Raw genomic sequence first — 55,277 nt, 5'->3', positions numbered from 1 at the left:
CGCTCGCCGTTCCGCCCGGCGCGCTGCAGGAGAACGCGGCCCGGCTCGACGCCATCATGCTGCGAAGCATCCGCGATGCCGAGGCGCTGGCGGAACTCCTCTCCGACTCTCGCTACAACGCTCTTGCCGCCGGCCCCGGCCTCGGCACCTCCGACCGCGAGGCGGCGCTCCTTGGAGTGCTTCTCGACGCCTCCCGCCCAGGCGAAGGCACGAAGGGCAGGGCGGTTGTCCTTGATGCCGACGCGCTCACGCTTCTTTCCAAGGACCCCGATCTCCGCACAAAGCTCCACGACCGCTGCGTCCTCACGCCCCACGACGGCGAGTTCGCCCGCCTGTTCCCGCAGATCGCCGAGCGTTGGCACGCCCCCGCGACGACCGGCCCCGCCTACTCCAAGGTCGACGCCGCCCGCGACGCCGCGAAGGAGGTGGGCTGCACCGTCCTCCTCAAGGGCCCCGACACAGTCATTGCCCACTTCTCGGGCCGCGCCGCCATCAACGCCGCCGTCTATGACCGCGCCGCTCCATGGCTCGCCACCGCTGGTTCGGGCGACGTGCTGGCGGGCTTCATCGCCGGACTCCTCGCCCGGGGGTTCGCACCCTTCGACGCCGCCTCCATGGCTGCCTGGCTCCACGTGGAGTGCGCCCGCAGCTTCGGCCCCGGCCTGATCGCCGAAGACCTGCCCGAGGAGCTGCCGAAGGTGTTCCGCGCTCTTGGCCTCTAGGCCCAGACCTCGATCCCTTCGACGGTGATGACTTCCGGCTCTCGAAAGATCAGGGTCCAGAGTGTCATGCCGCGCGGCGACTCCTCGGTCACGATGCTACCGTCCATCAGGCGAAAGACCTCCATGCCGTGCGGGCTCCGGGGAAGGAACAGCCGTGTCGCCGGTCCCAGCAGAAGGTGCTGCGCGGGATGCTGTGGTCCCAGCGCTTCGGCCAGGATGCAGACCGGTGCCAACCGGGCTCCTCGCGCCTCGATGTCGAGGAGGGTTCGGTGGCCGTTGCGGGTCACGATCGTGTCGCCCCGCTTCAGTTGGTTTACGGCGAGATCGCCTTTGCTCGTTCTGATTCGGCTGCCGGTCCCGAGGCCCGCCAGTCGCGTGAGCGACAGGGCGTCGGTCCGGAACTCCGTCTCGTGACGCATCGAACCCTCCTTGCGGAACATGGTGCATCTTAGAGTTGAGTATGGCGAACTTATGGCGCTCGGTTCCGCTTCATTTTCCCCTCGCGTGCGCGGGGACGCTCTGCTAGGACGCGCGCCAGCCAGGGGGGAGGGCGGTTGCTCGTCCTCCGCTTGACTTTGCGGGTGTGGCGGAACTGGCAGACGCACCGGATTTAGGTTCCGGCGCCGCAAGGCGTGGGGGTTCGAGTCCCTTCACCCGCACCAAGGACGTGAGGATGAGAGTATGCAAGTCACCGAGACGCTGAACGAGGGCCTGAAACGCGGCTACACCGTGACCGTCACCGCCGCCGAGCTCGATCAGAAGGTCCAGTCCAAGCTGGGCGAGATCCAACCCCAGGTCGCCATGAAGGGCTTCCGCCAGGGCAAGGTCCCGATGGCTCTCCTGCGCAAGCAGCATGGCCCCCGGCTGATGGGCGAGGCCATGCAGGAGGCCATCGACGGCGCAGTGACTTCGCACCTCGAATCGACCGGTGACCGTCCGGCGATGCAGCCCGCGGTGAAGATGACCAACGAGAACTGGAAGGAAGGCGACGACGTCGTCGTGGAGGTCTCCTACGAGAAGCTTCCCGAGGTGCCGACCGTCGATCTGGCCTCGCTTTCGCTCACCCGTCTGAACGTCAAGGCCGACGACAGTGCCGTCGATGAAGCGCTGTCGAACCTGTCGGATACCGCCAAGTCCTTCGAGGACAAGGAGGGTGCGTCCGAGAACGGCGACCAGGTCGTGATCGACTTCCTGGGCAAGGTTGATGGCGAGGCATTCGAGGGCGGTTCGGCCGAGGACTACCCGCTCGTACTGGGGTCGGGCTCGTTCATCCCCGGCTTCGAGGAGCAGCTCGTGGGTGTGTCCGCCGGCGACGTGAAGGATGTCAGCGTCACCTTCCCCGAGAACTACGGCGCGCAGCACCTTGCGGGCAAGGAAGCGGTGTTCGCCTGCACGGTCAAAGCCGTCAAGGCGCCCAAGGCGGCCGCCATTGATGACGAGCTCGCCAAGCGTTTCGGCGCGGATGACCTCGATGCGCTCAAGACCCAGGTGCGCGAACGTCTGGAGCAGGAATACCAGGGAGCCGCCCGCGCGGTCGCCAAGCGCGCCCTTCTCGACGAGCTCGACCGCTTGGTGGATTTCGACCTGCCGGAAGGTTTGGTCCAGGCTGAAGCAGGCCAGATCGCCCATCAGCTGTGGCACGAGGAGAACCCGCAGGTTCACGGCCACAACCACGATCATATCGAGCCGACCGAGGATCACCTCCGCCTAGCCCGTCGTCGGGTGAAGCTGGGCCTCCTCCTCGCGGAGCTTGGCCAGAAAGCCGAGGTCAAGGTGACGGACGCCGAGCTGACCCAGGCCGTGCTCCAGCAGGCCCGCCAGTACCGCGGCCAAGAGCGTCAGTTCTTCGAATACATCCAGAACAACGCCGCCGCTCGGCAGCAGATCCAGGCCCCGATCTTCGAGGACAAGGTCATCGACCACATCTTCGGGCAGGCCAAGGTCGAGGAGAAGGACGTCTCCAAGGACGAACTCCAAACCGCCGTAGAGGCGCTGGACCAAGAATAATCTCGGGCCTTCGGGTCCGACTGCTCGAAAGGCGCCCCTCGGGGCGCCTTTCCTGTTTTCCATGGGGCGCGTGGTTGTCGGCCACGATCCGGCATGGCAGCGTTCGCTTGGTGACGAACAAGGAGCCTTGCCCATGGACGATCTTCCCTCCGGTTATCGCCGCGCAACCCCGGACGACGCGGGCCCGTTGACCGATCTCGTGGACATCGCAGGCGAGGGACTGGCCTCCTATCTCTGGGCCAAGCAGGCGCAGGACGGAGAGGCGCCGCAGGATGTGGGGCGTAGACGCGCCATCCGTGATGAGGGATCCTTCTCGTTCCGCAATGCGGTCGTGGCAGATGATGGGCAGCGGATCATGGCAGCCCTGATCGGCTATCCCCTAGCCGATGCGCCCGAGCCGATCCCCGACGACTTCCCGCCAATGTTCGTGCCCATGCAGGAGTTGGAGAACCTTGCAGCAGGGACATGGTACGTGAACGCTCTCGCAGCTTATCCAGAGAGCCGGGGTCATGGCCATGGGACCGCGCTTCTCGGCGTTGCCGAGCGATTGGCTCGCTCAGCTGGCAAGCGCGGTGTCAGCATGATCGTTTCGGACGCCAACCCCGGCGCCTGGCGTCTTTATGAGCGATGCGGATTCAAGGCCGTGGAGTCCCGGCCCATGGTCAAGAAGGGCTGGGACAATCCCGGCTCGACCTGGACCCTGTTGATGCGCGTGTTCTAAGCTTCGGTGTATGACCGGGGCGCCCGGTTCCGGTCAGAGCGCGATCCGGAACCGGGCGAAGCCATCCGGAGCATCGCCTGCAGGCTCGATGGCAAGGCCTGGCACCTGATCGAGGTATTCGGCAGCCTTGGGGCCGGTGTCAAAGAGCACTGTAGTCCCCGGCATGGGAACGAACCCCCAGTTGCCGTCCGCAGCGGGGTTTATGGTACCTTGTTCCACGATGTATCGGACGATCACGTCGCGGTTGGTGTCCGGAGCCTCGAATATGATGGTGGACCCGTCCGCACCGGGGAAGCTGCCGCCTCCTTCGGCCCGGTAGTTATTCGTCGCGACAACGAAGTCCTGCGCGGGGTCGATGGGCTGGCCGTTATAGCTCAGATCGACGATTCGGTTCGCCCCCTCGTTCACCATCGCGCCGTCCGCATCGAACCGAGACGGCTGCGACAGGTCGATCCGATACGTAACGCCGTCGATGACGTCGAAGTTGTAGGATCGGAAGTCAGGGTTCAGAAGTGGCTGGTCCTGCGCCCCGGGGGTGATCTGGTTGAACATACCGGCTGACCGCTCGAGCCAGTCCTTAACCTGCGCCCCCGTGATCTTCACGGCTCGGACGGTGTTTGGATAAAGGTAGAGATCCGCCACATTGCGGATCGCGACATCGCCAACCGGCACGTCGGTGTAGTACTCGGGCCCGCCCCGCCCACCTGCTTTGAAGGGGGCCGCCGCGGACAGGATAGGGAGCCCTTCGTCCGGAGTGCCTTGCAGCATCTGGTCAATGTACCAGGCCTGGGCGATGGACACGATCTGGACGGAAGGATCGTCTGCCACCAGCGCGAAGTAACTATGAAGTGGGGCCTCGGTCTTACCTACCGGGCGACGTACATAGTCCAGGGTCGCCTGATGTTCGTCCTCAACGGCGAGCAGCACCTCGGTGTCGCTCTCGATGGTGGGGGTGACATCGCCCTCCTCGCTCCGGAGGTAGATCGGCCGCGCCTCGACGGTGAAGGAGGTCACGCGCCATCCGTCCCCTTCGCGTTGGAGCAGCAGGTCCACAAGGCCCATGTGACTGCCCCAGAATCCGGCCATGACGCCCGGCTTGCCATTGATGGTCCCGGCTACGTTGTCCACGCCGGGCCAGTCTTCGTAGTCGGGGCCGGGGAAGACGAGGTGGCTATGTCCGGTCAGGACCACATCTATGCCTTCGACCCCGGCGAGGGGAACGGCCGCGTTTTCCATGCCCGGCATGTGCTCGGCTTCGGCAATCCCGGAATGGCAGAGCGCGATGACGAGCTGCGCGCCTTCGGCACGGATGCGCGGCACCCAGGCCTGCGCGGACTCCACGATGTCGCGCGTGGTGACACGGCCTTCGAGATGCCGCCGGTCCCATTCCATGATCTGCGGAGGCACGAAGCCAATGACTCCGATCCTGATCGGATGCTCGGCCCCGGTCCCGTCCACGATGGTCCGGTCTAGGATGGCGTAAGGTGGCACCAGCGTGACATCTTTGTCCGGAGTCGCGCCCTCGGTGGTCACCACGTTCGCGCTCACGAACGGAAAGTTCGCGCCCTGCAAGGAGCCCTGCAGGAAGTCGAGGCCGTAGTTGAACTCGTGGTTTCCCAAAGTCGAGGCGTCGTAGCCCAGGACGTTCATCGCCTCGATGACAGGGTGCATCACTCCCTCGACGCCTCGCTCATAGGCAATGTAGTCGCCCATCGGATTGCCTTGGATCAGGTCGCCATTGTCCAGCAGCAGGGAGTTGGTGGCTTCAGCCCGGACCTCAGCGATCAACGAGGCCGTTCTCGCAAGACCTACGGTATCGACCTCCTCGTCGGCATAGTAGTCGTAAGGGACCACGTGGGCATGGAGATCGGTCGTTTCCATGATGCGCAGATGCGCCTGGCCCTCCTGCGCCCGGACCGAGAAGGGGTGGAGCATGATCAGGCTCCCGGTTCCGGCTATGAAGCCGCGGCGGCTGAGACGAAGGGTCATGCGGGTCTCCCTGCAAGTTGGAGCGGATCGTCCGATCTTTGTGTGCTGCAGGGTGACAAACAGGTGACGGTATGGCGACAATGCCGTCACGTCATTCGATGGGTGGTTCGGTGCCAGTCACCTCGGACGCTCGCCCGACCCAACGGTTACGTGCCCGTGTACTAGCCTTCCATTGGGGTCGATCTGGAGTCCATGTCCGGTGGCTTTGAGATGCGAGGCTTTAGGCAGATCGCCCCGGATGTCGGATCGGTGGAGCCGCCACACGGTCTTGATCGGTGACAGTTGAAACGGAGCAGGAGCACGTCCCTTTTTTGTTGTCGCTCGATCGCAGCCGTTTCACTTGGCTCAGCCGCAGTCGTCACCCCAGTGACTGTCGCATGTTCGCGCGTCGCAGTGTGGGTGGGCCGATGGCTGGCTAGGCGTCAATCCTTCCTAAGTCGTCCGGAATGGAAACGGCCGCCCAGGTTTCCCCGGGCGGCCGCAGATTTTTTCGACGGGCGTTCAGGACGTCATTCGTCTTGGGCAGCGCCGCCGATATCATCGAAGAGCTGTCCGATCTCGTACTCGGCCGCGGCTTCAGCCTCTGCGGCGAGTTCCTGGATCGACTTACCCGAGGCCTGCAACTCGGCTTCTTCGGGCGAGCGGGCGACGTTCACGTCGATATGCGCATCGACCTCGGGGTGCAGCCGCACGATCACCGTGTGAATGCCAAGTTCCTTGATCGGAGCGTTCAGGATCACCTGACGCTTGTCGATCGTGAACCCGCCCTCGGTCGCGGCATCGGAGATGTCCCGCGGGCCGACCGAACCGTAGAGCGCCCCACCGTCCGACGCCGAACGGATGACCACAAAGGTCTGGCCGTCGAGGCGCTGGGCGAAGGCCTGGGCTTCACCGCGAGTCTCGAGGTTGCGAGCCTCGAGCTGGGCCTTGGACTGCTCGAACTTCTTGATGTTGGCGTCGGACGCCCGCATCGCCTTGCCCTGCGGCAGCAGGAAGTTGCGGGCGTAGCCGTCCTTGACGCGGACGACCTCACCCATCTGGCCAAGCTTGGCCACGCGTTCCAGAAGGATCACTTGCATCGGGGTCGCCTCACTTCACGGCGTAGGGCAGCAGGGCCAGGAACCGGGCGCGCTTGATCGCCTGGGCGAGCTTGCGCTGGTTCTTGGCACCGACGGCGGTGATCCGCGACGGGACGATCTTGCCCCGCTCGGAGATGTAGCGCTGCAGCAGGCGCGTGTCCTTGTAGTCGATGGACGGCGCGTCCTTGCCCTCGAACGGGTCGGACTTGCGGCGGCGGAAGAAGGGTTTCGTAGCCATGTCTCAGATCCTCCAGATCAACGACGGTCGCGGGAGAACCCGCCACGATCGCCACGGTCCTCGCGGGGGCCGCGGTCCTCACGGGGGCCACGATCCTCGCGCGGCGGACGGTCGCCCCGGTCACCCCGGTCGCGGCTGTCACGCTCGTCGCGCTTCTGCATCTGCACGGACGGGCCGTCCTCGTGCGTGTCGACCTTGATGGTCAGGACGCGCATGACATCCTCGTGGAGACGCATCAGGCGCTCCATCTCGGTCACGGCCGCCGCCGGAGCGTCGGTGCGCAGAAAGGCGTAATGGCCTTTCCGGTTCTTGTTGATCTTGTAGGACATCGTCTTGACGCCCCAGTACTCGTTGCCGAGCACCTGGCCGCCGTTGTCGGCAAGCACGGTCCCGAAATGTTCGATCAGCGCCTCGGCCTGCGTGTTGGACAGGTCCTGGCGCGAGATGAAGACATGCTCGTAAAGCGGCATGCGTTCTCCTGGTCAGCTGCGCACTTCATAGGGAGGGGGTTCCGCCATCCGCGCCCCGTCCCACGAGAGGATGCGCCGGTTTAAAGGGCTCCGCGGAAGGATGGGGTCTTATACAGATGAGCCTCAGGGGCGCAAGCGCCTGTCGTCCCGGCGGCGGCTTTTTCCGGCATGCTCCTGCAGCGGCTGGGTTGGTGATGCGTGTGGGTCTCGTCCAGGCCTCGGTGCAGGCCCGTCTCGCCATTGCGTTCGCCTTGCCCGGCTGCACAGCTGTGCCTAAGACTGCCGCGATACCGGCAAAGGGCCGGACTGGCGGGAGTGGGAACGATGCGCGCCTTCGTGTTTCCGGGGCAGGGCGCCCAGACAGTCGGAATGGGCAAGGGGCTGGCCGAAGCTTATCCCGCCGCCAAGGCCGTGTTCTCCGAGGTGGACGAGGCTTTGGGCGAGAACCTCTCGCGGCTAATCTGGGAGGGTGATGCCGAGAACCTTCAACTCACCCGGAATGCGCAACCTGCGCTGATGGCTACGTCCATCGCTGCCCTTCGAGCCTTGGAGGCTGAGGGGGTGGGCCCCTCTGCCCCTGCCTATGTCGCCGGTCATTCCTTGGGAGAGTATTCTGCGCTGTGTGCCGCAGGCGCGCTGGCGCTCAGCGACGCCGCCCGGCTGCTCCGGCTCCGAGGCGAGGCTATGCAGGCCGCCGTGCCGGTGGGCGAGGGCGCGATGGCTGCGCTCCTCGGCCTCGACTTCGATGCGGCAACTGCCGTGGCGCTTGAGGCGCAAGCCGATGGCGGGATCTGCCAAGCGGCGAATGACAACGATCCCGCGCAGGTCGTGGTCTCGGGCACCCGCGCCGCGGTGGAGCGTGCGGTTGAGATCGCCAAGGCCCGCGGCGCGAAGCGGGCCCTTCTTCTGCCGGTGAGCGCCCCGTTCCATTCCGCGCTGATGACACCCGCTGCCGAAGCGATGGAGCAGGCCCTGGCTTCCACCGAGATCCGGGAGCCCAGGGTGCCCGTGGTGGCCAACGTAATCGCCAGCCCGGTCCAGGATCCTGAAACGATCCGAAGTCTCCTGGTCCGGCAGGTCACCGGTTCTGTTCGCTGGCGCGAGTCGGTCACGTGGCTGGCCGAAGCGGGCGTGACCGAGGCCTGGGAGATCGGAGCCGGCAAGGCCTTGTCCGGCATGATCCGCCGGACGGCGCCGGGAATCGCCGTGCGGAATGTCGGCACCCCCGAGGAGGTCCGCGCGGCGGCCGCATCATTGAACTCATGAAGAAGGACTCCGAGCCATGTTCGACCTGACCGGAAAGACTGCCCTCGTCACCGGAGCCTCGGGCGGCTTGGGTGGCGCGATCGCAAAGACGCTCTACAGCGCCGGGGCGACTGTCGGGCTGTCCGGTACTCGGACCGATCCTCTGGAGGCGCTGGCAAGCGAGTTGGGCGACCGCGCCCATGTCCTGCCCTGCGATCTGTCGAATGCCGATGCGCTGTCGGCTCTCCCTGCGCAGGCCGTCGCTGCCATGGGATCGGTGGACATCCTGGTCAACAACGCCGGCATCACGCGCGACAACCTGTTCATCCGCATGTCGGACGACGACTGGGACCGCGTCATCGCCGTGAACCTGACCTCGGTCGCCCGGCTGACCAAGGGCGTGATCCGGGGAATGATGAAGGCCCGCTGGGGCCGCGTCGTCAACATCTCCTCGGTCGTAGGCGCGACCGGGAACGCGGGCCAAGCCAATTACGCCGCCGCCAAGGCAGGCATGGTCGGCATGTCCAAGGCCCTTGCTGCGGAGTTCGCGGGCCGTGGAATTACAGTCAACTGCGTGGCGCCGGGATTCATCACCACGGCCATGACCGACTCGTTGAGCGGCGACCGAAAGTCGGCCATCCTGGCCCAGGTGCCCGCCGGGCGTATGGGCACCCCGGAGGAGATCGCCGCGGCCGTCCTGTATCTGGCCAGCCCGGAGGCGGGCTATGTCACGGGCGCGACGCTCCATGTGAATGGCGGCATGGCGATGATCTGATGGTCGGGAACCCATGTCGCGCCCCTGAACAGGGGGAAGTTTGGGGACGAGCCTGGATTGGCGGCTATGCAGGCAGCGGATGCTCGCGCAGGCGACATATGATGTCACTTGTCGGACAAGAGGTCCTGCCGCCTTTGGTGCCGTATATCGACCTTGGGGTGAAAGCGTTTGCCAGCGTTCAAATCTCTGATATGACCCCGGCGAACACAGGCCGGACATAGTCCGCGCTCGTGGCTCGGTGCTGGGGCGGGGGTGACCCCCGAACATGCTGGCCCGGTAGGATTGACAGACGGGCCGAGGCCCAGGACGAGAGGACTTTCTATGAGCGACGTCGCCGATCGCGTGCGCAAGATCGTGGTGGAGCATCTTGGTGTCGAAGAGGAGAAGGTGACCGAGAACGCCTCCTTCATCGATGACCTGGGTGCCGACTCGCTCGACACCGTCGAGCTGGTCATGGCCTTCGAGGAAGAGTTCGGGATCGAGATTCCCGATGACGCCGCCGAGACGATCCAGACCTTCGGTGATGCGGTCAAGTTCATCTCCGAAGCCCAGTAAGCGGCTCGGAACGATTGATGAAGGGCGGCCCTCCCTACGGAGCGCCGCCCTTTCTCGTTTGAAATGCGGCTAGTCCGGTTCGCCTGTCCCCGGATGGTTGCACCGGTCCCGGCCCAGGGCTAAACCGGCTCGGAACCACTGGGAGGATGGACGATGCGTCGTGTCGTCGTAACGGGCCTTGGCCTCGTGACACCGCTGGCCGATGGGGTCGAGGAAACCTGGAAGCGCCTGCTTGCGGGTCAATCCGGTGCAGGTACGATCACGCAGTTCGATGCCTCCCAACTTGCCACGGACTATGCCTGCGAGGTCAAGCGCGGGGACGGCTCCGACGGGACCTTCAATCCCGACAAGTACATGGAGCCCAAGGACCAGCGGAAGGTTGACGACTTCATCTTATTCGGCATCGCTGCCGCGCAGCAGGCCGTCGAAGACTCGGGCTGGGTTCCCCAGACCGAGAAAGACCGTGCACGCACGGGCGTCCTGATCGGCTCGGGAATCGGCGGGCTTAAATCCATCGAACAGACGACGCTGCTCATCAAGGAGAAAGGGCCGCGCCGGGTGTCGCCGTTCTTCATCCCCGGGGCTCTCATCAACCTCATCTCGGGGCAGGTTTCGATCAGATATGGCTTCAAGGGGCCGAACCATTCGGTGGTCACGGCCTGTTCGACTGGGGCGCACGCCCTGGGCGACGCTGCGCGCCTGATCAAGTACGGCAACGCCGACGTCATGGTGGCGGGCGGAGCCGAGGCCGCCGTCTGCGAAATCGGCATTGCCGGCTTCAATGCCTGCAAAGCACTGTCCACCAAGCACAAGGCAGAGCCGCAGAAGGCCTCGCGCCCCTATGACGCGGACCGCGACGGTTTCGTCATGGGCGAGGGTGCGGGAATCGTGGTGCTGGAAGAGTTGGAACACGCCAAGGCACGTGGGGCCAAAATATATGCCGAGGTGCTGGGCTACGGTCTTTCAGGCGATGCTTACCACATCACCGCTCCCAATGAGGACGGCGACGGGGCAGAGCGGGCGATGCGGATGGCGCTTTCGGACGCAGGCCTCGCCCCGGCGGACATCGACTACATCAACGCCCACGGCACCAGCACCATGGCCGACGTGATCGAACTCGGGGCAGTGGAGCGGCTGATGGGCAATGCGGCGTCGAAGGTCACCATGTCTTCAACGAAGTCCATGACCGGGCACCTTCTGGGTGCGGCCGGAGCCATCGAGTCGATCTTCGCGATCCTTGCGTTGCGTGATCAGGTCTGCCCGCCGACGATCAACCTGGACACTCCGGCGGTCGACACGATGGTGGACCTCGCGCCGAACCAGGCCCGACACCGCGAGGTCAAGGTGGTCGTGAACAACTCCTTCGGGTTCGGCGGCACCAACGCGTCGCTCGTGCTTGGGTTGGCTTCTTGACGCGGAGAACGGCGTGATGTGGCGCCACATCGCGGCCAACGCACTAACCTTCTTCACCGTGGCCCTGTTCCTTATCGCGGGCCTCGTGACATGGGGCGTCAGCGAGTACTCGGCCACGGGTCCGCTCAAGGAGCCGGTGTGCCTGCGCGTGCCCTCTGGCACGACCATGCGGGCGGTGAGCAACGACCTGGCAAGCCAAGGTGCGATCTTATCACCCGCCATCTTCCGGCTGGGGGCCGACTATGCAGCAAAGACCGACGACCTGAAGCAGGGGAGCTTCCTAATCCCTCAGGGCGCCTCGATGGAGGAGATCACCGACATCGTTACCCGAGGCGGTGCCAACACCTGCGGAACCGAGGTCGTCTATCGCATCGGCGTGAACCGCACCCTGGCCGAGGTCCGCGACCTTGATCCCGCGACCGGCGACTTCGTCAAGAAAGCTGAGTTCGAGCCCTTGGGCGACACGGTCGTTCCGACGGCCTACGAGGAGGTCCGGGCCCAGCCTGACACCACCTATCGCATCGTGGTGGCCGAAGGCGTGACGAGCTGGCAAATCGTCCAAGCTCTCAATGGGCTCGATGTCCTCGAGGGAGATGTCGCCGAGGTGCCGGCCGAAGGGATGCTTGCGCCGGACAGCTATCCGATCCAGCCGGGCAATTCGGTAGCAACGCTGGTCGAGCAGATGTTGATCTCGCAAGAGCGCATCCTTGCCGAAGCCTGGGACCAACGTGCCGCCGACCTCCCCTTCGAGTCGCCACAGGAAGCGCTGACGCTCGCCTCCATCGTGGAGAAAGAGACGGCCATTGCCGAAGAGCGCCCGCTCGTGGCCTCCGTGCTGGTCAATCGGGTGCGGGACGGCATGCGGTTGCAGTTCGACCCGACGATCATCTATGGCATCACGCGTGGGCAGGGGCTTCTTGATCGTCCCATCCGTGAGTCCGACATCGCGGGCACGACCGAGCGCGAGCTGCACGGCGACGTGCTGTACAATACCTATGTGGTGGATGGACTGCCGGCCGGTCCCATCGCCAACCCGGGCCGTGCCGCCATAGAAGCAGCGGTAAACCCGGCCAGCACGGACTATCTCTATTTCGTGGCGGATGGTTCCGGCGGCCATGCCTTTGCCAGCACGCTGGAAGAGCACAACCGCAACGTTGCGCGCTGGCGCGAGATCGAGGCCGAGCGCGCGGCTCAAGCCGATCCAGAAGCACAGGCGATCGCCGAGTAAAACGTCCTTAACCCTGTCGTGATAGCAAACAGATGGACGATTCGTTGTTCCGCGCCGATGCAACGTCCGTTGGGACAACGGCTTCTTGAGCCAGTCGGACTGATCGCCCGTTCCTGCTAAGTTCCAGGGATATCAGCGCGCGGCGGTCCAACGGGCTCTTCGCACCTTTCCTGCATCCTGAACTTGCCGACCGGACAAGCTGGTCGCGTCAAGAACAAGAGCAGGAAAGGCCAGATCATGACCAGATCGCGCGCATCGACCCTCCTTTCGCAAGACGATATCGAGCAGAACTTCCAGGATGCCCTGACGCTCCTGCGTTCCGTTCGTCGAACCCTGTCGGGGATCCTCGATCGGGTGCAGGACGACGAACCGGGAGCCCTCAAGGAGATCGGGCTCAAGCAGTCGGAGCTTGAGACGGCGCTCAAGCGCGCCTTTGAGGCCGAGGAGCGGTACAACGCCTGGCACGCCAAGAACTCCGGCATCGCAAATGCCTGCGAGATCGACTTCGACGCGCTCCGCCAGGAGGTCGCCTGCCGGCTGGCCCGTATCCAGGACTGCTGCGATGACGTTTGATCCGGCTCCGCTTCGCCAGGGTGCGGCACGTCTGGCCAGGCAGAACCCCGAGAAAGTCCGCTACGCCGTGGCCGGTTTCTCTGATCGTGAGATTGCGGGACTTCCGTTCCTTTTCGACTTTTGGGCGCTCCCGCATCAGCTTCCGCCCGGAGGGAGTTGGCGCACCTGGGTAATTCTGGGCGGGCGCGGAGCGGGCAAGACACGCGCCGGGTCCGAGTGGATCCGCACGCAGGTCGAGGGCCCGCGGCCCAAGGACCCTGGTCGGGCCAAGCGCGTGGCGCTGCTGGCCGAAACCATCGATCAGGCCCGCGAGGTCATGGTGTTCGGAGACTCCGGCATCATGGCCTGTTCTCCTCCCGACCGAAAACCGGAGTGGATCGCTAGCCGAAGGATGCTGCTCTGGCCCAACGGGGCCACGGCGCAGCTCTTCTCGGCGCACGAGCCCGAATCCCTGCGCGGTCCTCAGTTCGATTGCGCCTGGGCGGACGAGCTCGCCAAGTGGAAGCGCGGCGAGGAGGCTTGGGACATGCTTCAGTTCGGGATGCGGCTTGGGGACGACCCCCGCTGCTGCGTCACCACCACACCTCGCAACGCCCCGGTCCTGACCAATCTCATCGCGCAGTCGAGCACCGTGAAGACCCACGCGCCAACATCCGCGAACCGTGCGAACCTGGCCAAGGGCTTCATGGAGGAAGTTCAGCGGCGCTACGAAGGAACCCGCCTGGGCCGGCAGGAGCTCGAGGGCGTGCTGCTGCAGGATGCTGAAGGAGCCCTTTGGACTTCGGCAATGATCGAGGCGGCGCAGGCGGACGAGGTTCCGTTTCTCGATCGTATCGTCGTCGCAGTGGACCCGGCCGTGTCGTCCCACAAGGGATCGGACGCCTGCGGCATCGTCGTCGTCGGCGCAACGACCAAGGGTCCCCCTGCAGACTGGCGTGCCTGGGTCCTGGAGGACGCGACGATCCAAGCCGCTTCGCCGCTGGAATGGGCAAAGGCTGCCCTTGACGCGCGGAAGCGTCATGCCGCCGACCGGGTCCTGGCGGAAGTGAACCAAGGTGGAGCCTTGGTTGAGACAGTGCTGCGCCAGATCGATTCGCAGGTGCCGTTCAAGGCCCTACGCGCCAGCCAAGGCAAGGCGCTGCGCGCTGAGCCGATCGCGGCGCTTTACGAGCAGGACAAGGTCCGGCATTTGCGGGGCTTGGGCAAGCTCGAAGACCAGATGTGTCTGATGACCGCACAGGGCTTTCGGGGTCGAGGTTCTCCGGACCGCGTTGATGCGCTCGTATGGGCACTGCACGAGTTGCTGATCGAGGGCGCGGGCTCCTGGCAGGAGCCGCGGATGCGCCACCTGTGAGCGGGTGTTGCACCTGGTGTTAACCGTACCGCGCGGTGGTCTCGGAGCCCCTTAATCCCACCGGGGCATAGTCATCTACACGGACCGCGAGCCCGGCCCGAGGAGAAACGGATGTTCGACTTCCTGAAACGCAAGGACATGGGGACGCCCCCTGGAGCCGTTCCGGTCCCCGCCCCCGTACCGGCGGCGGTGCCCGAGGCCAAGGCTTCGGCTGCCGGCCAACTGATCGCCTGGCCTTCCACTGCCGGTCGCCCTGCCCAGGCCCCGCGTGACACGACCCTGCTCACGCAGCAGGGGTTCACGCGAAATCCCGTAGGCTTCCGCGCCGTCCGCCTGATCGCAGAGGCCGCCGCTGCGCTGCCCCTGATCCTTCAGGATAGCCAGAGGCGCTACAGCGAGCATCCAGTGCTCGACCTGATCGCCCGGCCGAATCCTGCGCAAGGTCGCGCCGAACTCCTCGAGTCGCTTTACGGCCAACTCCTCCTGACCGGCAACGGTTATGTGGAAGCTGTGAGCGAAGAGGGCCTGCCCCAGGAACTCCACGTCCTCCGCTCAGATCGCATGTCGGTCGTCCCGGGCGAGGACGGCTGGCCTGTTGCCTACGACTATACGGTCGGCGGTCGGCGCCATCGCTTCGCGGTAGGCGAGACCTCGCCCGTCTGCCACATCAAGAGCTTTCATCCTCAGGATGACCACTACGGGCTTTCGGCGCTCCAAGCGGCCGCCTCCGCCATCGAGGTCCACAACGGCGCCTCGCGCTGGTCCCTGGCGCTTCTGGAAAATGCAGCGCGCCCGTCCGGAGCCATCGTCTACAACGGCCCGAACGGCGGGACCATGACACAGGACCAGTTCGACCGCCTCACCGCCGAGATGGAGCAGCAGCATCAGGGGGCCCGCAACGCCGGCCGGCCGATGCTCCTCGAAGGCGGGCTCGACTGGAAGCCCATGGGCTTCTCGCCCTCTGATATGGAATTCCAGAAGACCAAGGACGCCGCTGCGCGCGAGATCGCCGTCGCTTTTGGGGTGCCGCCCATGATCCTCGGCATCCCCGGCGATGCGACCTACGCTAACTACCAGGAAGCGAACCGTGCCTTCTACCGACTGACGGTCCTGCCGCTCGCCACTCGCGTGACGCAGACGCTGAGCGACTGGCTGTCGGACTTCACCGGCGAACGGATCGCGCTCGCCCCCGATCTGGACCAGATCCCTGCCCTGGCGGCGGAGCGCGAAGCGCAGTGGCGGCGAGTCGCCGCAGCGTCCTTCCTGTCCCAGGCCGAGAAGCGCCAGCTTTTGGGTCTGCCGCCCTTGGAGGGTCCCGATGGCCCATGAGCCGCGATCGTTCCTGTGTGCTCCCGGCCTTCGGATCGAGAACCAGGAGCGCATGACACAGCTTCAGTTCACCCAGCTGAACCAAGCGCTCGTGAAGATCGAGGGCATGATGGAGCGATTGGAAAAACGCCTCTGGCTCACCGTCTATGGGGTGGTGGCCGTGATCCTGGCTCAGGCCGTTCAATCCATCCTGAGACACTTGCCATGACGAGGACGCCCAGCATGGAAACCAAGTTCACCCGGCCCCTGGCCGATGTCGCCGTGGCCGGGAACGGCTCCGTCATTAGCGGGTATGCTTCGCTGTTCGGTGCCGTAGACCAAGGCGGCGATATCGTCGAACCCGGGGCCTACTCCGCCTCTCTCCAGCGGCTTCGGGCCGAGGGCGGCAGCATCAAGCTGCTTTGGCAGCATGACCCGTCCGAGCCCATCGGAGTCTGGGACGAAGTGCGCGAGGACACGCGTGGCCTTTGGGTCAAGGGGCGCATCCTGCCAGACGTAGCCAGGGGCCGGGAAGCCGCCGCCCTGATCCGCGCCGGAGCCATCGACGGCCTATCGATCGGCTACAAGACACTGCGCGCCACCAAGGATGCGCAGGGTCGCCGCCGGCTGGCCGAGGTGGATCTGTGGGAGGTTTCCCTCGTGACATTTCCGATGCTGCGCGAAGCGCGGCTCGCGGGCAAGGGCGCTGACATCGCGCTCTTCCAAAAGATGACGGCGGCGGTGGCCCAGGCCCGCGTCCGCCTCGGGGGCTGATCCCCACAACCAGGAAAGGACCAATCCATGACTGACCCCGAGATCCTGTCTCGGGCCGGGGAAGATCTGTCCCCGTCCCCCGAGATCAAGACCGCCGTCGCCGGCTTCCTGAGCGAGTTCAGGAGCTTCTCCGACGACGTCGCCAACCGCCTTCAGCAGCAGGACGAACGCATGACCAAGCTTTCCGCCAAAATGACCCACGCCGCTCACCGTCCGATGTTGTCGGCCCAGGCGGATGTCGAGGCACCCCACCAGAAGGCCTTTGACGCTTATCTCCGCTCGGGCGACGACACGGGCTTTCGCGCCTTGGCGCTCGAAGGCAAGGCGCTGTCCACGGCCGTTGCCGCTGACGGTGGCGTGCTGGTGAGCCCGGCGGCCACGGACACGATCCGGGCCATCCTGACGTCCACGGCCTCGATCCGCTCGGTCGCGTCGGTGGTCGCGGTCGAGGGCGGAAGCCTAGATATCCTGATCGACCGGGGGGAGGTCGGTGCGGGCTGGGCAACCGAAACGGGCGGAGCGACCGAGTCCTCGACCGGCATCCTCGAGAAGATCTCCGTCCCTGTCTATGAATTGGCAGCCCAGCCCAAAGCATCCCAGCGCCTCCTGGACGATGCTGCCTTCGACGTGGAGGCCTGGCTCGCAGCACGGATCGCCGAAAAGTTCGCCCGGGCCGAGTCCTCGGCCTTCGTGACAGGCAACGGAGTGGACAAACCCAGGGGTTTCCTGAGCTATCCCATGGCTGCCAATGGAAGCTGGATCTGGGGCCAAGTCGGCTACATCGCCTCTGGCACATCGGGTGCGCTGAGCACGATCGACCCGCTTGTGGACCTCGTCTATTCGCTGGGGGCCGAGTACCGGGCGCGGGCCTGCTTTGTCATGAACTCCCGCACCACAGGGGTACTTCGCAAGCTCAAGGATGCTGACGGACGCTTCCTGTGGTCGGACGGCATGGTCTCTGGGGAGCCTGCCCGCCTGATGGGCTACAAGGTCCTGATCTGCGAAGACATGCCTGACATCACGGCTGGCTCATTCGCCATCGCATTCGGCGACTTCCAGGCAGGCTACACGATCGCCGAGCGCCCGGAACTCCGCGTCCTGCGCGACCCGTACAGCGCTAAGCCCCATGTGCTGTTCTACGCGACCAAGCGGGTAGGCGGCGGCATCACCGACTTTGCGGCCATCAAGCTCCTCAAGTTCGCGGCAAGCTGATGCGAGCCGGGGCTGCCTCTTCGGGGGCGGCCCCACGCTGACACCGACGAGCGAAAGGTTTCGCGATGATTCTTGTCGAACTGACGGAGGTGCCTGATACAGCGCTTCCCGTCGCCCGTCTTAAGGAGCACCTGCGCCTCGGGACCGGGTTCTCGGACGACGATGTGCAGAATGCACTCTTGGCGGGCTTCCTGCGGGCGGCCATCGCCGCCATAGAGGGGCGGACGGGCAAGGTCCTCCTGGAGCGGACCTATGCCATGACAGTCGACGCCTGGCGTCGGGCCGAGCGACAGCCCTTTCCAGTCGCCCCCGTGACCTCCGTCATCTCGGTTGCGCTCGCCGATGCAGAGGGAGTCGCCGCGACACTTCCGGCGGGCTCCTGGCGGCTCGAGACCGATGCCGTCCGACCTTGCCTGGTGATCCCTGGCTTTCTTCCCCCGATCCCGACTGGCGGCTCGGCCCGGATCGTCTTCAGGGCGGGTTTCGGTCCCGACTGGGCAAAGGTGCCTTCGGACCTCGCCCAGGCCGTGCTCATGCTCGCGGCTCATTACCATGAGTTTCGGCACGAAACGGCGCTGAGCGCGGGCTGCATGCCCTTTGGCGTGACTGCCCTTATCGACCGGTACCGGCCCATCCGCCTATCAGGGGGGTTCTGATGAGTAGCCCGAAGCTAGGCCGCAGGCTGGTGCTCGAGCAGCCCACTCGCATGGCGGACGGGGCAGGCGGCTTCGTAAGCGGCTGGTCAGCTCTGGGCGTCATCTGGGCTGCGATCGACCCCGGATCTCTCCGCATCTCGGCGCAGCCAGCAGCGGGCGAGGCCCGGCTCCCCCTTCGCATCACTGTGCGTGGTGCTCCGGTCGGCGCGCCGTCACGGCCCCAGCCCGGCCAGCGCTTCCGGGATGGGTCCCGCGTCTACCCGATCTCGTCCGTGTCGCTGTCCGATGCCTCGGGCCGCTACCTCCTGTGTGTCGCCTACGAGGAGGCTGCCCTGTGACCTATGCCTTGGCACAGAGCCTTCAGACCGCCTTGTTTCAGCAACTTACGTCGGATGACAACCTCCGCGCGCTGGTCGGAAACCATGTCTATGACCAGGTCCCGCCCGGCATACTTCCCACGCTTTATGTCGCTTTGGGACCCGAGGTCGTACGCGACCGCTCGGACCAGATTGGGCAGGGGGCCGAACACGACGCTATGGTCTCGGTTGTGACTGACGGCGCCGGTTTTTCGGCAGCCAAAGCAGTCGCGGCGGCCGTCTCCGACGCATTGCTCGGCTCGGACCTGACTCTTGCACGCGGTCGTGTCGTGTTCCTCCGGTTCCTGCGCGCTTCGGCGACCCGCAAGGGCGCGGGCGAGACACGCCAGATCGACCTCATCTTTCGCGTCCGTGTCGAAGATGACGCGGTTTAACCTTCAAGGAGCCTCACATGGCCGCCCAAGCCGGCAAGGACCTTCTCATCAAGATCGACATGGACGGCGCTGGTCGGTTTGAGACCGTCGCAGGCCTGCGCGCCACGCGGATCGCTCTCAACGCCGAGTCGGTGGACGTCACCTCGCTCGACTCCCCCGGGGGCTGGCGCGAACTCCTCCGGGGCGCAGGTCTGCGCTCGGCGGCGCTGTCGGGGAACGGGGTCTTCAAGGACGCCGCCTCGGATGCCCGGATGCGCAGCCTCTTCTTCGCGGGCGATCACCCGACGTGTCAGGTAGTGATCCCCAGCTTCGGCACGCTTCAGGGGCCGTTCCAGATCTCGTCCATCGAATACGCGGGCACCCATGATGGGGAGGCGACTTACGAGATCTCTCTCGCGTCTGCTGGCGCCATTGCATTTGCGGGGATCTAGGTCATGGCCAACCTCCATGCCGGCGAGGTCGAGATCCTTGTGGACGGCGTTCCGCGTACTGCCAAGCTGACGCTCGGGGCACTGGCCGAACTGGAAGCCTCCTTAGGCGGCGACACGTTGGTGGCCCTAGTCGCCCGCTTCGAGTCCGGCGACGTGTCTTCGCGCGATGTCATGGCTCTGCTCGTGGCGGGCCTGCGTGGAGGCGGGTGGCGTGTAACGTCCTCCGACTTGCTGACAGCCGAGATCGCAGGTGGCCCGCTGGGCGCCGTGAGAGCTGCGGCCGAGCTCCTCGCGCGGGCCTTCGCGGTGCCCGGATGACCTCCGCGTTCGACTGGCCCGCGCTGCTGCGCGCGGGCCTTGTGACCCTCCGCCTCCGCCCTGCGGAGTTCTGGAGCCTCACGCCAGCCGAGTTGTCCCTCATGCTCGGTCTCGACCAGCGTCCCCACCCCATGACCCGTGACCGTTTCCTGGCTCTCAGCCAAAGCCACCCCGACCAACCTTGCGAGGTCCCCTATGACCCTGTTCGACCTTGACGACGGTATGGACGACCTCCAGGCCCGCATGGGCGACGCCACCCGCGTCGCCTCGGCATTCTCCTCGGAGCTGACGCGCGTTCGGACCTCCCTCGGAGAAGCCACTCGCCACTTCGGAGCCGTCGAGAAGGGTTTTTCGGGCGGTCTGCGCCGCGCTATCGACGGCTTGGTGGTCGACGGGGACCGTCTGTCTCAGGCGCTGGGCACCGTAGGCCGCACGATGATCGATACCGTGTATAAGGCGGCGGTTAAGCCGGTCTCGGACCAACTTGGCGACGCGTTGGCGGGAGGCCTAAACGGCGTCGTCACAGGGATCATGCCCTTCGCCGATGGGGCGTCCTTCAGCCAGAAGCGCGTGGCGCCCTTCACCAAAGGCGGCGCGGTCTCGCAGGCCAAGCTCTTCCCGACGCGTGGATCAGCGGGGTTGATGGACGAGGCAAGCCTCGAAGCCAACATGCCCCACACGCGAGGGACGGATGGACGCTTAGGCGCACGTCCGCACAGCAGCGGGGCCGCTCAGGTCACCATCAATGTCTCGACTCCTGACGTGGCGGGCTTCCAACGCTCGCAAGGGCAGATCGCCGCCGAGATGTCGCGCCTGCTCGGGCGCGGCGCCCGCAACCGCTGAGGACATCGCATGTCGTTCCACGAGACCCGCTTTCCCACCAGCCTCAGCTTCGGTGCCCTGGGCGGGCCCGAGCGGCGGACCGAGATCGTTACCCTGGCCAATGGCTGGGAGGAACGGAACTCTCCCTGGGCCCAGAGCCGCCGCCGCTATGACGCAGGCCTGGGGCTCCAATCCCCCGACGACCTTCACGCTCTCCTGGCTTTCTTTGAGGCCCGAGGCGGACAGCTCAACGGCTTTCGCTGGAAGGACTGGGCCGACCACAAGTCGTGCCCGCCCTCGGCAGTTCCCGGGCCGCTCGACCAGGTGATCGGGACCGTCGACGGCCGAACCCGGACATTCCAGCTTCGCAAGGGCTATGTGTCCGGGCATGTGACGGCTTGGCGAACCATTGCCAAGCCCGTGGCCGGAACCGTCCGGATCGCCGTGGCCGGCGGCGAACGTGTCCAGGGCACCGAGTGGTCGCTGAATGCCGCGACAGGCTGCGTGACCTTTGTCGGCGCTCCCGAGGCCGCTGCCACTGTCACGGCAGGCTTCGAATTCGACGTGCCTGTCCGCTTCGACACCGACTCCATCCGTATCCAGGCTTCCACGTACCAAGCGGGAGGAGTGCCATCGGTCCCAGTCATCGAGGTCCGCGCATGAGCCTTCGCGATCATCTCTCTACCGGGGCGACCACCATCGCACGTTGCTGGGCCGTGACGCGCACCGACCGCGTGACGCTCGGCTTCACCGACCACGACCGGCCGCTGTCCTTCGGCGGTATCGCCTTCCGCCCCGACTCGGGTATGACCGCCAAGGCCGTGATGCAGGGCACGGGGCTTGCCGTGGACAACACCGAGGCGCTCGGCATCCTATCCTCCGACGCCATCAACGAAGCCGACATCGACGCCGGTCGCTATGACGCGGCCGACGTCCGCCTTTGGGCCGTCAACTGGGCCGCGCCCGACCAGCGCGAGCTTCGCTTCCGCGGCACCTTGGGCGAAATTCGGCGCGGCGACGGAGCATTCCATGCCGAATTGCGTGGTCTGTCGGAGGCTCTGAACCGGCCGACCGGCCGTCTCTACCAGACCACATGCTCTGCCGTCCTCGGCGATGCCGCCTGTCGCTTCGACACGTCGCAGCCGGGTCGCTCGGCTCGCCTCCCCGGCGGAAGCACCGATGGCAGAGTGTTCCGCTTTTCCAACCTGTCCCGCTTCGAGCCTCGCTGGTTCGAGCGTGGTCGTCTTTCCGTGCTATCCGGCCAAGCCTCGGGGCTGACTGGCACCGTGAGGCACGACCGAATGGAAGGTGGGCTGCGACTAATCGAGCTTTGGTCTCCCCTTCGCGCGCCTCTTGGCCCAGAAGATACGATCCTGATCGAGCCCGGCTGCGACAAGCGCGCCTCGACATGCCGGAACCGGTTCGCCAACATTGCCAACTTTCGCGGCTTCCCCTTCATTCCCGGTGAGGATTGGCTGATGTCCGTGCCGGTTCCTTCCGGCATCAATGACGGGGGACGCCTGCGTTGACCCCCGTGGAGTCGAGGATCGTCCGCGCCGCCCGAGCCTGGATCGGCACGCCCTATCTCCATCAGGCCAGCGCGAAGGGCGCAGGCTGCGACTGTCTGGGTCTCATCCGAGGAATCTGGCGCGAGGTCCACGGCCAGGAGCCCGCCCCAGTTCCGCCCTACACGCCCGACTGGTCGGAGCCTCAGGGCGAGGAGCGTCTCTGGCTCGAGGCGCAGCGCCTGCTGCGGCCAGGGCAGGGCGACCCCGGAGATCTTCTGCTGTTCCGGATGCGGCCCGGTTCCGTGGCCAAACATCTAGGCATTCTGTCCCGCACCGACGACACGCCGGCCTTCATCCACTCCATGAGCGGTCATGGCGTCGTCGAATCTCCGCTCTCCGCCCCGTGGGCCGCCCGTATCGTGGCCCGTTTCGACCTCGAAGGAGCCCGATGATGGCCACCCTCGTCCTTTCCGCCGCCGGCATGGCGCTGGGTGGCTCCCTTGGGGGCTCGGTCCTGGGCCTTTCCGCGGCGGCAGCAGGCCGAGCCGCCGGGGCCATGCTCGGACGCGCGATCGACGAACGCATCTTGGGTGCAGGCAGCGCGCCAGTGGAAACCGGCCGGGTCGACCGCTTCCGTCTGACTGGGGCGTCCGAAGGCACGTCCGTCGCCCGTATTCATGGAGCCGTGAGGCTGGGCGGCCAGGTGATCTGGGCCACCCGCTTCCAGGAGTCCTCGACCACTACGGGTGGCGGCAAGGGCGCACCTCAACCCGAGGTGACGCAATTCAGCTACTCCGTCTCCCTCGCCGTCGCGCTGTGCGAGGGCGAGATCAGCGGCGTGGGGCGCATCTGGGCCGACGGGGTGGAGATCCCCACCGGCGACCTCCAAATGTCCGTCTATCACGGCACCGAGGATCAGCTTCCCGATCCCCGCATGGAGGCCGTCGAGGGAGCAGGACGCGCCCCGGCCTATCGCGGCATAGCCTATGTCGTGATCGAGGATCTTCCCCTCGGCCGGTTCGGCAACCGCGTGCCCCAACTCTCCTTTGAGGTTTTCCGCCCCGCTCCCCAGAGGCCCGATAGCAGCGCCGAGGACATGGCCCGCCTGTTGCGCGGGGTGGCGTTGATCCCAGGGACCGGCGAATACGCCCTGGCGACCACGCCCGTCTACCTGTCCACCGGCTTTGCCGAGCGCACTGCGGCCAACATCAGCACGCCCCAGGGCAAGGCGGATCTCCTCGTCTCCTTGGACTCCCTCGAGACCGAGCTGCCGCGCCTTCGCTCCGTCAGCCTTGTGGCCTGCTGGTTCGGCGATGATCTCCGCGCGGGCCACTGCCGCATCGAGCCCAAGGTCGAGCAGGCCCAAGCCGATGGCGAAGGAATGCCGTGGTCCGTCTCGGGGCTGTCCCGCGAAGCGGCGCGCCTCGTACCCCGTCAAGACGATCAGCCCGTCTACGGCGGCACGCCTACCGACGCGTCGGTCATCCAGGCCATCCGCGAGATCCGGCAAAGGGGAAAGCAGGTCGTCTTCTACCCGTTCCTGCTCATGGACCAACTGGCGGGCAACGCGCTCCCCGACCCCCATGGCAGCGCAGGGCAGCCGCCGCTTCCCTGGCGCGGGCGGATCACCCTGTCCGTCGCGCCCGGCCATCCCGGCTCCCCGGATGGCACCGCCACTGCGGATGCAGAGGTGGCCGCCTTTTTCGGACGGGCGGAGCCCTCGCATTTCGTGCGGACCCCGACCGGCGTCACCTACTCCGGCCCTGCCGAATGGTCGTTCCGCCGCATGATCCTGCACTACGCCCATCTTTGTGCCCAGGCAGGCGGCGTGGACGCCTTCTGCGTCGGAACCGAGATGCGCGGCCTCACCACGATCCGGGGCGCGAAAGGCTTTCCGGCCGTGGAGGCGCTCCGCCGCCTCGCCGCCGAGGTCAAGGCGATCCTGCCGGCGGCCAAGATCACCTACGCCGCCGACTGGTCCGAGTATCACGGCTACCAGCCGCCCGGGACCGCGGACAAGATCTTCCACCTCGATCCGCTCTGGGCCGATCCGGCGATCGACGCCATCGGCATCGACAACTACATGCCGCTCTCGGACTGGCGCGACGGCACGGATCATCTGGATGCGTCCTGGGGCGATATTCACGACGTGAATTACCTTGCCTCCAACGTCGCGGGGGGCGAGCTTTACGACTGGAACTACGCCTCCGGGGCCGACCGCGCCGCGCAGCGCCGTACGCCCATCATGGACGGGCACGGGGAACCCTGGATCTGGCGGCCCAAGGATATCAAGGGCTGGTGGTCCAATTCCCACCATGACCGCATCGGCGGCCAGCGCTCGGCCGCGCCGACGGCCTGGGTTCCCCGCTCCAAACCCATCTGGTTCACCGAGATCGGCTGCGCCGCCATCGACAAGGGCACCAACGAACCCAACAAGTTCCTCGATCCCAAGTCCTCGGAATCAAGCCTGCCGCACTTCTCCAACGGTCTTCGGGACGACCTGCTGCAGCAGAACTACTACCGCGCCCTGTTCCACCACTGGGCGGACCCCGCGAACAACCCGGCCTCGCCGCTGTATGACGGCTCCATGGTGGACATGGACCGCGCTCATGCCTGGGCGTGGGACGCCCGTCCGTTTCCGGCTTTCCCTGCACGGACCGACTTGTGGGGCGACGGCCCTAACCACGACCGCGGTCACTGGCTGAACGGCCGCGCCTCGGCCCGGACGCTCGCTTCGGTGGTCGAGGAGATCTGCACGCAGAGCGGCCTTCCTCCCCCGGACACGACCCGTCTCCATGGCCTCGTGCGGGGAATGCTGCTGGAGGAGACGGGCACCGCGCGTGAGGCACTTCAGCCCTTGATGCTCGCCCATGGGTTCGACGCGGCCGAACGCGACGGGCGGCTCGTGTTCCGCAGCCGCAACGGCCGTGCTGACGCCGCCCTCGACGAAGGTAGCCTTGCCCTGGACCGGGGTGCGGAGGCCTCGCTTTCCCGCATCCGTGCCCCCGAGGCGGAACTGGTGGGGCGCGTCCAGCTGAGCTTTCTGGAGCATGGCAGCGACTACGCCAGTGCCTCGGCCGAGGCACTGCTCCCGGACGACCCCGTGCCGTCGCTGTCGCGCAATGCGCTTCCCCTCGTGCTTCGGCGCGCCGAAGGCCGTCTCATCGCCGAACGCTGGCTCCACGAAGCCCGGGTCGCGCGCGACGGAGTGCGCTTTGCCGTGCCGCCATCCATGTCGCATCTGGGACCGGGTGATGTCGTAGCCTTAGGGGGCGCGTCCTGGCGAATTGACCGCGTCGAGGACACGGGGCTCCGCTCCATCGAAGCCCTGCGCGTCGAGCCCGACACCTGGCAGGCCGCCGAGACCGGAGATGAGCCGTCTCCGCTCAGACCCTTCGCCGCTCAAGTTCCTGTAGAGGCGATATTTCTCGACCTGCCGCTCCTGACCGGGGACGAGGTCCCTCATGCCCCTTACGTCGCCTTTGCCGGGCGTCCCTGGCCGGGTCCGGTAACGCTGCGGGCCAGCGACACCGACGCGGACTATCGGACGGTCCTGTCCCAGACCCGCCCCGCGACCACGGGCACGACGCTCACGGCGCTTGTCGCCGCCGAACCGGGTCTCTGGGACCGAGGGTCGGCCCTCCGTGTCCGGCTCGTGCAAGGCACCCTGGCGTCGGTGGGTCGCGAAAGGGTGCTGGGCGGTGCGTCGGCCGCTGCCATCGGAGACGGCCTGTCGGACCAATGGGAGGTGTTCCAATTCGCGGAGGCCGAACTTGTAGCCCCCATGACGTGGGATCTGCGGCTTCGGCTGCGTGGGCAAGCCGGAACCGACGGGGTTATGCCCGCCGCTTGGCCTCCGGGCTCGCGATTCGTGCTGCTCGACGGGGGCCCGGTTCAGTGGAACCTCCCGGCATCGCAGCGTGACCGCCTGCGGCATTACCGTTGGGGGCCGTCCTCCCGTCCATCCAGCGACCCCTCTTGGCGTCATCGGGAGGCTGCGTTTCAGGCCGTTGGCCTTCGCCCCTATTCTGTCTGCCACCTCCGCGCCCGGCCCGGATCCGGGGGCGTTCTCGTCACCTGGACCCGTCGCACCCGGATCGAGGGGGACTCATGGGCCGGCCCCGACGTTCCCTTGGGCGAGGAGCGCGAGGCATACCTCATTCGGATCATCCGGAATGGCGTGACCCTCCGCGATGCGGAAGCCGGGCAGGCGGCCTGGACCTATACGCCAGCCATGCGTGCCGTGGACGGACCTGGCCCTTGCGTGGTCGAGGTGGCCCAACTGTCGGACCGGTTCGGCGCGGGGCCGACCCGCTCCATCGCCCTCCCTGGGTGAGCAGGGATATAATTCGCGCTCATGGCGAGCTTGGGGAGCCCGGTCCTTTGACCGTGGCTCCCGACGCCTATCTGCGGTAAGGGTTCGGGCAAAGCGATGGAGGGCACGGTCATGCCGACACCGAAATTCCACTTGGCCGAGATCGACCCCGTCTGGTCGCGCATCCGCCTTGAGGCCGAGGCCGCGATTGCGGGCGAACCCCTGTTGGGCGGCCTTGTCCATTCCAGCGTTCTCCACCACCCGACCTTCGAACGGGCGCTCGCCTACCGGATCGCGATGAAGCTCACCTCGCCCGAAATGTCGGGCCAGATCTTCCGAGAGATCGTGGACGAAGCCCTTGAGGACGAACCCGGCATCGCCCAAGCCGCCCGTGCCGACATCGTCGCCATCACCGACCGCGACCCGGCCTGCCACACGTTCCTGCAGCCCATGCTCTACTTCAAGGGCTTTCAAGCCGTGCAGGCCTATCGCGTCGCGCATCATCTCTGGAGCCAGGGCCGCCGCGACATGGCCTACTTCTTCCAGATGCGCGCCTCCGAGGTCTTCGGCGTGGACATCCATCCGGCCGCACGGATCGGCAAGGGCATCATGATTGACCATGCCCATTCCATCGTCATCGGGGAAACGGCGGTGGTCGGCGACAACGTCTCCATGCTCCATTCCGTGACGCTGGGCGGCACCGGCAAGACCGATGGCGACCGGCATCCCAAGATCGGCGACGGCGTCCTGATCGGGGCGGGCGCGCATGTGCTGGGCAACATCCATGTCGGCCAGTGCTCGCGCATCGCGGCGGGCAGCGTGGTCCTCCACGACGTGCCGTCCTGCAAGACGGTGGCGGGCGTCCCCGCCAAGATCGTGGGCGAGGCCGGTTGCGCGCAGCCGGCGATCAGCATGGACCATCGCGTCCCGGGCGAGTGACTCAGCCGCCCGACCGGCACTCCGTCCCAGGAACAGAGGCCAAGCTCTCGCCCGCAGCCAAGGGCGCCAGCGTGGCCGTGCGAAGGCCGCGCGTCCACCATTGCAGCCCGCCCCCGATGTAGCGGACCCCACTGGCCGAGACGCCCTGAACCATCCGGACGCTCTGCCCGTCGATGACCAGCCGCGCCGAGTTGCCGCCCACCGGGTCGTCGTTCTCAGGGTATTCGGCCTGAACCACCCGGCCATCGGCACACAGGTAGGTCACAGCGTCGCGCAAGGGCGGGATCGAGGCTGCTGCGACCTCCGACGGCGACGGCGCCGAAGCGCTGCCCGGCCGTGGGGCTCCTGTCGGGGCAGGAATGGCCTCGCAGGCTGCGACGGCGCTGATCAACAATAGGGCTGGAACGGACCTGCGCATCAAAGTGGCCTCCTGAGAAAAGGGCCGCCCCTCAGGACGGCCCGTCTTCACCTAGGACACCGACACAGCCTGTCATGCCGAACGAACGGCCTGATCAGGCCAGCATGCCGACCGGGTTCTCCAGATTGTCCTTGATCGCCTGAAGCAGTTGCGCTCCCAGCGCCCCGTCGATCACCCGGTGATCGACCGACAGCGTGACGGACATGACGGTCGCTACCTCGATCTGGTCGTTCGCACCCACCACTGGCTTCTTCACGCCGGCGCCGACCGCCAGGATGGCCCCGTGCGGCGGATTGATCACGGCATCGAAGTTGTCGATCCCGAACATGCCAAGGTTGGAGATCGCAAAGCTGCCGCCCTGGTACTCGTGCGGGGCCAGCTTCTTGGTCCGCGCGCGGGCCGCGAGGTCCTTCATCTCGGCCGACAGCGCCGACAGCGACTTGAGATGCGAGTCCTTGAGCACGGGCGTGAAAAGGCCGCCCTCGATGGCCACGGCCACGGCGACATCCGAGGGCTTCAGCTTGATGATCCGGTCGCCCGCCCAGATCGCGTTGGCGTCGGGCACCTGCTGAAGGGCCAGAGCGCAGGCCTTGATGACGAAGTCGTTGACCGACAGCTTCACCTTGCGGCCTTCCAATGCCGTGTTGAGCTGGGCCCGGAAGGCCAGCAAGGCATCGAGCCGGATGTCCCGGCGCAGATAGAAATGCGGGATGGTCTGCTTGGCCTCGGTCAGGCGCGCCGCAATGGTCCGGCGCATCCCGTCGAGCTTGACCTCCTCGGTCTCCCGGCCCTCGTACATCCGCAGGATGGCATCGGCCGACGGTCCAGCTGGTGCGGCGACCGGGGCAGGCTTCGGCGCCTCGGCGGCCTTCGGCGCGGGCGCGGCGGCGGGCTGGGCTGCTGCCGGGGCGGTCTTTGCCTGACCCGGCTGGGCGTTCTCCACGTCGGTCTTCACGATCCTGCCATTGGGACCGCTGCCCTTGATGGCGGACAGGTCGAGCCCCTTCTGCTCCGCGATCCGCCGCGCGAGCGGCGAGGCAAACACCCGCCCGCCCTGCGACGCAACTGGAGCCGACGAACCTGTCCCAGCCGCTGACCCGTCCTCGTTCTTCGCCGCTGCCGCATCGAGCACGCCGGCTGGAGCGTTCCCGGTCCGCTCGGGCACGGGCCCCAGAGAGTAGTCCGAGATCGCCCCCGACGGATCAGGCGCGCCGGCCGGCGGGTTCCCCCCGGCATCGACTGCCGCCATGGACGCGGGCGAGGTGTCGCCCCCGCCCGAAGCCGCCGATGCGTCCTCGCCCTCGGCCAGCAGCACGGCGATGGGGGCATTGACCTTCACGCCCTCGGTCCCTTCGGACACGAGGATCTTACCGATCACGCCCTCGTCGACGGCCTCGAACTCCATCGTGGCCTTGTCGGTCTCGATTTCGGCCATCACGTCGCCGGATTTGACGGTGTCGCCTTCCTTCACGAGCCAGCGGGCGAGGGTGCCTTCCTCCATGGTGGGGGACAGGGCGGGCATCAGGATCTGCGTGGGCATGTCGCGGGCCTCCCTCAGCGGTAGGTGACTTGTTTCACGGCGTCGATCACCTCGGGCACCGTGACAAGGGCGAGCTTCTCGAGGTTCGCCGCATAGGGCATCGGCACGTCCTTGCCCGTGAGCGAGATCACCGGCGCATCCAGGAAGTCGAACGCCTCGCGCATGATCTGGGAGCCGAGATACGAGCCGACCGACCCCTGCGGCCAGCCTTCCTCGACCGTTACGCAGCGGTTGGTCTTCCGCACCGACTCCAGCACCGTGGGCAGGTCGAGGGGGCGCAGAGACCGCAGGTTGATGACCTCGGCCTCGATGCCTTGCTTGCCCAACTCCTCGGCGGCCTGAAGCGCATAGGTCATGCCGATGCCGAAGCTGACGATGGTGACGTCCTTGCCCACCCGCTCGACCTTGGCCTTGCCGAAGGGGATGGTGAAGTCGTCCATGACCGGCACTTCGAAGGACCGGCCGTACAGGATCTCGTTCTCCAGGAAGATCACCGGGTTCGGGTCGCGGATCGCCGTCTTCATCAGGCCCTTCGCGTCCGAAGCCGAATAAGGCATGACCACGCGCAGGCCGGGCACCTGCATGAACCAGGCGGCGAAGTCCTGGCTGTGCTGGGCCGCCACGCGGGCCGCCGCGCCGTTGGGGCCGCGGAACACGATGGGGCAGCCCATCTGGCCGCCGGACATGTACAGCGTCTTGGCCGCCGAGTTGATCAGGTGGTCCATCGCCTGCATGGCGAAGTTGAAGGTCATGAACTCCACGATGGGGCGCAGCCCGCCAAAGGCCGCGCCGACCCCGATCCCCGCGAAGCCGTGCTCGGTGATCGGCGTGTCGATGACCCGCCGGGGGCCGAACTCGTCCAGCATCCCCTGGGAGATCTTGTAGGCGCCCTGATACTCCCCGACCTCCTCGCCCATGAGGAAGACCGTCTCGTCGCGGCGCATCTCCTCGGACATGGCCTCGCGCAGCGCCTCGCGGACGGTCATGGTCTTGGTGGCCGTGCCCTCGGGCACGTCGCTGAGCCTGTCGGCGGACCACTGCCCGTTGCCGCTCTGCGTCACCAACGACGCCGGGGTCGCGGGCACGGGAGCCTCTGCCATCGGGTCGGCCATCTTCTTCTCGGCCGTGGTGGGCGAGTCGCCGGTTCCGGCGATGTCGCCGACCGGGGCCTGGTCGAGGTTGGCGCGGTCCTCGGGGTCCGCCGAGCCCAGCCCGCCCGAAGGCACGGCGGCCGAGGCGTCCTCGCCCTCGGCCAGCAGCACGGCGATCGGTGCGTTGACCTTCACGCCCTCGGTCCCCTCAGACACGAGGATCTTGCCGAGGATGCCCTCGTCGACGGCCTCGAATTCCATCGTGGCCTTGTCGGTCTCGATCTCGGCAAGGATGTCGCCGGACTTGACCGCATCACCCTCTTTCTTGAGCCAGCGGGCAAGCGTGCCTTCCTCCATGGTCGGGGAAAGGGCAGGCATCAGGATATTGGTGGCCATACTTGTACCTTGGCTGATCGTTCAGGCGACGATGTCGGTCCAGAGCTCGCTCACGTCGGGCTCCGGGCTCTCCTTGGAGAACTCGGCGGCCTCGTTCACGATCTCCTTGATCTCGCGGTCGATGGCCTTGAGATCGTCCTCGGTGGCGTGATTGCCGGTCAGAAGCATGGAGCGGACATGCTCGATCGGGTCGCGCTCCTCCTTCATCTTCTGCACTTCCTCGCGGGTCCGGTACTTGGCCGGGTCCGACATGGAGTGGCCGCGGTAGCGGTAGGTCTTGACCTCGAGGATGTAGGGGCCCGCGCCCGAGCGGCAGTGCTCCACCGCCCGCTGACCGGCGGCCTTGACCGCCAGGACGTCCATCCCGTCCACTTCCTCGCCCGCGATCCCGTAAGCGGCGCCACGCTCCCAATAGGTGCGCGACATGGTGCTCCGCTTGACCGAGGTGCCCATGGCGTACTGGTTGTTCTCGATGACAAAAACGACCGGCAGGGCCCAGAGCTGGGCCATGTTGTAGGCCTCATAGACCTGGCCCTGGTTGGCGGCGCCATCACCGAAATAGGCGAAGGTCACCCGGCCGTTGCCCAAGTACTTGTCGGCAAAGGCGAGGCCCGCGCCGATGGGCACCTGCGCCGCGACGATGCCATGCCCGCCGTAGAAGTGCCGCTCCTTGCTGAACATGTGCATGGAGCCGCCCTTGCCCTTGGAGTAGCCCCCCTCGCGGCCCGTGAGCTCGGCCATCACGCCCCTGGCATCCATGCCGCAGGCCAGCATGTGCCCGTGGTCACGGTAGGACGTGACGCGCTTGTCCCCTTCCTCGGTCGCGGCCTCGAGGCCCACGACGACGGCTTCCTGGCCGATGTAAAGGTGGCAGAAGCCGCCGATCAGGCCCATCCCATAAAGCTGTCCCGCCTTCTCCTCGAAGCGGCGGATCAGCAGCATCTCGCGGTAGAACTTGATCAGTTCATCCTTCGAGACGTTCGGGATGGGGGCGGACTCGGCGGCGGGCTGAGCGGTCTGCGCGGCTGTCGCGGTGGCCATGTCGTGTCTCCTGCCTCGACCTTGGTCGTATTCTCGGAGACGACTTAGCGGACACTGACCCCCTTGGCGAGGCCCCGTCCTCGCCGCAGCGCGGCAAGAACCCCCCAGCCTTGGACCCGAACGATCAGCGGATGACGATCTCGTCGGGCCGGATCAGGCCCAGCACGTCGCGCGCCTGCTGATCCAGGAGGTCGAGATCCAGGTAGTCGTCCGACAGACGACGGGTGAGGTTCTCCAGCCGCGCCACGTCCTCGGACATGGAGGCGAGCTGCACCTTGACCTGCAGCGCCTCGGCGTCGATCTCGGCGCGCCGAAAGATGCCATAATCGCCCTGAATGGCGGCAAAGACGAAATAAAGGCCCAGGAGGCTCATGCCCCCGATATAGGCCAGGGTGCCCAACGGCCTGCGCGTGCTGCGGATCATCTGTGGCCCTCACTGCCCGTGCGCCTCTTCCGGGCGCATGCCGTCAACTTGCCCGATACTGTCAGGTTTGGCGAGAGTTATCCGGAACAGGCGCCCTCTGCGGGGCGCCTGGGCCACAATTCATTAAAGCTCTAACGATTTCCGCCGAGGAGAACGCCAGAGCCGTCGCTCCGTCAGCCCTGATAGATGCCGACCAACTGATCGAGCAGGGCGATCGCCTCGGCCCGCGGGCGCTGGAAGACGTTGCGCCCGATGATGGAGCCGTTGCCGCCGCCCGCTGCGATGTCGCGGGCGTCCTGGATCACCGAATCCTCGCCCTTGGCCGCCCCGCCCGAGAACACCACGACGCGACGCCCGCCGAGGCAGGCCTGCACGATGTGGCGCACGCGAGCGCCTTGCGTCGCCACGTCGATCTTCTGGGCGTCATAGACCTTCTTGGCCTCGGCCTGGCTCACATGGTCGGTGGGCAGCTTGACCTTGATGATGTGCGCGCCGAGCAGCGCCGCGATATGGGCGGCATAGGCGGTCACGTCGACGGCGGTCTCGCCCTTGCTGTCCAGTTCCTCGCCGCGCGGATAGGACCAGATCACGGTAGCCACGCCCTTGGCTGCGGCTTCCTTGCGCATTTCGGCAATGTCCTCGAACATGTCGAGCGACCGGGAAGAGCCGGGATAGATCGTGAAGCCGATGGCCGCGCAGCCCAGTCGGAGCGCGTCGTCCACGGTCGCGGTGATGGCCTGGGTCTTGGGGCCCGCGGGCAGGAGCGAGTTCGACGAGTTCACCTTGAGGATCGTGGGGATCTGACCGGCAAATGTGTCGGCCCCGGCCTCCAGCGGCCCGAGCGGCGCGGCATAGGCCGACAGCCCCGCGTCGATGGCAAGCTGATAGTGGTAGTGCGGATCGTAGGCATCCACGTTCACGGCAAAGCTGCGCGCGGGGCCATGCTCAAAACCCTGATCCACCGGAAGGATGACCATCTTGCCGGTCCCGCCCAGGCGGCCCTGCATCAGCATCCGGGCCAGGTTGGTCTTCACGCCGGGGTTCTCACCCTCGTAGTTCCTCAGGATCGATTGGACGGTGGAAGTCATGGTCATGGCGCGGCCTCGACGTTGATGGATGGCGAAAGGGTTATGCTGCAGGGGCGAAAGGGGCAATGGTATGGCAGCGCTAACGGGGCGACGGCCCTGTGGCCGACTGCCCCGGACCGCGTCACCCCAGCGCGGCGACGCCCGGAAGGGCCTTGCCCTCCATCCACTCCAGAAAGGCGCCGCCGGCGCTCGACACATAGGTGAAGTCGTCCGCGACCCCAGCGTCGTTGAGCGCCGCGACCGTATCGCCACCCCCGGCCACCGACACGAGCCCACCAGCCCGCGTAAGGTCCGCGGCCTTGAGCGCGATCGCATGGGTGCCAGCATCGAAGGGCTTGGTCTCAAAGGCGCCGACCGGGCCGTTCCAGATCAGCGTCCGGGCCTGACGCAGCAATGTGTCCACGTAGCTCACCGTCTGCGGCCCCACGTCCAGGATCATCACGTCGTCCGGGCATTCATGAGGCGAGGCAAAGCTCTCGGTCGCGCCTTCCACGAGCTCCTTGGCCACCACGAGGTCGCGCGGCAGCACGATCTCGCAGCCCGCCGCTTCGGCCTTGGCCAGGATCCCGCGCGCCGTTTCCGCCAGATCGGGCTCGTGCAGCGAATGGCCCACCGGGTAGCCCTGGGCGAACAGAAAGGTGTTCGCCATGCCGCCGCCGATCACGAGGTGGTTCACCTTCTCCACGAGGTTCCCCAGAAGATCGAGCTTGGTCGACACCTTGGACCCGCCCACGATGGCCACCACGGGCCGTTCGGGGTTGCCAAGCGCGCGGTCGAGCGCCGACAACTCCTCGGCCATCAGGAGCCCCGCGCAGGAGGGCAGCAGCCGTGCGATTCCCTCTGTCGAGGCATGGGCCCGGTGCGCCGCCGAAAAGGCGTCGTTGCAATACACGTCGCCCAACCTTGCCAGAGCTGCGGCGAAAGCCGGATCGTTCTTCTCTTCCTCCGCATGGAACCGCGTGTTCTCCAGCACAAGAACGTCGCCCGGCTTCATGGCGGCGACGGCGGCCTCGGCCTGCGGACCCACACAGTTCTCGCCAAAGGCGACCGGCTGCCCCAGGGCCTGCTCCAGAGCCGGGAGAACCTGGCGAAGCGACATGGACGGCTCGGGCCGTCCCTTCGGGCGGCCGAAATGCGCCAGCAAGATCGGCATCCCGCCCCCGGCCAGGATCGCCCGCACCGTCGGCACGATGCGCTCGATCCGGGTGGCGTCCGTCACGCGGCCGCCCTCCACGGGGACGTTCAGGTCCACGCGGGTCAGCACGCGCTTGCCGCGCAGGTCCATCTGTTCAAGCGATCTCCAGGCCATGCGCGGCATCCTCCATTTGGCAGCGCTACAGGTGGCCTCTCAAAGGCGTGAGGTCAACGGCGGGATTGGCTTTGGGGCAGGGGGCCTCTAGATCACGGGCCAGTCCAGAACGAACGGAGGGCCCGATGGCCGACATCAAAGACCCGGAGAACACCATCATCATAGAGCTCAAGGACGGGCCCGTGGTGATCGAGCTGCTGCCGGACGTCGCGCCCCAGCACACCCAGCGCATGAAGGAGCTGGCCCGCGCCGGCAAATACGACAACGTGGCCTTCCACCGCGTGATCGAGGGCTTCATGGCCCAGACCGGCGACGTGGAAAACGGCAACATGGAGAACAACTTCAACATCCGCCGTGCCGGGACGGGCGGATCGGACCTGCCGGACCTTCCCGCCGAGTTCTCCAAGCTCCCGCATGACCGGGGCTCGATCGGTGCGGCCCGGTCGTCCAACCCCAACAGCGCCAACAGCCAGTTCTTCATCAACTTCAAGGACAACAGCTTCCTGAACGGGCAGTACACGGTCTATGGCCGCGTGCTCTCGGGCATGGAGCATGTGGACAAGATCGCCCGTGGCGAGCCGCCCCAGAACCCCGACCGCATGATCCGCGTGCGCGTGGCCGCCGACGACCAGCAGACCGGAGAGAACTCATGAAGCGACTTGCCATCCTCCTCGCCCTGACGGCCAGCCCGGCTTTGGCCACGGGCCTCGAGATCGACGTGGCCGGCGAGGCGAACGGGACGATCAGCATCGACCTGCTCGAGGACGTGGCGCCGCAGAACGTCGCCCGCATCGTCGAGCTGGCAAACCAGGGCGCCTATGACGGCGTGGCCTTCCACCGGGTAATCGAGGGCTTCATGGCCCAGACCGGCGATGTCCAGTATGGCAAGGAGGGCGCTGACTACGCCTCGGTCGGGACCGGCGGCTCCGACCTCCCCGACCTCCCGGCCGAGTTCTCGGACCAGCCCTTCGCGCGTGGCGTCGTGGGGATGGCCCGCAGCTCGGACCCGAACAGCGCCAACTCGCAGTTCTTCATCATGTTCGCCGACGCGCCGCATCTGAACGGCCAGTACACCGTCGTGGGCCAGGTGACCGAAGGGCTCGAAGTGCTGGACGCGATCAAGCGGGGCACCGGCTCGAACGGCGAGGTGCCGGACAGCCCGGACCGCATCGCCGCCGTGCGCGTCACCGAATAGGGCCACAGCCCTCACGTGAGGCAGAAAGGCCGGGATCGCTCCCGGCCTTTCGCGTGTCCGATGGATGGCTCAGGTGCCGCAGAAGGTCTGCAGCACCTTCTCGTCCTCTTCCGGCGACGAGCGAAGGTGATCGAACCGCGCGTCGGGCTCGAAGGGATCAGCCAGCGCCGCCCGCAACTCCTCCAGCGGCCCGAGGTCGCCCGCGACGGCGGCCTCGATCATCGCCTCGACGCGGTGGTTGCGCGGGATGATCGCGGGGTTGGCGCGGCGCATGGCCGTGCGGTCGGGGTTCTTCGCCTCCCAGTCGTTGAGCCACTCCTGATAAGCGAGCTGCGCGGCCAGATCGACAGGAGCCTCGGCGCCCTCGGCCAGCGCGCGGAACGTGATGGTGAAGTCCGCCCCTGTCGCGGCCATCTGGTCCAGAAGGCGCGTCGCGAGCGGCTGCACGTCCGGGTCCTCGGCGCTCAGCCCCAGCTTCGCGGCAAAGCGCCGTGTCCATTCCTCGGCATAGGTCCCCGCCAGACCTTGCACGACCTCGGTCGCTTCGGGGATGGCGGCCTCGTTGCCCATCAGCGGCAGCAGCGCCGTGGCCAGTTGCGCCAGGTTCCAGGCCGCCACTTGTGGCTGCTGGCGATAGGCGTAGCGTCCATGGGCGTCGATGGACGAGAACACCGTATCCGGGTGATAGGCGTCCATGAAGGCGCAGGGGCCGTAGTCGATGGTCTCGCCCGATACGGCCATGTTGTCGGTGTTCATCACGCCATGGATGAAGCCCAGCGACATCCACTGCGCCACCAGCCGCGCCTGCCGATCCACCACGGCGCGAAGCAGGCCCATGGCCCCGTCGGCCTCGGGGTAGTGGCGCTGCAGGACATGCTCGGTCAGCGCGACCAGCGCCTCCATGTCGTTGCGGGCGTAGAAGTACTGGAACGTGCCGACACGGATATGGCTGGAGGCGACGCGGGCCAGCACCGCCCCCGGATAGGCCCGCTCGCGCCGGATCGTCTCTCCGGTCGCGACGGCGGACAAGGCGCGGGTGGTGGGGACGCCCATGGCATGCATGGCTTCGGACACCACGAACTCGCGCAGGACCGGGCCGACCCAGGCCCGCCCGTCCCCCATGCGCGAGAACGGCGTGCGCCCCGCACCCTTGAGTTGGATGTCGCGCCGCCGGCCCCCGCGGTCCATGACCTCGCCCAGCAGGATCGCCCGCCCGTCGCCGAGTTGCGGGTTCCAGCCGCCGAACTGGTGCCCGGCATAGGCCTGCGCCAAGGGCTCGGCCCCCTCGGGCACGGCGTTGCCGGCCAGCATGGCCAGCCCCTCGGGCGAGGCGAGCGCCGCTGGATCAAGGCCCAGCTCCTCGGCCAACGGCTCATTGAAGGCGAGCAGCCGGGGCGCGGTGACGGGGACGGGCGCCTGACGGACGAAGAACCGGTCCGGCAGGCGGGCGTAGCTGTTGTCGAAGGGGATGTGCAGGGTCATGCATGGGATGTAGGAGCGGGAGGCGTCACGACCAAGCGGACGGTGGGTCCGAAGTCCTGTGCTCCCGTTCGCACCATCCTCAGGTCTGGGCCGCGCGTCCCGAGGGGGCGTTGGTGCCATCCTTGGTCGTCCGGTCCCCCATCCTGGCGAAGCTGGACGTCGAGACGAAGACGAAGCGGTCCAGGATGCTCAGGAAGAAGTCCAGGCTGAAGCCGACCAGGAACGTGAGGCCGAACAGCGAGAGCCCGATATCGGCCACCTGGGTGCCGACAAGCATGTCAGGCGTGATGAACCAGATGAGCACGATGCCTGCGGCTGCCCCGAACGCAATCCGGTGGAACATGGTGGGTGCCTTCGGGGTCGGGGTCAGAGGCTCGATGACGACCCGCATGAGCGACAGGATCGCGCCGATGGCCCCGTACAGGGCCGGCAGGAACAGTAGCCCCAGCGGGGTCAGGGCATCCCTGACGTCATTCGAGAGCGCCGTGATGGACGGGAAATCCACGGGCATGAACGAGGTCACCCGGCAGCGAGTCAATTCCTGGGCCAGATCTGTCAAGGCTTTCGCATAATTGAGAGAGGGTGAGGGTGAGACCTCCCCAAATGCGTTCCTTGAAACCGCTGCGGGCTCTCCGCCCGACCGGCCAAGGCAGGTCGAGTCCGCCGAAAGAAGTTGGGGTGCGCTCGAGTAGGCCTGTTCGAACGACCCGTCCCCCAAAGCCAGCCCCGTGCTGCAATTGGTGAGAAGGAACAGTGACCGTTCCGCATCCCAATCGACCAGCTTCGATGCGTAATGACGGGCGCGAGCAAGATTGCACCGGATGAGCTTCGAGCCAGGGATCGCGAAGGGCGCCTCCAGGCGGGAATAAGTGATCGCCCTCTGCTGGAGGTGGAGAGCCTGCCGGCTGAGCGCCGACAGCTCGGTCTCAGTCTCGTAATAGACGTTTCGTGCCAGATCGAATTGTGCGCTGGTGGTAAGGCCGGGCGCCCCGCCTTGCATGACCTGCGCTTCGGTCATGCCCGGGGGGCTGGCCGGCTGCTGCAGCCGCTCCGCGTCGAGCAGCGTCGCCGCATCCATCTGGGACCGAGCTTGCAGCATGCTCCGAAGCAGCCTGTTGTAGGATTGCTGGCTTTCCGCGGGCGCCAACTGCTCCAACTCGGCCAGCAGGGAGGCGCCCTTGTTGTAAACGTTGGTCAAGGCTCCTGTCATGAACACGAGGATCACCGACAGGAGGATCAGGCCGAAGGTGTTCCGTCTGTCGGCCTTGCTGGGTCGGCACGGATCCCACCCCTCCTTGAGCCGTGCCAGAATCGAGAACGGGATCTCGGTTCCGCACTGTCCCACGACCCTGAGAAGCTTGACGACGGCCGGATGCCCGATCTGCCGGGGCGGCGGCAGCGCTTCGACCTCCGAGATCAACTCCCACAACTCGTCGGGTGTCGCGAGCCCCTTCCAGCGACGATAGCGGCCGATCAGGCGGCCTTCATCCAGCAGATCCTCGATGTAGTCCCTCGGGAGCTCCGCTTCGGCCGCGGGGCTGCGGCCGGCACGCACCCTATCCCAAAACACCTGAAACAAGATCACCTCCCAAGGGGCAACTGCAGGGGTAACCCGGGGGGCCGGGGACCTGCGCCCAGCACCAGCCTTGCGAGGTCACGCAAACAGTGCCGGGGGCATGAGGAGGCACCTGGGCGTGAACCGCGCTGGCTGCAATCGACCAAATGAAAGCGATGACAAGCAGCAAGACAGGACTGCAAGAAAGCAAGCGCATGCCGATCTCCGTCACGGATGCGATGACGGAATGATATCTGATTATGCGCTAAAAGTTAAGATCCTTCCGTATTGTTTCGGAAGGACCCTAATGGCGCGGAATCGGAAGGCTCAGTCGATCCCCTGTGCCTGACTGGAAATTAGGATTGCAAGGTCCCAAGCCTTTCCGCCAGCAGGGCGAAATACCCTTCCGCATTCACCTCCCGGATCCAGGTGGCGTTGGGCGGGCGGTTGGTGACCCGCCACCAGTCGGCAACCGTCATCCCGCGGGTGAGCTCCGACTCCGTCTCGATCTCCACGTTGATGAGCCGTCCGCCGAACAGTTCGGGGCGCAGCAGGAAAGCGATGACGCAGGGATCGTGCAGCGGTCCACCCTCGGAGCCGTACTTCTGCACGTCGAACCGCTCGAAGAAGTCGAGCCACCCGGCGGTGACCTCGCCCACGCGGGTGCCCATGGCGCGGAACCGCTCCACCCGAGCGCGGGTGGTCAGGGCCGAATGCGTGCAATCGAGCGGGATGATCGTGATCGGGCGTCCGCATCGCAGGACGATGTCGGCGGCCTCGGGGTCCACGTAGATGTTGAACTCGGCGGCTGGCGTGATGTTGCCGCCCTCGAAGAAGCCCCCGCCCATCAGGACGATCTCCTGTACCCGGCTCACGATATCCGGGGCGAGCTGGAAAGCCGTCGCGATGTTGGTCTGCGGGCCAAGGACACAAAGTGTCACGGTGCCGGGCGCTTCGGCCCGCAGCGTATCGATCAGGAAGTCCACGGCATGCCGGGGGTCGAGGGGCAGGGCGGGCTCGGGCAGGTCCGCGCCGTTGAGCCCGGTCTTGCCGTGAACGTGCTCGGCCGTCTCGAGCACGCGGCTCAAGGGCCGGTCGCAGCCGGCCATCACCGGGACCTTGCGCCCCGCCAGTTCGACGGTCTTGCGGGCATTCAGTTGCGTCAGGGGCAGCGGGACGTTGCCCGCAACCGCCGTGATGCCCAGAACCTCCAGCTCGGGCGAGGCCAAGGCGAGAAGGATCGCCACGGCGTCATCCTGGCCGGGGTCGCTGTCGATGATGATCTTGCGCGGCGTCATGGGCGTCCCTTGTCGGTTCTTGATCGTTTGATCAAATATCCATGGGGGATGTAAGACCCGTCGTGACGGTCGCCGCAGACGGCGACGCTCAGCCCGTCTTCAGACCACGCGACAAAGCCGCAACCCCGGTCCGCGCGATTTCCTGCAGACCCAAGGGGCGCATGAGGTCGGCGAAGGCATCCACCTTCTCGGGCGTTCCCGTGATTTCGAACACGAAGCTCGACAGGGTGGAGTCCACCACCCGCGCTCGGAACACATCCGCGAGCCGCAGGGCCTCGACCCGGAGGTCCCCGGTGCCCCCGACCTTGAGAAGCGCAAGCTCCCGCTCGACCGCCGGGCCCTCAGCGGTGAGGTCGTGGACCTCGCGCACCGACACGATGCGGCCCAGCTGCGCCTCGATCTGGTCGATGATCTGCGACGTACCGGCGGTCACGATGGTGATGCGCGACAGGTGCCCCTGATGATCGGTTTCGGCCACGGTCAGTGACTCGATGTTGTAGCCGCGCCCGGAAAACAGGCCGATGACCCGCGCCAGCACGCCGGGTTCGTTGTCCACGATGATCGCGAGCGTGTGCCGCTCCACCACGTCGGAGTGGGTGGAGCGAAGGTTGTAGGCCGAGTGGCTCGTGGAGCCCGATGCGATGTTCAGCGCCATGGTCCTGTGTCCTTTCCCGGCGCTCAGACGAGCACCGCGCCCCCGGCCTGGATCGCGCCCTCGGTCGAGGCCTCGCCCAACAGCATCTCGTTGTGCGGCTTGCCCGACGGGATCATGGGGAAGCAATTCTCGTGCTTTTCGACCAGGCAATCAAAGATGACCGGGCCGTCATAGGCCAGCATCTCCATGATCGCGTCGTCGAGGTCGGCGGGGTCCTTGCAAAGGATCCCCTTGGCCCCGAACGCTTCGGCGAGCTTCACGAAGTCGGGCAGGGCCTCGCTCCAGGACTGCGAATACCGCTCTCCGTGGAGGAGCTGCTGCCACTGGCGCACCATGCCAAGGCGTTCGTTGTTCAGGATGAACTGCTTGACCGGCAGGCGGTACTGCATCGCCGTGCCCATCTCCTGCATGTTCATAAGCCACGAGGCCTCGCCCGCGACGTTGATGACGAGCGCGTCAGGGTGGGCGAGCTGCACGCCAATGGACGCCGGAAAGCCGTAGCCCATAGTGCCGAGGCCGCCCGAGGTCATCCAGCGGTTCGGATCCTCGAAGCCCAGGAACTGCGCGGCCCACATCTGGTGCTGGCCGACCTCGGTGCAGATGTAGCGCTCGTACTTCTTGGTCAGGGCTTCCAGCCGCTCCAGGGCATACTGCGGCTTGATGGTGGTCTGGGACGGCGTGTAGCTCAGGCAGCGGCGCGCGCGCCATTGGCCGACCTGGTTCTGCCACACGGACAGCCCCTGGGTGTTGAGCCTGCGCCCTCGCGCGGTCCACAGGTCGAGAGTCGCCCGCAATGCATCCGCGATATCCGCCACGACAGGCATCTCGACGCGGACGACCTTGTTGATGGAGGACGGGTCGATGTCGATATGCACCTTCCGGGAGCCGGGGCTGAACGCGTCCAGCCGCCCGGTGATGCGGTCGTCGAAGCGGGCGCCGATGTTCAGCATCAGGTCGCAGCCGTGCATCGCCATGTTGGCCTCGTAGAGGCCGTGCATCCCGAGCATCCCGAGCCATTGCGGGCCCGACGCCGGATAGGCGCCCAGGCCCATCAGCGTCGAGGTGATCGGGAAGCCGGTCGCCGCGACCAGCTCTCGCAGGAGGCGCGTCGCCTCGGACCCCGAGTTGATGACGCCACCGCCGGTGTAGAAGACCGGGCGGGCGGCCGTCTCCATGGCCTCGACGATGGCCTCGATCATCGCGGGGTCGGGCTGGCGCTTGGGCTGGTAACGCGAGACATGCTCGCGCGCGCCGGAATAGGTGCCGGTGGCGAACTGGACGTCCTTGGGGATGTCCACGAGGACCGGACCCGGACGGCCCGAGCGGGCGACGTGGAATGCTTCGTGCAAGGTCTGGGCTAGCCGGTCCGTGTCCTTCACCAGCCAGTTGGCCTTGGTGCAGGGGCGGGTGATGCCGATGGTGTCGGCCTCCTGAAAGGCGTCCGAGCCGATCATGAAGGTCGGGACCTGACCCGTCAAGACAACGATGGGGATCGAGTCGAGCAGCGCGTCGGTCAGGCCCGTGACCGCGTTGGTCGCGCCGGGGCCCGAGGTGACCAGCGCCACGCCGACCTTGCCGGTGGAGCGCGCATAGCCCTCGGCGGCATGGACCGCGCCCTGCTCGTGCCGCACAAGGATGTGGCGGATGTCGTTCTGCTGAAAGATCTCGTCATAGATGGGAAGGACCGCGCCGCCCGGATAACCGAACACGGTGTCCACGCCCTGATCCTTGAGAGCCTGCACCACCATGCGGGCGCCCGACATCTCGCGGGTCATCTGCGTCGCTCCGTCCATCGTCGTTCTCCGTCGCTCTGGCATGAAAAAGCCCCCGGGAGGGTTCTCGGGGGCGCATGGGGACCGGATGGGTCAACCGTTACCGGCCCATGCGCCTCACCGTTACCACTACAAGAAGAAGGCTCACTCGCCGCTCCCATGGTTCGCGGAGGGCCTTATGCCTGCTGACACGCGTTGGGTCAACCTCTGTTAAGTGAGAAAATGTCGCAGGTGCGGGTCTCTGGATAATATTATTTCGTGCCGGGAGTCACAGCCTTGGCGGCCTGGACAGGCTGGGCTTGTCCGTCTTCCTCCTTGTCCTGACGCTCGACCTCGCCGTCCACCTCCGCGCCCATGAGCACGATGTAGGCGGACAGCCAGAGCCAGGTCAGCAGGATGATGACGCCGCCCAGCGCCCCGAAGGTTTCGTTGTAGCCGCCGAAGTTCTGCACGTAGATGGCGAACAGGACGGAGCCGATCAGCCAAAGCCCGCAGGCGGCGCCGGCCCCGAGGGTGATCCAATGCCAAGGCACCGGCCCGCGGCTGGGCGCGTAGCGGTAAAGGATGGCGAGTCCCAGCGCCACGACGATCAGGACCAGCGGCCAGCGCAGGATCGACACCAGGGTCTGCGTGGCGTCTCCGAACTGGAGGAAGGCCAGCACGACCGGCAGCAGGGCCAGGATCGCCACGATCAGCAGGAAGCCGATGATCAGCCCGATCGTCAGCGCAAAGGCCGTCAGATAGTACCGCACGAGGCCGCGGTTTTCCTCGACCTCGAAGGCGACGTTCAGCCCCTCCATCAGCGAGGTCACGCCCTTCGAGGCCGAATAAAGCGCCACAAGAAGGCCGAACAGCGCGGCCAGCCCCAGCCCCCCTCCCTCGGACCCCGCGACGGCCACGGCCTGGTCGATCACGATCGTCGCGGCCTCCTGCGGCAGGAACCGTGACAGGCCCTCGAGCTGCGAGACGACGGTGCTGGGGTCCATCACCAGCCCGGCCACGGCCATCCCGGCCACGATCCCCGGAAAGATGGCAAGCAACGAGTAGAAGGCCACGCCGGCCGCGATCAGGCCGACATGATCCTCGGTCATCTCCTTGTAGACATTGACCAGCAGACGCCACCAGCCGCGTCCGCGCTTGGCGCCCGATCCGGAACTGGCCGTGGCGGACCCACTGGCGGCGGGGGCGTCGGACATGGCGGCTCTCCTGACTTGCTTCACGTTCGCCCAACGAAACCGGGCCCGCGCTGTTCCGCCCCGGCGAAGGCACGCCCCCTCTGTGCCCCGATTGCATCGAATGCCTTTACCGCGATGTCCGACGCCGCCCCCAGCGAAGGCGCCCTTGGGCATGACCCTGCGTTATCCGCCATTCCGCCGCTTGCCGCACCCCCCCGAGCCGTTAACATCGCGCCGCAGAAGCTCCGCACCCAAGGCGGAGTCCCTAGGGAGGACCATTGTTGGATCGACGTTCATTCCTGACCAAGGCCGGGGCTGGCGCGGCTGCCGCAGCGACGCTGGCCGCACCGGCGGTGGCGCAAAGCAACCCGCAGATCCGCTGGCGGCTCACCTCGTCCTTTCCCAACTCGCTTGACACCATCTTCGGCGGGGCGACCACCCTGTCGCGTTTCCTGAGCGAGGCGACGGACGGCAACTTCGACCTGCAGGTCTTTGCCGCGGGCGAGCTGGTTCCCGGCCTTCAGGCGGCGGACGCCGTGATGGAAGGCACCGTCGAGGCCTGCCACACCGTGTCCTATTATTACTGGGGCAAGGACCCAGCCTGGGCGGTTCCGGCGGCTGTCCCGTTCTCGCTCAATGCGCGGGGCATCAACGCCTGGCACTACTATGGCGGCGGCGTCGACCTCGCCAACGAGTTCTTTGCCAAGCAGGGCCTCTATGCACTGCCCGGCGGCAACACCGGCGTGCAGATGGGCGGCTGGTTCCGCAACGAAATCAACACCGTGGCCGACCTCCAGGGCCTCAAGATGCGGGTGGGAGGCTTCGCCGGCTCCATCCTGGAACGCCTTGGCGTCGTGCCGCAGCAGATTGCCGGCGGGGACATCTACTCGGCGCTCGAGACCGGGACCATCGACGCCGCCGAATGGGTCGGGCCGTATGACGACGAAAAGCTCGGCTTCGTGCAGGTCGCGCCCTACTACTACTACCCCGGCTGGTGGGAAGGCGGCCCGACCGTCCACTTCATGTTCAACCTCGAACAGTACGAGGCGCTGCCCGCCAACTACAAGGCGCTGCTCCACACGGCGGCGCGGGCGACCGACGCAGACATGCTGCAGAAGTACGACTTCCTGAACCCCACCGCGATCCGCAACCTCGTAGCGGCGGGCGCGCAACTGCGGCCCTATTCGGCCGAGATCCTCGACGCCTGCCTCCAGACCTCCAACGAGGTCTATGCCGAGCTCGACGCCTCGAACCCCGAGTTCAAGAAGCTGTGGGACTCGATCAAGGCGTTCCGTGACCTGCACTACACCTACCAGCAGGTCGCCGAGTACAACTATGACACCTACATGATGCAGAAGCTGAACGCCGGTCAGCTCTGACCACAAGCGTCACGGAATGACCGAACCCCCGGAGAGCGGCGCTCTCCGGGGGTTCTTTCATTCGTGTTACTGCGCAGGAGCAGGCTGGAGTCCTGGAGGAACGCCCAAGCCACCGCCCAGACCTCCGCCCGGTGCAGCCGGGGCCGGAGCGCTGGGCGTTGCCGGCTGGAGGCCAGGCGGGGTGCCGAGGCCGGGCGGAGTGCCAAGGCCGCCGCCGGTCTGGCCCGAGGCGCCGGGCGCCGTGAGCCCCGGTGCGCCGCCGCCGAGGCCTGGGGCCTGACCCAACCCCCCTCCGATCTGGCCAAGTCCGCCGCCCGATCCCACGCCGACCCCCGGCACGATGATCTGCACGTCCGCCGGATCCATCGTGGGCCCGCGGTCCAGCATGTTCGTCACCAGCCCGGGCCAGAAGATCACGATCGCGACCAGCGTCAGTTGGAGCCCGAGCCATGGGATCGCACCCAGGTAGATCTGCTTGGTGGCCACCTCGCGCGGAGCGATGGAGCGGAGGTAGAACAACGCGAAGCCGAAAGGGGGGTGCATAAAGCTCGTTTGCAGGTTGATGCAGATGAGCACGCCGAACCACACGAGGTCGATTCCCAGGTTCTCGGCCACCGGGGCGAGAAGGGGAATCACGATGAAGGCGATCTCGAAGAAGTCGAGGAAGAACGCCAGGAAGAAGATGAAGATGTTGACGAAGATCAGGAAGCCGATCTGACCGCCCGGCAGCCCCTCCAGGAGGTGCTCGATCCACCGCCCGCCGTCCATGCCTTGGAAGACCAGGGTGAAGACGGTCGCACCGATCAGGATGAACAGCACCATCGCCGTGAGCTGGGCCGTCCGCGCCATCGCCTCGCTCAGAAGGGGCCAGGTGAGACGCCGGTTGGCGGCGGCAAGGGCCATCGCGCCCACGACGCCCAAGGCTCCAGACTCCGTCGGCGTCGCCAGGCCCAGGAAGATGGTGCCGAGCACGAGGAACATCAGCACCAGGACCGGGATGACCCCGATCAGCACCTGCGCCACGAGGCGGAGGTTCAGGTCGCCGCGCACTTCCTTGGGGAGAGGCGGCATCAACTTGGGCTTGAACAGAGACAGAACGAGGATGAACGAGATGAACAGGCCGACCTGCAGCGCCGCTGGCAGGACCGCGCCCTTGTAAAGGTCGCCCACCGACCGTCCGAGCTGGTCCGCCAGCACCACGAGCACGAGCGAGGGGGGGATCAGCTGCGCGATCGTCCCCGACGCTGCGATCACCCCAGTCGCAAGCCGCTGGTTGTAGCCGTAGCGGAGCATGATGGGCAGCGAGATCACCCCCATGGTGAGCACCGAGGCGGCCACCGTCCCCGTCACGGCGCCCAGAAGCGCCCCGACCACGATCACGGCATAGGCCAGGCCGCCCGGAATGGCGCCGAACAGCTTGCCTGTGCCCTCGAGCAGATCCTCCGCAAGCTTGGCCCGTTCGAGGATGGCCCCCATCAGGGTGAAAAAGGGAATGGCGAGCAGGATGTCGTTCGACACGATGCCGAACACGCGATGGGGCAGGGCAGCGAGGAAGGCTTCGGTGAAGTGGTCCGTCGCGATCCCGATCAGGCCGAAGAACAAGCCGACCGCACCGAGCGAGAAGGCCACCGGAAAGCCGTAGAGCATGAAGCAGACCATGCTCAGGAACATGAGGGGCGGCAGAGGGCCAAAGTCGAACACGGGCGCGGCTCCTTACTGCTGCGGCTTTTCGTAGTCGGTGCTGAAGGCGACGACGCCCCTCAGCCCCGCAATGCGCTTGATGAGCTCGGACAGGCCCTGAAGCGCCACAAGGGCGAAGCCGAGACAGATCACCATGCGCACCGGCCAGCGCAGCAGGCCCCCGGCGCTCGACGACATCTCACCGGTCTGGAGCGCCCGCAGGGCGATGGGCCAGGACAGCCAGGCCAGGAATATCGTGAAGGGGAACAGGAAGAGGATGATCCCGAAGGTGTCCACCCACAAGCGCTTCCGCTCGGAGATCGCCATATAGACGAGGTCCACCCGGACATGCTCGTTCCGGCGCAGCGTGTTGGCGGCGCCCAGCATGACGATGCCCGCGAACAGGTACCACTGGATCTCGAGGAACGCGTTCGAGCTGTAGTCGAAGGCGTAGCGCATCATGGCGTTGCCCGCGCTGATCAGCGCGGCTGCCAGCACAAAGTACGCGGCGACCCGGCCAAAGAACGTGTTCACCCGATCGATGGCGTCCGATACTCGTAAAAGCCCCTGCATGCCCCTCCCCCGGAATCACGGAGCCCGCGTCTGGCGACGGGCCTGTCAAGCGAGCCTTTAAAGGCTGCCTGCCATCCGTCAACCGTGTTGGTGGTCCGTGCCGCAGGGTCATAGGTCGTCCGACGGACGCCCTGGGGCGTTCGTGACTCGGGCTCGGGGCGCGGCAATCAACCGGCCTGCGGTGATCGGCTCAGGCCCGGGTCGGGCGCGCGTCGGGCAGGTGGATGCGCGCCACCTGCTCGGCGATCGGGTCCACGGACAACGGATGGGTTTCGACCGAATAGCTGGCCGGGTCGCCGATGGGCTGCCACTGACCGCGCTTATACACCTCAAGGGCGCCGAAGCGGGCCTTGTAGCCCATCTTGTCCGAACCGGGCACCCAATAGCCCAGATAGACATAGGGCAGGCCCAGTTCGCGGGCGATCTGGACATGATCGAGGATCACGTAGGTTCCCAGCGAGTCCTTCTCTCGGGCAGGGTCGAAGAAGGAATAGACCATGCTCAGCCCGTCATCGAGCAGGTCGGTCAGGCACACCCCCCGCAGGCCACCGTCCGGGGAATGGTACTCGATCAGCCGCGACCGGACTGGGGTTTCCTCGACCATGGCCGCGAACTCGAAGATGTCCATGTCGGCCATGCCGCCTGCGGCGTGGCGACCATCCAGGTAGGTGCGGAACAGTGCGAACTGCTCCTCGGTCGCCCAGGGCGAGGAGGCGCGGCGCCGCAGGACCGCGTTGCGCTTGATGACGCGCCATTGGCTGCGGGAGGGCTCGAAATCCGCGACGCGGATGCGCGCGGAATAGCAGGCCTGGCATTCCGCGCAGGACGGCCGGTAAAGCACGTTCTGCGAGCGCCGGAAGCCCTGACGCGACAGGGCGTCGTTCAGCTTTTCGGCCTGGTCGCCCTGAAGGGCAGTAAACAGCTTCCGCTCCATCCGTCCCGGCAGGTACGGACAGGGCTGAGGGGCCGTCACGTAGAACTGTGGCGCGAGAGGTAGTGTGTGGCGCATCGGTCCAGCGGTCGAAATCGGGCGGGGGGCAGGGCGAAATGGAGGTTAGCGTGACCCCCCCCGGTCGCCAAGGCCCGTGAGGCGTGTTTTCTGCTCGCTCTACACCGGTCGGTTGATTGCCGCCGTCCCGAGCGCGAGGTCCGTGAGCCCCTGACCCCGCCCAAGCCCGATCATCAGCGCAATGGACACGAGCTGGACCGGGAACAGCGCCATGGAGACGGTGTAGCCCAGCACGTGCAGCAAGGCCGTGCCCGCATCCAGCCGGTCGCCGTCACGGTCGCGGAGCTGGATGGCCATCAGGCGCATCCCCCAGGTCGCCGAGCCACTGGCCAAGGTGGTCCAGCGGTACAGGAATCCCACGATCAGCCAAAGGACCGGCCACCAGAACAGCGCCGTGAAGGCCGTGAAGGGCAGGGCCAGCACGCAGAACACGAAGGTGATGAAGGCGTCCACGACCCAGGCCATCCCCCGCTTCGCGGTGACGCCCGCGTAGAACTCCGGCTCGCGGGCCGGGTCGGGCAAGCCGTGGATCGACGCAGAGGCCGTGGAGGCTCGGACGAAAGGACGGGCGGTCATGGTGGCGAACCCCTGAGAGGCTGGCATGGGAAGGGCCGGGGTCATCCCCGGCATGGTTCACTGAATGTGGGGTGTCCGTGGCCCTCCCACAAGCGGCCGACGACCCCGAGGGGCCGCCGATCGGTGGTCGTCAGGCGGCGTCCTGGTCGCCGTCCTGTCCGCGCCGGGCCTTGTGGGCACGCTCGTCCATGAACTGGTCGAACTCGGCCTTGTCCTTGGCTTCGCGCAGGCGGCCCAGGAAGTCCTCGAAGGCGCGCTGTTCGTCCTCGAGACGACGCAGGGTCTCGGCCTTGTAGGTGTCGAAGGCCGTGTTGCCCGAAGGCCGCATCGCCATCCGGGCGGAGCGGAAAGCATCCTGGCGGTCACGGCGCGAGCCGCAGGCGCGGCCCCAGGATTGGTCACGATGGCGAGAGAACATGCGTCCGGTCCCTATGGCAAAAAGGAGAAGCGCGACGCCCACGGGCGGCGCAAGGAAGAAGCTGGCGACGGTAACGGCGATCCAGGCCTTGCGGCCATGGCCGTCGAGCCAGGACACGGCGTTCCCGAACCCGGTCCAGACCTGGCCGACAAAGGACGGCCTGTCTGAGCGCCGGTAATCGGCAGGAGGGGAAAGGTCTGTGGAACTCATCGGTGGCTCCTCTGGGGCCGGGTTGATGTGAATGATCTTCACATGACGAAGATGGTCGGGCGGGCCGTTCGTATCAAGCCTCCATGTGAACCTCGTTTACATCAGGGGCCGTATAAGCGAAAAGTCGCCGAACGGCGCTGGTTGACCTTGGACGAGCCCGCGCCAAGAGTGCCGCCATGACCAGCCTGTCCCACCGCATCACGCGCCTTCCATTGCCCTTCGACTCTGAACGCGCCGGGCACGTCGTTCCGTCGGGTGTCGGGGGCCCGCTCTGCGACCTGCTCGCGGGGGCCGCAGGGTGCAGCCCGTTCCTGGCGGACCTGCTCGGGCGCGAGGCGGCGTGGCTCCTCCCTGCGGTCGAGGACCCCGAGGCCGCCCTCGACGCCGTGCTGCGCGACCTGCCCGAGGGCCCCCCGGACCGGCTCGGACCGGCGCTGCGGCAAGCCAAGCGCCGCGTCGCCCTTCTGGCCGGTCTCATGGACCTGGGCGGGGCCTGGCCGCTCGAGACGGTCACGGGCGCCCTGACCCGCCTTGCGGACCTTGCCGTGGATCGCGCGATCCGCGCCTTGGTGTCCGAGGCGATTGGCCGGGGCCGCCTGCCAAGCCTCGGGGCCGGGGACATCGACACCGCCGGGGGGATGGTGGCGCTCGCCATGGGCAAGATGGGGGCGGGCGAGCTGAACTATTCCAGCGACATCGACCTCGTCTGCCTGTTCGACGAGACGCGCATCCCCCGCGACGACTTTCCGGCGGTGCGGGCGGGCTTCGTCAAGGTGACGCGGGCGATGACGGCCATGCTCCAGGACCGCACGGACGGCTACGTCTTTCGCGTGGACCTGCGCCTGCGCCCGGACGCCGCCGTGACACCCGTCTGCATGGCGATGGCGGGGGCCGAGGCCTACTACGAAAGCCTGGGGCGGACCTGGGAACGCGCCGCCTACATCAAGGCGCGACCCTGCGGGGGCGACATTGCGGCGGGCGCGGGGTTCCTCGACACCCTGCGTCCCTTCGTCTGGCGCAAGCATCTCGACTTCGCGGCGATCCAGGATGCCCACGACATGCGGCTGCGCATCCGGGATCACAAGGGTCTGGGCGGCCCCTTCAGCCTGGAGGGGCACAACCTCAAGCTCGGTCGCGGCGGCATCCGCGAGATCGAGTTCTTCACCCAGACACGCCAGCTTATCGCCGGGGGGCGCGACCCGTCGCTTCGGGTGCGTGGCACAGTCGAGGGGTTGGGGCGGCTGGCGCAGGCGGGTTGGGTTCCCCCCGAGGTCGCGGCCTCCCTCGCCGCCCATTACCGCCGCCTGCGCGAGGTGGAGCATCGCGTGCAGATGATCGCCGACCAGCAGACCCATGCGCTCCCTGCGACGCCCGAAGGCTGGGCCCGGCTCGCCGCCCTGATGGGCGAGGAGGAGGAGGCTCTGCGCCGCGACCTGACCGACCGCATGGATGAGGTCCACGAGCTGACCGAGGACTTCTTCGCCCCAGGCCAAGCGCCCCGGGCGACCGATGATGGCTTCGGGGCCGAGATCACGGGCCGCTGGCCCACCTATGCCGCGCTCCGTTCCCCGCGCGCGGTCGAGATTTTCGGCCGCCTCCGCCCCGAGATCCTTCGCCGCCTGCGCGAGGCCGCCCGCCCCGAGGAAGCGCTGGCCAGCTTCGACCAGTTCCTGGCCGGGCTGCCCGCCGGGGTGCAGCTTTTCTCCCTCTTCGAAGCCAATCCCGACCTCCTGCGCCTTCTGGTCGAGATCGCCTCGACGTCCCCGGCGCTGGCCCGCTACCTGTCGCGCAACGCGGGCGTGCTGGATGCCGTGCTGGGCGGGCGCTTCTTCGCCCCTTGGCCCGGTCAGGGCGGTCTGGAGCCGCTGCTCGACCGCGCGCTGTCCGAGGCCCGCGACCACGAGGCGCGCCTCGACGCGGCGCGGCGGTGGATGAAGGAATGGTGGTTCCGCATCGGCGTCCACCACCTCCAGGGCCTGATCGGTCCCGACGAGGCCGGGGCGCAATACGCGGACCTGGCCGGGGCCGTCACCTCCCGCGTCTTCCCGCTGGTGGAGCAGGAGTTCGCGCGCAAGCACGGCAGCGGACCGGGCTGGGGCGCCATCGTGCTGGGGATGGGCTCGCTCGGTGTCGGGCGGCTCACCGCGTCCTCGGACCTCGACCTCATCGTGATCTACGACGCGGGCGGTGCCGAGATGTCGGACGGCCCGCGCCCGCTCGCGCCACGCACCTACTTTGCCCGCCTGACCCAGGCGCTCGTGACCGCGCTCTCCGCCCCGATGGCGCAAGGGCGTCTGTACGAGGTGGACATGCGCTTGCGCCCGTCCGGGCGGCAGGGCCCGGTGGCCACCTCCTGGCCCTCCTTCCAGAGCTACCAGCGCGAGGAGGCTTGGACCTGGGAGCATCTGGCGCTTACCCGTGCCCGCGTGGTCGCGGCGGTAGGGGATGGCGGCCCGCGATTGTGGCAGGACGTGGAGGCGTTCCGCAAAACCCTCATCCTCGGGCGGCGGGGCGACGCGCGGGTCATGCCGGACGTGGCCGACATGCGGGCGCGGCTCGCTCAGGCCAAGGCGGGCGACAGGACCTGGGATCCCAAGTCCGGCCCCGGTCGGCTCCGCGACATAGAACTCTATGCCCAAGGGCTGGCGCTCATGGCGGGTTCGCCCGACCGCGCCACCTCCGAGCAGCTCGCCGCCGGGGTGGAAGCGGGCTTCGCCACCGCCGATCAGGCCGCGACGCTGCTCCGGGCGGCGGACCTGTTCTGGAGCGTGCAGGCCGCGACCCGCCTTCTGGCCGAAGGCGCGCTCGAGCCCGACAAGCTGGGCGAGGGGGGGCGGCGGTTCCTCCTTCGCGAGACGGCGGAGGCCGCCCTTCCGGCCCTCGGGGCTCGAATGGCCGCCGAGGCACGCGCCGCAGCGGCGGTGATCGCCCAAAGCCTGGGAGGAGCGGCATGACCGGCAACGATCCACACGATCCCAAGGGCCTGGTGCGCGAAGCTTATGCGATTGCGGGCATCACAGCCTCGGAATGCCGGTCCATCTTCCTCGACTGGGCGCTGTCCCTCCCGGCCGGAGCGGACGCGGCTCCGTCCGTCCGCGTCCTCCTCGACCGGCATGGATCGCCGCACCCGATGACCGAGGTTCTCCGGGCCGCGCTCGACACTCCCGCGACGCCGCGGCGGAGGGGCGGGCGTTCGGGGCGGCTGGGCTAAGCGCTCTTGACCCCTGGTCCCTTGACCCCCCTCTTGACCCGACGAGCGCAAGAGGCGACAGGGCCGCATGATCCCCGAGGACCGTCTCCACGACATCGCCCAGCGCTACGCCTTCCTTGAGGCGCGGATGCAGGCCGGCCTGCCCCCCGCCGAGATCGCCCAGGTCTCGCGCGAGTGGTCGCAGCTCAAGCCCGTGGTCGAGGCCGCCGAGGCCTGGCGCGACCTGACCCGCTCGGTCGCCGACACCGAGGCGATGCTCGCCGACCCCGACTTCCGCCCCCTGGCCGAGGAGGAGTTGCCCACGCTCCGCGAACGGCTGGCGCAGACGGAGCGGGACCTGCAGGTCGCCCTGCTGCCCAAGGACGCCGCCGATGCCCGCCCCGCCATGCTGGAGATCCGCCCCGGCACCGGTGGCGACGAGGCCGCGCTCTTTGCCGCCGACCTCGCCCGGATGTACCAGCGCTACGCCGAAGCGCAGGGCTGGCGCTTCGACGTGGTCGAGGAGCAGTCCACCGACTTGGGCGGCCTCAAGGAACTGATCGCCCGTATCGAAGGGGAGGGCGTCTTCGCCCGCCTGAAGTACGAATCGGGTGTTCACCGCATCCAGCGAGTCCCCGCGACCGAAGCCTCCGGACGTATCCATACGTCCGCCGCCACTGTGGCCGTCCTGCCCGAGGCCGAGGAGGTGGACGTGCAGATCGCACCCTCCGATCTGCGGATCGATACGATGCGGTCCTCGGGTGCGGGCGGGCAGCACGTCAACACGACCGACTCGGCCGTGCGCATTACGCACCTGCCTAGCGGGATCGTGGTCACGTCGTCCCAGAAGTCGCAGCACCGCAACCGCGACATGGCCATGCAGGTGCTCCGCTCGCGCCTTTACGAGATGGAGCGGGCGCGCACCGAAGGGGCACGGGCCGCCGACCGGCGTCTGCAGGTCGGCTCCGGGGACCGGAGCGAGCGCGTCCGTACCTACAACGTGCCCCAGGGCCGCCTGACCGACCATCGCATCGGGCTGACGCTCTACCGCCTGGACCAGATCCTCCAGGGAGACCTGGGCGAGGTCATCGACGCCCTGAGCGCCCATGCGCAAGCCGAGGCGCTGGCGCGGATGAACGGATGACGACAGGACCGGAGGGCCGCACGGTCGCCCAGGTGCTGGCCGAGGGCGTCCGGCAGCTGCGCGACGCCGGCGTCCCCGAGGCGGCCGGGGACGCGCGGCGTCTCCTCGCCCATGTCATGGGGATTGAGGCGGGGCGGCTGACCCTTGTTCTGCCGGACGGACTTTCACTCGCTGTTGCAGATACATACAGGACAACTCTCACACGGCGGGCGAACCGGGAGCCCGTGTCGCACCTGACTGGCACCCGCCTGTTCTGGGGTCGGGAGTTCCTGGTCAACCGCGACGTCCTCGACCCCCGGCCCGAGACCGAGATCCTTGTGGCGGCAGCCCTTGAAAAGCCGTTCCGCAGCGTCCTCGATCTTGGCACGGGATCGGGCTGCATCCTGCTGACACTCTTGGCCGAATCTCCCGGCTCCAACGGGCTGGGCCTTGACCTGTCGCCGCAAGCGCTTGCCGTCGCAGAGGCCAATGCCGAACGGCTGGGCGTGCAGGACCGCGCCACGCTGACGCAGTCCGACTGGTATGCCGCCGCTGAAGGGAGGTTCGACCTGATCGTCTCGAACCCGCCCTATATCGCCAAGGCCGAAATGCCCGCCTTGGAGCCCGAGGTGCGGGACTGGGAGCCCCGTCTGGCGCTGACCGACGAAGGGGACGGCCTCGCCGCCTACCGCGCGATCCTGTCCGGGGCGGAACGGTTTCTGGCCCCCGGCGGTCGCCTCGCGGTCGAAATCGGTCCGACCCAGGCCGAAGCCGTCGCGACCATCGGGGCGGATCATGGCCTCAGCGCGCCAGAGGTCCGGCAGGACTTCGACGGACGGTCCCGTGTTTGTCTGTTCCGCGTGCCTTGATCGTCGCACAATCGCGCACCATATGTTTCCAAAGTAAAACGCCCTTGCCCCTGCGCCGTCTGCGTGCTTAGTGGCGTCCAGCGGATGGGCCGCGGACATCGGGCGATCGGGCGTCGCCCCGTTCCCCCATCCGGAGCGTCGCCTTCATCTTCAGGCCGGTCCATCCCTTCGGGCGTCTTTGGCGCGGGATCAGGCCCAGAGCGTCAAGCATTTTCCTGGAATAGACAGGCCCCATGAGATCTTCCAAGCAGCGGCAACGCAACAAGCAGAACCGCAATACCCGCCCCACCGGCGGCAACATCATCAACCGCGTGTTCGACAGTTCCGGCCCCGAGGGGAAGGTGCGTGGCACCCCCCAGCAGATCATCGAGAAATATCTGCAGCTTCACCGGGATGCCCAGCTCGCCG

57 protein-coding genes and 1 tRNA gene (2 of these 58 running past the window's edge) are annotated in these 55,277 nt (G+C 66.9%); 35 read left to right on the top strand and 23 right to left on the bottom strand.

The genetic code is table 11. The annotated features are described in order from the left end of the window. Positions 1-722, top strand: partial view of an NAD(P)H-hydrate dehydratase gene (locus tag FHG66_RS00560; protein WP_139074605.1) — the final stretch only. It extends 970 nt beyond the left edge of the window; the window shows 722 of its 1,692 coding nt (coding positions 971-1,692); its start codon lies off the left edge, out of view; the stop codon is at positions 720-722. On the opposite strand, the gene FHG66_RS00555 is transcribed toward FHG66_RS00560, so the two are convergent. Then, the gene (locus FHG66_RS00555) at positions 719-1,141 is read right to left on the bottom strand and encodes a Hint domain-containing protein (protein WP_176556067.1); all 423 of its coding nucleotides are present in this window, start codon (positions 1,139-1,141) and stop codon (positions 719-721) included. The genes FHG66_RS00560 and FHG66_RS00555 overlap by 4 nt on opposite strands. Before the next feature lie 158 nt (positions 1,142-1,299). Between FHG66_RS00555 and FHG66_RS00550 the strand changes: the two genes are divergently transcribed. The 3 genes from FHG66_RS00550 (at position 1,300) to FHG66_RS00540 (ending at position 3,450) form a co-directional block, all read left to right on the top strand. Beyond that, a tRNA-Leu gene (locus FHG66_RS00550) sits at positions 1,300-1,384 on the top strand. Between the two features lie 19 nt (positions 1,385-1,403). Beyond that, complete coding sequence (tig, locus tag FHG66_RS00545; protein ID WP_139074601.1) at positions 1,404-2,729, top strand: trigger factor; 1,326 nt, start codon at positions 1,404-1,406, stop codon at positions 2,727-2,729. Positions 2,730-2,862: 133 nt separating this feature from the next. Further along, on the top strand, positions 2,863-3,450 hold the full coding sequence (locus tag FHG66_RS00540; protein WP_139074600.1) for a GNAT family N-acetyltransferase: 588 nt from the start codon (positions 2,863-2,865) through the stop codon (positions 3,448-3,450). Positions 3,451-3,483: 33 nt separating this feature from the next. Here FHG66_RS00540 and FHG66_RS00535 read toward each other — a convergent pair whose 3' ends face one another. The 4 genes from FHG66_RS00535 to rpsF form a co-directional block, all read right to left on the bottom strand. Continuing rightward, positions 3,484-5,439, bottom strand: a complete 1,956-nt coding sequence (locus FHG66_RS00535) for a bifunctional 2',3'-cyclic-nucleotide 2'-phosphodiesterase/3'-nucleotidase (RefSeq protein WP_139074598.1) — start codon at positions 5,437-5,439, stop codon at positions 3,484-3,486. A gap of 509 nt (positions 5,440-5,948) precedes the next feature. Further along, positions 5,949-6,518, bottom strand: coding sequence for a 50S ribosomal protein L9 (gene rplI / locus FHG66_RS00530; protein ID WP_139074596.1), 570 nt, complete (start codon positions 6,516-6,518; stop codon positions 5,949-5,951). A gap of 10 nt (positions 6,519-6,528) precedes the next feature. Further along, positions 6,529-6,756 carry a 30S ribosomal protein S18 gene (gene rpsR / locus FHG66_RS00525; RefSeq protein ID WP_139074594.1) on the bottom strand — a complete coding sequence of 76 codons (228 nt, stop codon included), beginning with the start codon at positions 6,754-6,756 and terminating at the stop codon, positions 6,529-6,531. 17 nt (positions 6,757-6,773) lie between these two features. Further along, positions 6,774-7,226 carry a 30S ribosomal protein S6 gene (gene rpsF / locus FHG66_RS00520; protein ID WP_139074592.1) on the bottom strand — a complete coding sequence of 151 codons (453 nt, stop codon included), beginning with the start codon at positions 7,224-7,226 and terminating at the stop codon, positions 6,774-6,776. A gap of 324 nt (positions 7,227-7,550) precedes the next feature. Here rpsF and fabD point away from each other — a divergent pair, with 324 nt between their 5' ends. The 23 genes from fabD (at position 7,551) to cysE (ending at position 27,403) form a co-directional block, all read left to right on the top strand. Then, positions 7,551-8,492 (top strand): ACP S-malonyltransferase, encoded by a 942-nt coding sequence (gene fabD, locus FHG66_RS00515; protein ID WP_139074590.1) that lies wholly within the window; start codon positions 7,551-7,553, stop codon positions 8,490-8,492. A gap of 16 nt (positions 8,493-8,508) precedes the next feature. After that, a complete protein-coding gene (fabG, locus tag FHG66_RS00510; protein ID WP_139074588.1) occupies positions 8,509-9,246 on the top strand; it encodes a 3-oxoacyl-[acyl-carrier-protein] reductase in 738 nt (245 codons plus the stop codon). 321 nt (positions 9,247-9,567) lie between these two features. Then, the gene (locus FHG66_RS00505) at positions 9,568-9,801 is read left to right on the top strand and encodes an acyl carrier protein (RefSeq protein ID WP_086450334.1); all 234 of its coding nucleotides are present in this window, start codon (positions 9,568-9,570) and stop codon (positions 9,799-9,801) included. 153 nt (positions 9,802-9,954) lie between these two features. Next, positions 9,955-11,214: a beta-ketoacyl-ACP synthase II gene (gene fabF / locus FHG66_RS00500; RefSeq protein WP_139074586.1), complete on the top strand. Its 1,260-nt coding sequence runs from the start codon at positions 9,955-9,957 to the stop codon at positions 11,212-11,214. Positions 11,215-11,230: 16 nt separating this feature from the next. Beyond that, the gene (gene mltG / locus FHG66_RS00495; protein WP_139074964.1) at positions 11,231-12,442 is read left to right on the top strand and encodes an endolytic transglycosylase MltG; all 1,212 of its coding nucleotides are present in this window, start codon (positions 11,231-11,233) and stop codon (positions 12,440-12,442) included. Between the two features lie 237 nt (positions 12,443-12,679). Beyond that, positions 12,680-13,015, top strand: coding sequence for a hypothetical protein (locus FHG66_RS00490; RefSeq protein ID WP_139074585.1), 336 nt, complete (start codon positions 12,680-12,682; stop codon positions 13,013-13,015). Continuing rightward, positions 13,005-14,369 (top strand): DNA-packaging protein, encoded by a 1,365-nt coding sequence (locus FHG66_RS00485; protein WP_139074583.1) that lies wholly within the window; start codon positions 13,005-13,007, stop codon positions 14,367-14,369. The genes FHG66_RS00490 and FHG66_RS00485 overlap by 11 nt, the downstream gene beginning before the upstream one ends. Before the next feature lie 111 nt (positions 14,370-14,480). Then, positions 14,481-15,698 (top strand): phage portal protein, encoded by a 1,218-nt coding sequence (locus FHG66_RS00480; protein ID WP_139074581.1) that lies wholly within the window; start codon positions 14,481-14,483, stop codon positions 15,696-15,698. Continuing rightward, the gene (locus tag FHG66_RS00475; protein ID WP_139074579.1) at positions 15,688-15,906 is read left to right on the top strand and encodes a GTA head formation protein, RCAP_rcc01685 family; all 219 of its coding nucleotides are present in this window, start codon (positions 15,688-15,690) and stop codon (positions 15,904-15,906) included. Before FHG66_RS00480 ends, FHG66_RS00475 begins: the two co-directional genes overlap by 11 nt. 14 nt (positions 15,907-15,920) lie before the next feature. Continuing rightward, positions 15,921-16,451, top strand: a complete 531-nt coding sequence (locus FHG66_RS00470; RefSeq protein ID WP_246082405.1) for an HK97 family phage prohead protease — start codon at positions 15,921-15,923, stop codon at positions 16,449-16,451. Between the two features lie 27 nt (positions 16,452-16,478). Next, a complete protein-coding gene (locus FHG66_RS00465; protein WP_139074576.1) occupies positions 16,479-17,663 on the top strand; it encodes a phage major capsid protein in 1,185 nt (394 codons plus the stop codon). 65 nt (positions 17,664-17,728) lie between these two features. Continuing rightward, the gene (locus tag FHG66_RS00460; RefSeq protein WP_139074574.1) at positions 17,729-18,319 is read left to right on the top strand and encodes a head-tail connector protein; all 591 of its coding nucleotides are present in this window, start codon (positions 17,729-17,731) and stop codon (positions 18,317-18,319) included. Then, positions 18,319-18,657 carry a head-tail adaptor protein gene (locus FHG66_RS00455; RefSeq protein ID WP_139074573.1) on the top strand — a complete coding sequence of 113 codons (339 nt, stop codon included), beginning with the start codon at positions 18,319-18,321 and terminating at the stop codon, positions 18,655-18,657. Before FHG66_RS00460 ends, FHG66_RS00455 begins: the two co-directional genes overlap by 1 nt. Beyond that, a complete protein-coding gene (locus FHG66_RS00450) occupies positions 18,654-19,070 on the top strand; it encodes a DUF3168 domain-containing protein (protein WP_139074571.1) in 417 nt (138 codons plus the stop codon). The genes FHG66_RS00455 and FHG66_RS00450 overlap by 4 nt, the downstream gene beginning before the upstream one ends. A 17-nt stretch (positions 19,071-19,087) precedes the next feature. Next, on the top strand, positions 19,088-19,501 hold the full coding sequence (locus FHG66_RS00445) for a phage major tail protein, TP901-1 family (RefSeq protein WP_139074569.1): 414 nt from the start codon (positions 19,088-19,090) through the stop codon (positions 19,499-19,501). Between the two features lie 3 nt (positions 19,502-19,504). Then, on the top strand, positions 19,505-19,819 hold the full coding sequence (locus tag FHG66_RS00440; RefSeq protein ID WP_139074567.1) for a gene transfer agent family protein: 315 nt from the start codon (positions 19,505-19,507) through the stop codon (positions 19,817-19,819). Next, a complete protein-coding gene (locus tag FHG66_RS00435; protein ID WP_139074565.1) occupies positions 19,816-20,034 on the top strand; it encodes a rcc01693 family protein in 219 nt (72 codons plus the stop codon). The genes FHG66_RS00440 and FHG66_RS00435 overlap by 4 nt, the downstream gene beginning before the upstream one ends. After that, the gene (locus tag FHG66_RS00430; RefSeq protein WP_139074563.1) at positions 20,015-20,662 is read left to right on the top strand and encodes a phage tail tape measure protein; all 648 of its coding nucleotides are present in this window, start codon (positions 20,015-20,017) and stop codon (positions 20,660-20,662) included. Before FHG66_RS00435 ends, FHG66_RS00430 begins: the two co-directional genes overlap by 20 nt. A 9-nt stretch (positions 20,663-20,671) precedes the next feature. Continuing rightward, positions 20,672-21,304, top strand: a complete 633-nt coding sequence (locus tag FHG66_RS00425) for a DUF2460 domain-containing protein (protein ID WP_139074561.1) — start codon at positions 20,672-20,674, stop codon at positions 21,302-21,304. Beyond that, positions 21,301-22,170: a DUF2163 domain-containing protein gene (locus FHG66_RS00420; protein WP_139074560.1), complete on the top strand. Its 870-nt coding sequence runs from the start codon at positions 21,301-21,303 to the stop codon at positions 22,168-22,170. The genes FHG66_RS00425 and FHG66_RS00420 overlap by 4 nt, the downstream gene beginning before the upstream one ends. Positions 22,171-22,175: 5 nt before the next feature. Then, positions 22,176-22,601: an NlpC/P60 family protein gene (locus FHG66_RS00415; protein ID WP_425471689.1), complete on the top strand. Its 426-nt coding sequence runs from the start codon at positions 22,176-22,178 to the stop codon at positions 22,599-22,601. After that, on the top strand, positions 22,601-26,485 hold the full coding sequence (locus FHG66_RS00410; RefSeq protein ID WP_139074558.1) for a baseplate multidomain protein megatron: 3,885 nt from the start codon (positions 22,601-22,603) through the stop codon (positions 26,483-26,485). The genes FHG66_RS00415 and FHG66_RS00410 overlap by 1 nt, the downstream gene beginning before the upstream one ends. A gap of 111 nt (positions 26,486-26,596) precedes the next feature. After that, positions 26,597-27,403, top strand: coding sequence for a serine O-acetyltransferase (cysE, locus tag FHG66_RS00405; protein WP_139074557.1), 807 nt, complete (start codon positions 26,597-26,599; stop codon positions 27,401-27,403). A 1-nt stretch (position 27,404) separates the two neighbouring features. Here the strand turns inward: cysE and FHG66_RS00400 are convergent, their stop codons facing one another. The 7 genes from FHG66_RS00400 to FHG66_RS00370 form a co-directional block, all read right to left on the bottom strand. After that, positions 27,405-27,821 carry an MliC family protein gene (locus tag FHG66_RS00400; protein ID WP_139074556.1) on the bottom strand — a complete coding sequence of 139 codons (417 nt, stop codon included), beginning with the start codon at positions 27,819-27,821 and terminating at the stop codon, positions 27,405-27,407. Between the two features lie 94 nt (positions 27,822-27,915). Further along, positions 27,916-29,361, bottom strand: a complete 1,446-nt coding sequence (locus FHG66_RS00395; RefSeq protein ID WP_139074555.1) for a pyruvate dehydrogenase complex dihydrolipoamide acetyltransferase — start codon at positions 29,359-29,361, stop codon at positions 27,916-27,918. A gap of 14 nt (positions 29,362-29,375) precedes the next feature. Further along, positions 29,376-30,848: a pyruvate dehydrogenase complex E1 component subunit beta gene (locus tag FHG66_RS00390; protein ID WP_139074554.1), complete on the bottom strand. Its 1,473-nt coding sequence runs from the start codon at positions 30,846-30,848 to the stop codon at positions 29,376-29,378. 21 nt (positions 30,849-30,869) lie between these two features. After that, entirely contained in the window at positions 30,870-31,889 is a 1,020-nt protein-coding gene (gene pdhA / locus FHG66_RS00385; protein WP_139074553.1) for a pyruvate dehydrogenase (acetyl-transferring) E1 component subunit alpha, read from the bottom strand. Positions 31,890-32,013: 124 nt separating this feature from the next. Beyond that, on the bottom strand, positions 32,014-32,313 hold the full coding sequence (locus FHG66_RS00380) for an FtsB family cell division protein (protein WP_139074552.1): 300 nt from the start codon (positions 32,311-32,313) through the stop codon (positions 32,014-32,016). Between the two features lie 173 nt (positions 32,314-32,486). After that, on the bottom strand, positions 32,487-33,407 hold the full coding sequence (locus FHG66_RS00375; protein WP_139074551.1) for a class I fructose-bisphosphate aldolase: 921 nt from the start codon (positions 33,405-33,407) through the stop codon (positions 32,487-32,489). Positions 33,408-33,522: 115 nt separating this feature from the next. Then, positions 33,523-34,710 (bottom strand): phosphoglycerate kinase, encoded by a 1,188-nt coding sequence (locus FHG66_RS00370; protein WP_139074550.1) that lies wholly within the window; start codon positions 34,708-34,710, stop codon positions 33,523-33,525. A gap of 125 nt (positions 34,711-34,835) precedes the next feature. Between FHG66_RS00370 and FHG66_RS00365 the strand changes: the two genes are divergently transcribed. Further along, positions 34,836-35,363, top strand: coding sequence for a peptidylprolyl isomerase (locus tag FHG66_RS00365; RefSeq protein WP_139074549.1), 528 nt, complete (start codon positions 34,836-34,838; stop codon positions 35,361-35,363). Beyond that, positions 35,360-35,905 (top strand): peptidylprolyl isomerase, encoded by a 546-nt coding sequence (locus FHG66_RS00360; protein WP_139074548.1) that lies wholly within the window; start codon positions 35,360-35,362, stop codon positions 35,903-35,905. Before FHG66_RS00365 ends, FHG66_RS00360 begins: the two co-directional genes overlap by 4 nt. A gap of 69 nt (positions 35,906-35,974) precedes the next feature. Here the strand turns inward: FHG66_RS00360 and FHG66_RS00355 are convergent, their stop codons facing one another. The 6 genes from FHG66_RS00355 to FHG66_RS00330 form a co-directional block, all read right to left on the bottom strand. After that, entirely contained in the window at positions 35,975-37,387 is a 1,413-nt protein-coding gene (locus FHG66_RS00355) for a protein adenylyltransferase SelO (protein WP_139074547.1), read from the bottom strand. A 79-nt stretch (positions 37,388-37,466) separates the two neighbouring features. After that, positions 37,467-38,966: a protein kinase family protein gene (locus tag FHG66_RS00350; RefSeq protein ID WP_139074546.1), complete on the bottom strand. Its 1,500-nt coding sequence runs from the start codon at positions 38,964-38,966 to the stop codon at positions 37,467-37,469. 332 nt (positions 38,967-39,298) lie between these two features. Beyond that, on the bottom strand, positions 39,299-40,240 hold the full coding sequence (locus tag FHG66_RS00345) for a nucleoside hydrolase (protein ID WP_139074545.1): 942 nt from the start codon (positions 40,238-40,240) through the stop codon (positions 39,299-39,301). A gap of 88 nt (positions 40,241-40,328) precedes the next feature. After that, complete coding sequence (ilvN, locus tag FHG66_RS00340; RefSeq protein ID WP_139074544.1) at positions 40,329-40,895, bottom strand: acetolactate synthase small subunit; 567 nt, start codon at positions 40,893-40,895, stop codon at positions 40,329-40,331. A 23-nt stretch (positions 40,896-40,918) separates the two neighbouring features. Then, entirely contained in the window at positions 40,919-42,670 is a 1,752-nt protein-coding gene (locus FHG66_RS00335; RefSeq protein ID WP_139074963.1) for an acetolactate synthase 3 large subunit, read from the bottom strand. Between the two features lie 248 nt (positions 42,671-42,918). Further along, the gene (locus FHG66_RS00330; RefSeq protein ID WP_139074543.1) at positions 42,919-43,863 is read right to left on the bottom strand and encodes a YihY/virulence factor BrkB family protein; all 945 of its coding nucleotides are present in this window, start codon (positions 43,861-43,863) and stop codon (positions 42,919-42,921) included. A gap of 260 nt (positions 43,864-44,123) precedes the next feature. Between FHG66_RS00330 and FHG66_RS00325 the strand changes: the two genes are divergently transcribed. After that, positions 44,124-45,221, top strand: coding sequence for a TRAP transporter substrate-binding protein (locus tag FHG66_RS00325; RefSeq protein ID WP_139074542.1), 1,098 nt, complete (start codon positions 44,124-44,126; stop codon positions 45,219-45,221). Positions 45,222-45,287: 66 nt separating this feature from the next. On the opposite strand, the gene FHG66_RS00320 is transcribed toward FHG66_RS00325, so the two are convergent. From FHG66_RS00320 to FHG66_RS00300, 5 genes are all read right to left on the bottom strand, one after another. Further along, positions 45,288-46,892, bottom strand: a complete 1,605-nt coding sequence (locus FHG66_RS00320) for a TRAP transporter large permease (RefSeq protein ID WP_218013772.1) — start codon at positions 46,890-46,892, stop codon at positions 45,288-45,290. A gap of 42 nt (positions 46,893-46,934) precedes the next feature. Continuing rightward, positions 46,935-47,474, bottom strand: a complete 540-nt coding sequence (locus FHG66_RS00315; RefSeq protein WP_139074540.1) for a TRAP transporter small permease subunit — start codon at positions 47,472-47,474, stop codon at positions 46,935-46,937. Positions 47,475-47,664: 190 nt separating this feature from the next. Next, on the bottom strand, positions 47,665-48,483 hold the full coding sequence (locus FHG66_RS00310) for an arginyltransferase (protein WP_139074539.1): 819 nt from the start codon (positions 48,481-48,483) through the stop codon (positions 47,665-47,667). A 99-nt stretch (positions 48,484-48,582) separates the two neighbouring features. Beyond that, complete coding sequence (locus FHG66_RS00305; RefSeq protein ID WP_139074538.1) at positions 48,583-49,059, bottom strand: RDD family protein; 477 nt, start codon at positions 49,057-49,059, stop codon at positions 48,583-48,585. A 130-nt stretch (positions 49,060-49,189) separates the two neighbouring features. Beyond that, positions 49,190-49,687 carry a DUF2852 domain-containing protein gene (locus FHG66_RS00300; RefSeq protein WP_139074537.1) on the bottom strand — a complete coding sequence of 166 codons (498 nt, stop codon included), beginning with the start codon at positions 49,685-49,687 and terminating at the stop codon, positions 49,190-49,192. 176 nt (positions 49,688-49,863) lie between these two features. Here FHG66_RS00300 and FHG66_RS00295 point away from each other — a divergent pair, with 176 nt between their 5' ends. The 5 genes from FHG66_RS00295 to FHG66_RS22805 all read left to right on the top strand — a co-directional run. After that, entirely contained in the window at positions 49,864-52,641 is a 2,778-nt protein-coding gene (locus FHG66_RS00295; RefSeq protein ID WP_139074536.1) for a [protein-PII] uridylyltransferase family protein, read from the top strand. Then, on the top strand, positions 52,638-52,898 hold the full coding sequence (locus FHG66_RS00290; RefSeq protein ID WP_139074535.1) for a hypothetical protein: 261 nt from the start codon (positions 52,638-52,640) through the stop codon (positions 52,896-52,898). Before FHG66_RS00295 ends, FHG66_RS00290 begins: the two co-directional genes overlap by 4 nt. A gap of 67 nt (positions 52,899-52,965) precedes the next feature. Then, the gene (prfA, locus tag FHG66_RS00285; protein WP_139074534.1) at positions 52,966-54,021 is read left to right on the top strand and encodes a peptide chain release factor 1; all 1,056 of its coding nucleotides are present in this window, start codon (positions 52,966-52,968) and stop codon (positions 54,019-54,021) included. Continuing rightward, positions 54,018-54,869 carry a peptide chain release factor N(5)-glutamine methyltransferase gene (prmC, locus tag FHG66_RS00280; RefSeq protein ID WP_139074533.1) on the top strand — a complete coding sequence of 284 codons (852 nt, stop codon included), beginning with the start codon at positions 54,018-54,020 and terminating at the stop codon, positions 54,867-54,869. Before prfA ends, prmC begins: the two co-directional genes overlap by 4 nt. A 233-nt stretch (positions 54,870-55,102) precedes the next feature. Then, positions 55,103-55,277 carry the beginning of a DUF4167 domain-containing protein gene (locus FHG66_RS22805; protein WP_139074532.1) on the top strand. The gene runs 737 nt beyond the window's last position, so the window shows 175 of its 912 coding nt (coding positions 1-175); it begins with the start codon at positions 55,103-55,105; the stop codon falls past the right edge of the window.

The organism is Rubellimicrobium rubrum, assembly GCF_006152115.1.
In the GTDB taxonomy this organism is placed as follows: Bacteria; Pseudomonadota; Alphaproteobacteria; order Rhodobacterales; family Rhodobacteraceae; genus Rubellimicrobium; species Rubellimicrobium rubrum.
This window is presented reverse-complemented; position numbering and strand designations above follow the sequence as displayed.

Bases quoted from the DNA above. Each gene is read 5' to 3' on its own strand.
- FHG66_RS00555 (WP_176556067.1), bottom strand. From the start codon at position 1,141: ATGCGTCACGAGACGGAGTTCCGGACCGACGCCCTGTCGCTCACGCGA.
- tig (WP_139074601.1), top strand. From the start codon at position 1,404: ATGCAAGTCACCGAGACGCTGAACGAGGGCCTGAAACGCGGCTACACC.
- FHG66_RS00540 (WP_139074600.1), top strand. From the start codon at position 2,863: ATGGACGATCTTCCCTCCGGTTATCGCCGCGCAACCCCGGACGACGCG.
- FHG66_RS00535 (WP_139074598.1), bottom strand. From the start codon at position 5,439: ATGACCCTTCGTCTCAGCCGCCGCGGCTTCATAGCCGGAACCGGGAGC.
- rplI (WP_139074596.1), bottom strand. From the start codon at position 6,518: ATGCAAGTGATCCTTCTGGAACGCGTGGCCAAGCTTGGCCAGATGGGT.
- rpsR (WP_139074594.1), bottom strand. From the start codon at position 6,756: ATGGCTACGAAACCCTTCTTCCGCCGCCGCAAGTCCGACCCGTTCGAG.
- rpsF (WP_139074592.1), bottom strand. From the start codon at position 7,226: ATGCCGCTTTACGAGCATGTCTTCATCTCGCGCCAGGACCTGTCCAAC.
- fabD (WP_139074590.1), top strand. From the start codon at position 7,551: ATGCGCGCCTTCGTGTTTCCGGGGCAGGGCGCCCAGACAGTCGGAATG.
- fabG (WP_139074588.1), top strand. From the start codon at position 8,509: ATGTTCGACCTGACCGGAAAGACTGCCCTCGTCACCGGAGCCTCGGGC.
- FHG66_RS00505 (WP_086450334.1), top strand. From the start codon at position 9,568: ATGAGCGACGTCGCCGATCGCGTGCGCAAGATCGTGGTGGAGCATCTT.
- fabF (WP_139074586.1), top strand. From the start codon at position 9,955: ATGCGTCGTGTCGTCGTAACGGGCCTTGGCCTCGTGACACCGCTGGCC.
- mltG (WP_139074964.1), top strand. From the start codon at position 11,231: ATGTGGCGCCACATCGCGGCCAACGCACTAACCTTCTTCACCGTGGCC.
- FHG66_RS00490 (WP_139074585.1), top strand. From the start codon at position 12,680: ATGACCAGATCGCGCGCATCGACCCTCCTTTCGCAAGACGATATCGAG.
- FHG66_RS00485 (WP_139074583.1), top strand. From the start codon at position 13,005: ATGACGTTTGATCCGGCTCCGCTTCGCCAGGGTGCGGCACGTCTGGCC.
- FHG66_RS00480 (WP_139074581.1), top strand. From the start codon at position 14,481: ATGTTCGACTTCCTGAAACGCAAGGACATGGGGACGCCCCCTGGAGCC.
- FHG66_RS00475 (WP_139074579.1), top strand. From the start codon at position 15,688: ATGGCCCATGAGCCGCGATCGTTCCTGTGTGCTCCCGGCCTTCGGATC.
- FHG66_RS00470 (WP_246082405.1), top strand. From the start codon at position 15,921: ATGGAAACCAAGTTCACCCGGCCCCTGGCCGATGTCGCCGTGGCCGGG.
- FHG66_RS00465 (WP_139074576.1), top strand. From the start codon at position 16,479: ATGACTGACCCCGAGATCCTGTCTCGGGCCGGGGAAGATCTGTCCCCG.
- FHG66_RS00460 (WP_139074574.1), top strand. From the start codon at position 17,729: ATGATTCTTGTCGAACTGACGGAGGTGCCTGATACAGCGCTTCCCGTC.
- FHG66_RS00455 (WP_139074573.1), top strand. From the start codon at position 18,319: ATGAGTAGCCCGAAGCTAGGCCGCAGGCTGGTGCTCGAGCAGCCCACT.
- FHG66_RS00445 (WP_139074569.1), top strand. From the start codon at position 19,088: ATGGCCGCCCAAGCCGGCAAGGACCTTCTCATCAAGATCGACATGGAC.
- FHG66_RS00440 (WP_139074567.1), top strand. From the start codon at position 19,505: ATGGCCAACCTCCATGCCGGCGAGGTCGAGATCCTTGTGGACGGCGTT.
- FHG66_RS00435 (WP_139074565.1), top strand. From the start codon at position 19,816: ATGACCTCCGCGTTCGACTGGCCCGCGCTGCTGCGCGCGGGCCTTGTG.
- FHG66_RS00430 (WP_139074563.1), top strand. From the start codon at position 20,015: ATGACCCTGTTCGACCTTGACGACGGTATGGACGACCTCCAGGCCCGC.
- FHG66_RS00425 (WP_139074561.1), top strand. From the start codon at position 20,672: ATGTCGTTCCACGAGACCCGCTTTCCCACCAGCCTCAGCTTCGGTGCC.
- FHG66_RS00420 (WP_139074560.1), top strand. From the start codon at position 21,301: ATGAGCCTTCGCGATCATCTCTCTACCGGGGCGACCACCATCGCACGT.
- FHG66_RS00410 (WP_139074558.1), top strand. From the start codon at position 22,601: ATGGCCACCCTCGTCCTTTCCGCCGCCGGCATGGCGCTGGGTGGCTCC.
- cysE (WP_139074557.1), top strand. From the start codon at position 26,597: ATGCCGACACCGAAATTCCACTTGGCCGAGATCGACCCCGTCTGGTCG.
- FHG66_RS00400 (WP_139074556.1), bottom strand. From the start codon at position 27,821: ATGCGCAGGTCCGTTCCAGCCCTATTGTTGATCAGCGCCGTCGCAGCC.
- FHG66_RS00395 (WP_139074555.1), bottom strand. From the start codon at position 29,361: ATGCCCACGCAGATCCTGATGCCCGCCCTGTCCCCCACCATGGAGGAA.
- FHG66_RS00390 (WP_139074554.1), bottom strand. From the start codon at position 30,848: ATGGCCACCAATATCCTGATGCCTGCCCTTTCCCCGACCATGGAGGAA.
- pdhA (WP_139074553.1), bottom strand. From the start codon at position 31,889: ATGGCCACCGCGACAGCCGCGCAGACCGCTCAGCCCGCCGCCGAGTCC.
- FHG66_RS00380 (WP_139074552.1), bottom strand. From the start codon at position 32,313: ATGATCCGCAGCACGCGCAGGCCGTTGGGCACCCTGGCCTATATCGGG.
- FHG66_RS00375 (WP_139074551.1), bottom strand. From the start codon at position 33,407: ATGACCATGACTTCCACCGTCCAATCGATCCTGAGGAACTACGAGGGT.
- FHG66_RS00370 (WP_139074550.1), bottom strand. From the start codon at position 34,710: ATGGCCTGGAGATCGCTTGAACAGATGGACCTGCGCGGCAAGCGCGTG.
- FHG66_RS00365 (WP_139074549.1), top strand. From the start codon at position 34,836: ATGGCCGACATCAAAGACCCGGAGAACACCATCATCATAGAGCTCAAG.
- FHG66_RS00360 (WP_139074548.1), top strand. From the start codon at position 35,360: ATGAAGCGACTTGCCATCCTCCTCGCCCTGACGGCCAGCCCGGCTTTG.
- FHG66_RS00355 (WP_139074547.1), bottom strand. From the start codon at position 37,387: ATGACCCTGCACATCCCCTTCGACAACAGCTACGCCCGCCTGCCGGAC.
- FHG66_RS00345 (WP_139074545.1), bottom strand. From the start codon at position 40,240: ATGACGCCGCGCAAGATCATCATCGACAGCGACCCCGGCCAGGATGAC.
- ilvN (WP_139074544.1), bottom strand. From the start codon at position 40,895: ATGGCGCTGAACATCGCATCGGGCTCCACGAGCCACTCGGCCTACAAC.
- FHG66_RS00335 (WP_139074963.1), bottom strand. From the start codon at position 42,670: ATGACCCGCGAGATGTCGGGCGCCCGCATGGTGGTGCAGGCTCTCAAG.
- FHG66_RS00330 (WP_139074543.1), bottom strand. From the start codon at position 43,863: ATGTCCGACGCCCCCGCCGCCAGTGGGTCCGCCACGGCCAGTTCCGGA.
- FHG66_RS00320 (WP_218013772.1), bottom strand. From the start codon at position 46,892: ATGTTCCTGAGCATGGTCTGCTTCATGCTCTACGGCTTTCCGGTGGCC.
- FHG66_RS00315 (WP_139074540.1), bottom strand. From the start codon at position 47,474: ATGCAGGGGCTTTTACGAGTATCGGACGCCATCGATCGGGTGAACACG.
- FHG66_RS00310 (WP_139074539.1), bottom strand. From the start codon at position 48,483: ATGCGCCACACACTACCTCTCGCGCCACAGTTCTACGTGACGGCCCCT.
- FHG66_RS00305 (WP_139074538.1), bottom strand. From the start codon at position 49,059: ATGACCGCCCGTCCTTTCGTCCGAGCCTCCACGGCCTCTGCGTCGATC.
- FHG66_RS00300 (WP_139074537.1), bottom strand. From the start codon at position 49,687: ATGAGTTCCACAGACCTTTCCCCTCCTGCCGATTACCGGCGCTCAGAC.
- FHG66_RS00295 (WP_139074536.1), top strand. From the start codon at position 49,864: ATGACCAGCCTGTCCCACCGCATCACGCGCCTTCCATTGCCCTTCGAC.
- FHG66_RS00290 (WP_139074535.1), top strand. From the start codon at position 52,638: ATGACCGGCAACGATCCACACGATCCCAAGGGCCTGGTGCGCGAAGCT.
- prfA (WP_139074534.1), top strand. From the start codon at position 52,966: ATGATCCCCGAGGACCGTCTCCACGACATCGCCCAGCGCTACGCCTTC.
- prmC (WP_139074533.1), top strand. From the start codon at position 54,018: ATGACGACAGGACCGGAGGGCCGCACGGTCGCCCAGGTGCTGGCCGAG.